Source organism: Nocardia sp. NPDC059228, from assembly GCF_042754245.1.
Lineage (GTDB): Bacteria > Actinomycetota > Actinomycetes > Mycobacteriales > Mycobacteriaceae > Nocardia.
This window is the reverse complement of the sequence record NZ_JBHZAL010000001.1, coordinates 56649-112998: the sequence shown is the minus strand read 5'-3', so window position 1 is coordinate 112998 and position 56350 is coordinate 56649. Positions and strand designations below refer to the sequence as shown.

57 protein-coding genes (2 of these 57 only partly in view) are annotated in these 56350 nt (G+C 68.9%); 20 read left to right on the top strand and 37 right to left on the bottom strand.

From position 1 onward, the window contains the following. Together ACFXKA_RS00550 and ACFXKA_RS00545 are read right to left on the bottom strand one after the other, a co-directional pair. Positions 1 to 945, bottom strand: partial view of an acyl-CoA dehydrogenase family protein gene (locus tag ACFXKA_RS00550; RefSeq protein ID WP_379425174.1) — the 5' portion only. 123 nt of this gene lie to the left of the window's left edge; the window shows 945 of its 1068 coding nt (coding positions 1-945); its start codon is at positions 943 to 945; its stop codon lies beyond the left edge, outside the window. 26 nt (positions 946 to 971) lie between these two features. Further along, positions 972 to 3152, bottom strand: coding sequence for an acyl-CoA dehydrogenase family protein (locus ACFXKA_RS00545; RefSeq protein ID WP_379425173.1), 2181 nt, complete (start codon positions 3150 to 3152; stop codon positions 972 to 974). A gap of 162 nt (positions 3153 to 3314) precedes the next feature. Between ACFXKA_RS00545 and kstR the strand changes: the two genes are divergently transcribed. The 5 genes from kstR to ACFXKA_RS00520 all read left to right on the top strand — a co-directional run bounded on the left by kstR (position 3315) and on the right by ACFXKA_RS00520 (position 9973). Further along, positions 3315 to 3965 (top strand): cholesterol catabolism transcriptional regulator KstR, encoded by a 651-nt coding sequence (kstR, locus tag ACFXKA_RS00540; RefSeq protein ID WP_354831343.1) that lies wholly within the window; start codon positions 3315 to 3317, stop codon positions 3963 to 3965. 267 nt (positions 3966 to 4232) lie between these two features. Continuing rightward, positions 4233 to 6803, top strand: coding sequence for a trehalose-phosphatase (gene otsB, locus ACFXKA_RS00535; protein WP_379425171.1), 2571 nt, complete (start codon positions 4233 to 4235; stop codon positions 6801 to 6803). 201 nt (positions 6804 to 7004) lie between these two features. Next, positions 7005 to 7952: a metal ABC transporter solute-binding protein, Zn/Mn family gene (locus ACFXKA_RS00530; protein ID WP_379425170.1), complete on the top strand. Its 948-nt coding sequence runs from the start codon at positions 7005 to 7007 to the stop codon at positions 7950 to 7952. 270 nt (positions 7953 to 8222) lie between these two features. Continuing rightward, positions 8223 to 9098, top strand: coding sequence for a metal ABC transporter ATP-binding protein (locus ACFXKA_RS00525; RefSeq protein ID WP_379425860.1), 876 nt, complete (start codon positions 8223 to 8225; stop codon positions 9096 to 9098). Then, positions 9095 to 9973, top strand: coding sequence for a metal ABC transporter permease (locus ACFXKA_RS00520; RefSeq protein ID WP_379425168.1), 879 nt, complete (start codon positions 9095 to 9097; stop codon positions 9971 to 9973). Before ACFXKA_RS00525 ends, ACFXKA_RS00520 begins: the two co-directional genes overlap by 4 nt. Before the next feature lie 123 nt (positions 9974 to 10096). On the opposite strand, the gene ACFXKA_RS00515 is transcribed toward ACFXKA_RS00520, so the two are convergent. Further along, positions 10097 to 10963 (bottom strand): A/G-specific adenine glycosylase, encoded by an 867-nt coding sequence (locus ACFXKA_RS00515; RefSeq protein WP_379425167.1) that lies wholly within the window; start codon positions 10961 to 10963, stop codon positions 10097 to 10099. 194 nt (positions 10964 to 11157) lie between these two features. Between ACFXKA_RS00515 and ACFXKA_RS00510 the strand changes: the two genes are divergently transcribed. Continuing rightward, positions 11158 to 11781, top strand: a complete 624-nt coding sequence (locus ACFXKA_RS00510; RefSeq protein WP_354831355.1) for a carbonic anhydrase — start codon at positions 11158 to 11160, stop codon at positions 11779 to 11781. A 152-nt stretch (positions 11782 to 11933) separates the two neighbouring features. Then, on the top strand, positions 11934 to 12596 hold the full coding sequence (locus tag ACFXKA_RS00505; RefSeq protein ID WP_379425165.1) for a hypothetical protein: 663 nt from the start codon (positions 11934 to 11936) through the stop codon (positions 12594 to 12596). Between the two features lie 137 nt (positions 12597 to 12733). On the opposite strand, the gene radA is transcribed toward ACFXKA_RS00505, so the two are convergent. Next, positions 12734 to 14134: a DNA repair protein RadA gene (gene radA / locus ACFXKA_RS00500; protein ID WP_379383245.1), complete on the bottom strand. Its 1401-nt coding sequence runs from the start codon at positions 14132 to 14134 to the stop codon at positions 12734 to 12736. 233 nt (positions 14135 to 14367) lie between these two features. Continuing rightward, entirely contained in the window at positions 14368 to 15003 is a 636-nt protein-coding gene (locus ACFXKA_RS00495) for a hypothetical protein (RefSeq protein ID WP_354831362.1), read from the bottom strand. Between the two features lie 441 nt (positions 15004 to 15444). Here ACFXKA_RS00495 and carD point away from each other — a divergent pair, with 441 nt between their 5' ends. The 6 genes from carD to ACFXKA_RS00465 all read left to right on the top strand — a co-directional run bounded on the left by carD (position 15445) and on the right by ACFXKA_RS00465 (position 20315). Then, on the top strand, positions 15445 to 15933 hold the full coding sequence (gene carD / locus ACFXKA_RS00490; RefSeq protein ID WP_025346809.1) for an RNA polymerase-binding transcription factor CarD: 489 nt from the start codon (positions 15445 to 15447) through the stop codon (positions 15931 to 15933). A 2-nt stretch (positions 15934 to 15935) separates the two neighbouring features. Continuing rightward, positions 15936 to 16682 (top strand): 2-C-methyl-D-erythritol 4-phosphate cytidylyltransferase, encoded by a 747-nt coding sequence (ispD, locus tag ACFXKA_RS00485; protein WP_379425164.1) that lies wholly within the window; start codon positions 15936 to 15938, stop codon positions 16680 to 16682. A 14-nt stretch (positions 16683 to 16696) separates the two neighbouring features. Then, the gene (ispF, locus tag ACFXKA_RS00480) at positions 16697 to 17164 is read left to right on the top strand and encodes a 2-C-methyl-D-erythritol 2,4-cyclodiphosphate synthase (RefSeq protein ID WP_379425858.1); all 468 of its coding nucleotides are present in this window, start codon (positions 16697 to 16699) and stop codon (positions 17162 to 17164) included. A 45-nt stretch (positions 17165 to 17209) separates the two neighbouring features. After that, on the top strand, positions 17210 to 18610 hold the full coding sequence (gene cysS / locus ACFXKA_RS00475; RefSeq protein WP_379425163.1) for a cysteine--tRNA ligase: 1401 nt from the start codon (positions 17210 to 17212) through the stop codon (positions 18608 to 18610). 328 nt (positions 18611 to 18938) lie between these two features. After that, positions 18939 to 19922 (top strand): 23S rRNA (guanosine(2251)-2'-O)-methyltransferase RlmB, encoded by a 984-nt coding sequence (rlmB, locus tag ACFXKA_RS00470; RefSeq protein WP_379425162.1) that lies wholly within the window; start codon positions 18939 to 18941, stop codon positions 19920 to 19922. A 114-nt stretch (positions 19923 to 20036) separates the two neighbouring features. Next, on the top strand, positions 20037 to 20315 hold the full coding sequence (locus tag ACFXKA_RS00465; protein WP_379425161.1) for a DUF4190 domain-containing protein: 279 nt from the start codon (positions 20037 to 20039) through the stop codon (positions 20313 to 20315). Between the two features lie 36 nt (positions 20316 to 20351). Here the strand turns inward: ACFXKA_RS00465 and ACFXKA_RS00460 are convergent, their stop codons facing one another. The 3 genes from ACFXKA_RS00460 to ACFXKA_RS00450 form a co-directional block, all read right to left on the bottom strand. After that, entirely contained in the window at positions 20352 to 21164 is an 813-nt protein-coding gene (locus tag ACFXKA_RS00460) for an enoyl-CoA hydratase/isomerase family protein (protein WP_379425159.1), read from the bottom strand. A 96-nt stretch (positions 21165 to 21260) separates the two neighbouring features. Beyond that, positions 21261 to 22433: an acyl-CoA dehydrogenase family protein gene (locus ACFXKA_RS00455; RefSeq protein WP_379425157.1), complete on the bottom strand. Its 1173-nt coding sequence runs from the start codon at positions 22431 to 22433 to the stop codon at positions 21261 to 21263. Positions 22434 to 22511: 78 nt separating this feature from the next. Then, positions 22512 to 23255: an alpha/beta fold hydrolase gene (locus tag ACFXKA_RS00450; protein ID WP_379425155.1), complete on the bottom strand. Its 744-nt coding sequence runs from the start codon at positions 23253 to 23255 to the stop codon at positions 22512 to 22514. Between the two features lie 73 nt (positions 23256 to 23328). On the opposite strand from ACFXKA_RS00450, the gene mhuD reads away from it, so the two are divergent. Further along, positions 23329 to 23640, top strand: coding sequence for a mycobilin-forming heme oxygenase MhuD (mhuD, locus tag ACFXKA_RS00445; RefSeq protein ID WP_354831383.1), 312 nt, complete (start codon positions 23329 to 23331; stop codon positions 23638 to 23640). A gap of 73 nt (positions 23641 to 23713) precedes the next feature. On the opposite strand, the gene ACFXKA_RS00440 is transcribed toward mhuD, so the two are convergent. The 4 genes from ACFXKA_RS00440 to ACFXKA_RS00425 all read right to left on the bottom strand — a co-directional run bounded on the left by ACFXKA_RS00440 (position 23714) and on the right by ACFXKA_RS00425 (position 25752). Then, positions 23714 to 24157, bottom strand: coding sequence for an OsmC family peroxiredoxin (locus ACFXKA_RS00440; protein ID WP_379425153.1), 444 nt, complete (start codon positions 24155 to 24157; stop codon positions 23714 to 23716). 139 nt (positions 24158 to 24296) lie between these two features. Further along, positions 24297 to 24737 (bottom strand): SRPBCC domain-containing protein, encoded by a 441-nt coding sequence (locus tag ACFXKA_RS00435; protein WP_354831386.1) that lies wholly within the window; start codon positions 24735 to 24737, stop codon positions 24297 to 24299. Positions 24738 to 24767: 30 nt separating this feature from the next. Beyond that, complete coding sequence (locus tag ACFXKA_RS00430; protein WP_354831388.1) at positions 24768 to 25088, bottom strand: multidrug efflux SMR transporter; 321 nt, start codon at positions 25086 to 25088, stop codon at positions 24768 to 24770. A 1-nt stretch (position 25089) separates the two neighbouring features. Then, on the bottom strand, positions 25090 to 25752 hold the full coding sequence (locus ACFXKA_RS00425; protein ID WP_379425151.1) for an FMN-dependent NADH-azoreductase: 663 nt from the start codon (positions 25750 to 25752) through the stop codon (positions 25090 to 25092). 90 nt (positions 25753 to 25842) lie between these two features. Between ACFXKA_RS00425 and ACFXKA_RS00420 the strand changes: the two genes are divergently transcribed. Next, positions 25843 to 26445, top strand: coding sequence for a TetR/AcrR family transcriptional regulator (locus ACFXKA_RS00420; RefSeq protein ID WP_379425149.1), 603 nt, complete (start codon positions 25843 to 25845; stop codon positions 26443 to 26445). 61 nt (positions 26446 to 26506) lie between these two features. Here the strand turns inward: ACFXKA_RS00420 and ACFXKA_RS00415 are convergent, their stop codons facing one another. After that, the gene (locus tag ACFXKA_RS00415) at positions 26507 to 27355 is read right to left on the bottom strand and encodes an ABC transporter permease (RefSeq protein WP_379425147.1); all 849 of its coding nucleotides are present in this window, start codon (positions 27353 to 27355) and stop codon (positions 26507 to 26509) included. Next, a complete protein-coding gene (locus tag ACFXKA_RS00410; RefSeq protein ID WP_379425856.1) occupies positions 27352 to 28281 on the bottom strand; it encodes an ABC transporter ATP-binding protein in 930 nt (309 codons plus the stop codon). Before ACFXKA_RS00410 ends, ACFXKA_RS00415 begins: the two co-directional genes overlap by 4 nt. 167 nt (positions 28282 to 28448) lie before the next feature. Here ACFXKA_RS00410 and ACFXKA_RS00405 point away from each other — a divergent pair, with 167 nt between their 5' ends. Together ACFXKA_RS00405 and ACFXKA_RS00400 are read left to right on the top strand one after the other, a co-directional pair. After that, positions 28449 to 29675 carry a sensor histidine kinase gene (locus ACFXKA_RS00405; RefSeq protein WP_379425145.1) on the top strand — a complete coding sequence of 409 codons (1227 nt, stop codon included), beginning with the start codon at positions 28449 to 28451 and terminating at the stop codon, positions 29673 to 29675. Between the two features lie 22 nt (positions 29676 to 29697). Then, a complete protein-coding gene (locus ACFXKA_RS00400) occupies positions 29698 to 30360 on the top strand; it encodes a response regulator (RefSeq protein WP_379425143.1) in 663 nt (220 codons plus the stop codon). On the opposite strand, the gene ACFXKA_RS00395 is transcribed toward ACFXKA_RS00400, so the two are convergent. The 21 genes from ACFXKA_RS00395 to ftsH form a co-directional block, all read right to left on the bottom strand. Then, positions 30341 to 31264 carry an LLM class flavin-dependent oxidoreductase gene (locus ACFXKA_RS00395; RefSeq protein WP_379425141.1) on the bottom strand — a complete coding sequence of 308 codons (924 nt, stop codon included), beginning with the start codon at positions 31262 to 31264 and terminating at the stop codon, positions 30341 to 30343. The two genes, ACFXKA_RS00400 and ACFXKA_RS00395, sit on opposite strands and share 20 nt — an antisense overlap. Positions 31265 to 31339: 75 nt before the next feature. Continuing rightward, positions 31340 to 32128: a phytanoyl-CoA dioxygenase family protein gene (locus ACFXKA_RS00390; protein WP_379425139.1), complete on the bottom strand. Its 789-nt coding sequence runs from the start codon at positions 32126 to 32128 to the stop codon at positions 31340 to 31342. A gap of 148 nt (positions 32129 to 32276) precedes the next feature. Then, positions 32277 to 34835 (bottom strand): ATP-dependent Clp protease ATP-binding subunit, encoded by a 2559-nt coding sequence (locus ACFXKA_RS00385; RefSeq protein WP_354831410.1) that lies wholly within the window; start codon positions 34833 to 34835, stop codon positions 32277 to 32279. Positions 34836 to 35093: 258 nt separating this feature from the next. Beyond that, positions 35094 to 36047, bottom strand: a complete 954-nt coding sequence (locus ACFXKA_RS00380) for an esterase/lipase family protein (protein ID WP_379425137.1) — start codon at positions 36045 to 36047, stop codon at positions 35094 to 35096. Positions 36048 to 36236: 189 nt separating this feature from the next. Next, positions 36237 to 36890 (bottom strand): DUF1772 domain-containing protein, encoded by a 654-nt coding sequence (locus ACFXKA_RS00375; protein WP_379425135.1) that lies wholly within the window; start codon positions 36888 to 36890, stop codon positions 36237 to 36239. A gap of 151 nt (positions 36891 to 37041) precedes the next feature. Continuing rightward, positions 37042 to 37665: an FHA domain-containing protein gene (locus ACFXKA_RS00370; protein ID WP_379425133.1), complete on the bottom strand. Its 624-nt coding sequence runs from the start codon at positions 37663 to 37665 to the stop codon at positions 37042 to 37044. A gap of 191 nt (positions 37666 to 37856) precedes the next feature. Next, positions 37857 to 38219: an Lsr2 family protein gene (locus ACFXKA_RS00365; protein ID WP_354831422.1), complete on the bottom strand. Its 363-nt coding sequence runs from the start codon at positions 38217 to 38219 to the stop codon at positions 37857 to 37859. Positions 38220 to 38335: 116 nt separating this feature from the next. After that, positions 38336 to 39802 (bottom strand): lysine--tRNA ligase, encoded by a 1467-nt coding sequence (lysS, locus tag ACFXKA_RS00360; protein ID WP_364606782.1) that lies wholly within the window; start codon positions 39800 to 39802, stop codon positions 38336 to 38338. A gap of 159 nt (positions 39803 to 39961) precedes the next feature. After that, positions 39962 to 40384: a rhodanese-like domain-containing protein gene (locus ACFXKA_RS00355; RefSeq protein ID WP_354831679.1), complete on the bottom strand. Its 423-nt coding sequence runs from the start codon at positions 40382 to 40384 to the stop codon at positions 39962 to 39964. Between the two features lie 5 nt (positions 40385 to 40389). Continuing rightward, complete coding sequence (locus ACFXKA_RS00350; protein WP_354831425.1) at positions 40390 to 41001, bottom strand: cysteine dioxygenase family protein; 612 nt, start codon at positions 40999 to 41001, stop codon at positions 40390 to 40392. Positions 41002 to 41193: 192 nt separating this feature from the next. Further along, complete coding sequence (locus tag ACFXKA_RS00345; protein WP_354831427.1) at positions 41194 to 42009, bottom strand: type III pantothenate kinase; 816 nt, start codon at positions 42007 to 42009, stop codon at positions 41194 to 41196. Positions 42010 to 42019: 10 nt separating this feature from the next. Continuing rightward, the gene (panD, locus tag ACFXKA_RS00340) at positions 42020 to 42439 is read right to left on the bottom strand and encodes an aspartate 1-decarboxylase (RefSeq protein ID WP_354831429.1); all 420 of its coding nucleotides are present in this window, start codon (positions 42437 to 42439) and stop codon (positions 42020 to 42022) included. Between the two features lie 13 nt (positions 42440 to 42452). Then, the gene (panC, locus tag ACFXKA_RS00335) at positions 42453 to 43379 is read right to left on the bottom strand and encodes a pantoate--beta-alanine ligase (protein WP_379425130.1); all 927 of its coding nucleotides are present in this window, start codon (positions 43377 to 43379) and stop codon (positions 42453 to 42455) included. Positions 43380 to 43384: 5 nt separating this feature from the next. Beyond that, positions 43385 to 44317 (bottom strand): DUF2520 domain-containing protein, encoded by a 933-nt coding sequence (locus ACFXKA_RS00330; RefSeq protein WP_354831433.1) that lies wholly within the window; start codon positions 44315 to 44317, stop codon positions 43385 to 43387. 156 nt (positions 44318 to 44473) lie between these two features. Then, on the bottom strand, positions 44474 to 45544 hold the full coding sequence (locus tag ACFXKA_RS00325; RefSeq protein ID WP_379425128.1) for a DUF6779 domain-containing protein: 1071 nt from the start codon (positions 45542 to 45544) through the stop codon (positions 44474 to 44476). A 69-nt stretch (positions 45545 to 45613) separates the two neighbouring features. Further along, positions 45614 to 46084: a DUF3180 domain-containing protein gene (locus tag ACFXKA_RS00320; protein WP_354831436.1), complete on the bottom strand. Its 471-nt coding sequence runs from the start codon at positions 46082 to 46084 to the stop codon at positions 45614 to 45616. A gap of 16 nt (positions 46085 to 46100) precedes the next feature. Further along, complete coding sequence (gene folK / locus ACFXKA_RS00315; protein WP_379425126.1) at positions 46101 to 46634, bottom strand: 2-amino-4-hydroxy-6-hydroxymethyldihydropteridine diphosphokinase; 534 nt, start codon at positions 46632 to 46634, stop codon at positions 46101 to 46103. Between the two features lie 4 nt (positions 46635 to 46638). Next, complete coding sequence (gene folB / locus ACFXKA_RS00310; protein WP_354831439.1) at positions 46639 to 47055, bottom strand: dihydroneopterin aldolase; 417 nt, start codon at positions 47053 to 47055, stop codon at positions 46639 to 46641. Continuing rightward, positions 47052 to 47975 (bottom strand): dihydropteroate synthase, encoded by a 924-nt coding sequence (gene folP, locus ACFXKA_RS00305; RefSeq protein WP_379425854.1) that lies wholly within the window; start codon positions 47973 to 47975, stop codon positions 47052 to 47054. The genes folB and folP overlap by 4 nt, the downstream gene beginning before the upstream one ends. A gap of 11 nt (positions 47976 to 47986) precedes the next feature. Then, positions 47987 to 48586, bottom strand: coding sequence for a GTP cyclohydrolase I FolE (gene folE / locus ACFXKA_RS00300; protein ID WP_379425124.1), 600 nt, complete (start codon positions 48584 to 48586; stop codon positions 47987 to 47989). 177 nt (positions 48587 to 48763) lie between these two features. Next, positions 48764 to 51127 carry an ATP-dependent zinc metalloprotease FtsH gene (gene ftsH, locus ACFXKA_RS00295; protein ID WP_379425122.1) on the bottom strand — a complete coding sequence of 788 codons (2364 nt, stop codon included), beginning with the start codon at positions 51125 to 51127 and terminating at the stop codon, positions 48764 to 48766. 368 nt (positions 51128 to 51495) lie between these two features. Between ftsH and ACFXKA_RS00290 the strand changes: the two genes are divergently transcribed. Beyond that, the gene (locus ACFXKA_RS00290; protein ID WP_379425120.1) at positions 51496 to 52362 is read left to right on the top strand and encodes a hypothetical protein; all 867 of its coding nucleotides are present in this window, start codon (positions 51496 to 51498) and stop codon (positions 52360 to 52362) included. 57 nt (positions 52363 to 52419) lie between these two features. Here ACFXKA_RS00290 and ACFXKA_RS00285 read toward each other — a convergent pair whose 3' ends face one another. After that, positions 52420 to 53244: a DUF1266 domain-containing protein gene (locus ACFXKA_RS00285; protein WP_354831449.1), complete on the bottom strand. Its 825-nt coding sequence runs from the start codon at positions 53242 to 53244 to the stop codon at positions 52420 to 52422. A gap of 216 nt (positions 53245 to 53460) precedes the next feature. On the opposite strand from ACFXKA_RS00285, the gene ACFXKA_RS00280 reads away from it, so the two are divergent. Beyond that, positions 53461 to 53730, top strand: coding sequence for a DUF2277 family protein (locus tag ACFXKA_RS00280; protein WP_356998658.1), 270 nt, complete (start codon positions 53461 to 53463; stop codon positions 53728 to 53730). A gap of 11 nt (positions 53731 to 53741) precedes the next feature. Here ACFXKA_RS00280 and ACFXKA_RS00275 read toward each other — a convergent pair whose 3' ends face one another. Next, positions 53742 to 54989, bottom strand: coding sequence for a PucR family transcriptional regulator (locus ACFXKA_RS00275; RefSeq protein WP_379425118.1), 1248 nt, complete (start codon positions 54987 to 54989; stop codon positions 53742 to 53744). A 158-nt stretch (positions 54990 to 55147) separates the two neighbouring features. Between ACFXKA_RS00275 and ACFXKA_RS00270 the strand changes: the two genes are divergently transcribed. Beyond that, positions 55148 to 56350 carry the 5' portion of an aldehyde dehydrogenase family protein gene (locus ACFXKA_RS00270; protein WP_379425116.1) on the top strand. The gene runs 453 nt beyond the window's last position, so only the first 1203 of its 1656 coding nucleotides appear in the window; it begins with the start codon at positions 55148 to 55150; its stop codon lies off the right edge, out of view.

The window sequence follows — 56350 nt, the reverse complement described above, 5'->3', positions numbered from 1 at the left end:
ACCACCGTGCAGGTGGTGACACTTCTGCATGGCCGCGGGCAGTTCCGCCGCCACCGTGTACGCCAGCACGTCGAGATCGTCGTCGATGCGTTCCAGGTGCTCGGCGCCCTGTTCGTCCTGAGCCAGCGCCCAGGTGGCCGAGCAGGCAGCCGCGTGCAGCGTCCGGGAGGCCACGTAGACATCCGCGATCTGCTGTGCGACAGCCTGGAATTCGGCCAGCGGGCGGCCGAACTGCTGACGGGTGCGCACGTGCTCGGCGGTCAAAGAGACCACGCCGGCGAGCAGGCCGTCGGCCACCGCGCCGAGGCTCGCCAGCGCGAACCGGTGCAGTTCGGTCAGCCCGCCGGGCAGCAGCTGCTCGGCCGGGATCACGACCTGGTCGAGCTGGAGCGAAAACTCCGGCACGCCATCGGAAGTCGGGCTCGCGGTGCGGGTGATGCCCGCGGCGTCACCGTCCACCACGGCGATGCCGCTGTCGGTGGGCACCAGGATCCAGCGTGCGGTGTCGGCGTAGGGCACCGCCACCTTGCGGCCGGTGACGCGCACGGTGGCGCCGTCGGTCACCGCGGTGGTCTCCGGCTTCACCGTGAACGGCGAGCCGGGCTCGTGCAGGGCGGCGGTCAGCACCGCGCCCTCGGCCACGGCCGGAAACACCTTTTCCGCCAGGGCATCCGGCAGGCCGACCGCCTTCAGCGGCAGCACGCCGAAGCCCAGGGTGACCAGTGCGGGCGCCTGCGCGGCGGCGCGGGCCAGCTCGGTGAGCATGGCCCCGACCTCGAGCAGGCCCATATCGTCACCGCCGAAGCGTTCGGGCAGCGGCACGGCCAGCAGGCCGCTGTCCGCGATGATCGGCCACAGCGCGGCATCACGCGCGCTGTCGCGTTCCAGCAAACTTACGACAACCTCGGCGACAGCGTCCTGGCTCTCGTCCCTGGTGAAGTCCAATGCAATGCTCCCGATTCAGGTGTGGACTAGCCGTGCGACTCGCGGGGCAACCCGAGGATCCGCTCACCGGCGACGGTCAACAGGATCTGCTCGGTACCGCCGGCAATCGACAAACAGCGTGTGAGCAGGAATTCTTTCACCGCGTCGGTTTCCAGAGCGCCCGCCGCACCAGACAGTTCGACGGCGAATTCCGCTACCGCCTGCCGGTGTCTCACACCGACCAGTTTGCGCACGCTGCTCTGCGCGGCAGGATCCCCGCCGGACAGCAGCTTCTGCGCCGCACGAGCTTCCAACAATGTTCCGGCAACCGATTCCGCGATGAGCCCGCCGAGCCGGTCCGCGACCAGCTCCGCGCCCGGACCCGAGGCCGGCGCGGCGGCGATCAACGCCTCCAGCTCGTCGCCGATGCCCTTGCCGCCCATGGCGACCCGCTCGGCCGACAGGGTGGAGCGGGCGATCTTCCAGCCATTGCCGAGTTCGCCGACCAGGCAGTCGTCCGGCACGAAGACGTCGTCGAGGAACACCTCGTTGAAGCGCGCCTCACCGGTGATCTCCACCAGCGGCCGGATGTCCAGCCCCGCGCTCTTCATATCGACCAGGAAGTAGCTGATGCCCTTGTGCTTCGGCGCGGAGGCGTCGGTGCGGGCCAGGCAGATGCCCCAGGTGGCGCGATCGGCCAGCGAGGTCCACACCTTCTGGCCGCGCAGCTTCCAGCCGCCCTCGACCCGCTCGGCCACCGTGCGCAGCGCCGCCAGATCCGACCCGGCGCCGGGCTCGGAGAACAGCTGGCACCAGATGACCTCACCGGTCAGCGTCGGCATGGCGTAGCGCTCGATCTGCTCGGGGGTGCCCCACTGCAGCAGCGTCGGGATCGCCCAGTTGGCAATCGCGATGTCCGGCAGCGCGATACCCGCTTGGCGAATCTGGTCGTCGAGGCGTGTGCGCAACAGGGGTCCGGCGCCGCGGCCGTAGGGCGCGGGCCAGTGCGAGGCCAGCAGTCCGGCCTCGGCCAGCGCCCGCCGCTGCTGCGGCTCCGGCAGCGCCGCGATCTTGGCCAGGTCCGCCGCCAGCACGGCCGCCTCGGCGGCATCCAGACCGGCTGTCTCCCAGTCGGATCCGGGCTCGCCGTCGGCGCCCAGGTCGACGCCGACCGTGCGGCGCATGCCGGCCAGGGTCAGCTCGGCGACCCGGGCCCGCCAGCGCGCGGTACCGCCCAGCAGCTGCCGCAGCGCGGTGGCCCGGCGCAGATACAGGTGCGCGTCGTGCTCCCAGGTGAAACCGATTCCGCCCAGCACCTGAATGCAATCCTTGGCATTCTCCACCGCGGCATCCAGCGACATGGACAGGGCGACGGCGGCGGCCAGCTGCAGTTCCGCACCACCACTGTCCACCGCGGCGGCCGCATCGGCGGCGACGGCGCGAATCTGTTCGGCCCGGCACAGCATCCACGCGCAAATGTGTTTGACCGCTTGGAATTCGCCGATCTTGCGCCCGAATTGTTCGCGCACCTTCGCGTATTCGGTGGCGGTCTCCAGACACCAGCCCGCGATGCCCGCGGCCTCGGCGGCGACCAGCGTGGCGGCCAGGTCCGGCACGGAGAAGCCGGGCTCGAACAGGCGATCCGCAGCCACGGCGACGTTCGCGCACACCACCCGCGCCACCGGCACGGTCTTGTCGATGCCCGCCAGCGGCTCCACGGTCAGCCCGGCGGCGCCGGCGTCGATCAGCGCCCACAGGCGACGGTCACCGTCGCGCACCGGGACCAGCACCGCCGTACCCGGCGCGGCGCCCGGAACCGAGTCCCACTCACCGGACACCGAGGCGCCCGATTCGCCCACGGATATTGCGATTTCGCCCGCGAGCGCGACGCCGCATGGCGTAATCTCGTCGAGCGCCTCGCCGGCGACGAGTCCCGCCAACGCCGTCGAGAGCACCGGTCCGCCGACCAGGTCATGTGCCGCCTGCTCCACCAGCACGGCCAGATCCCCGACGGTCCCACCCGCGCCCCCGGCCTCCTCCGGCACCGCGACCCGGAAAATTCCGAGATCGGCCAGGCGCGGCCAGTATTCGCGCCAGAAATCGGACGCGCCGGAACGCAGTTCCGCATGCTCTTTGGAACGCATTGTTGCAATTGGGCGCACCGCTGCTGCCCACCCGCGCATGGACTCCTGGACGGCTTTATGCTCGTCAGTGGTGGCTATGGTCACACTCCATACCGCCTTTCCGGCGTGACTTCAGCTCCTAGAACATGTTCTAATGTTCGAGCCGGGCGGAAGTCAAGCGCCGTCCCGGTCGCGGTACGAACTCGTGCCCAGTCGACGCTGGGTGAGATGAACCGAACGATTCGTGCAGGAAAGGACTCTCAACCGATGGCCAGTCCCTCCCGATCGCAGGCCGCCGACGGGGTGCCCGGTGGACGCACCGCGCCCGTCACCACCCTCAGCGAGGAGGATCTGAGCTCGGCGGCGCAGCGCGACCGACGCAAGCGCATCCTCGACGCCACGCTCGCACTGGCATCCAAGGGTGGCTACGACGCGGTCCAGATGCGAGCGGTCGCCGAACGCGCGGATGTCGCCGTCGGCACGCTCTACCGGTACTTCCCGTCCAAGGTGCACCTGCTGGTGTCCGCCCTGGCCCGGGAATTCGAGCAGTTCGAGGGCCGGCGCAAGCCGCTCGCCGGGGCCACCCCGCAGGAGCGCATGCACCTGCTGCTCACCCAGGTCACCCGGGCCATGCAGCGCGACCCGCTGCTCACCGAGGCCATGACCCGCGCCTTCATGTTCGCCGACGCCTCCGCGGCCGCCGAGGTCGATCGGGTCGGCAAGGTGATGGACCGGTTCTTCGCGCGTGCCCTCTCCGACGAGGTTCCCAGCGACCGCCAGCTCGCCATCGCCCGCGTCATCTCCGATGTGTGGCTGTCGAATCTGGTTGCGTGGCTGACCCGCCGCGCCTCGGCCACCGATGTGACCGAGCGCCTGGAGCTCACCGTCGACCTGCTCATCGGCGGCGGCAACGAATAGCGAGTAGCACGAACGCACACTTGCGTTCGCTCGATGCGCAACGGGCTGCCCGGTCCGGAGAACCGGGCAGCCCGTTGCGCGTTTGCTGAAACCCCGCTGGTCAGCCGGGGTGAACGCAGAGCAACCCGGGCGTGTCTCACAAAAAGCGTGAACGACCCGGAAGTGTGTCGTAAACGCTATGTATCACCGCACACACGAGTGAGCAATCAAGACCCAGTAGCATCACTCGCGCCCTGAAAAATCTCCTCCGATCACTAGGTTGGATGCGTGAGCGCACAGGATTTGTCACTGGAACTTCGCCGTGCCCTGTCGGCCATCGCCCGCGTGCCACGGCTGCTGGTCGCTTCGGACTACGACGGGACGATCGCGCCCATCGTCTCCGACCCGACCAAGGCCTATCCCCATCGGGAGTCGGTGAGCGCCTTACGCGCTCTCGCCGGACTCACCGGAACCACCGCCGCCGTGATCTCCGGTCGCGCGCTGCGCGATCTCGCGGCCCTGTCCCGGCTACCCGTCGAGGTGCAGCTGATCGGCAGTCACGGTTCGGAATTCGATGTCGGCTTCGTGCACGCCATCGACAACGACGCGAAACAGCTGCTGCAGGAGGTCACCACGACCCTGACGCAGATCGCTCAGGACAATCCGGGCGCTTCTGTCGAGATCAAACCGGCCAGCGTGGCCCTGCACGTCCGCAATGCCAGCCCCGAAATCGGCCGTCGCGCAGTCTTTGCGGTGCGCCAGGGCCCGGCCAGCTGGGTCGGCGTGCAGACCACCGAGGGCAAGGAGGTCATCGAACTCGCGGTGGTCGAGACCGACAAGGGCGCGGCACTCGATATCGTCCGGCATCAGCAGGGCGCCTCGGCGGCACTGTTCATCGGCGACGACGTCACCGACGAGAAGGCCTTCAAACGCCTCTCCGGACCGGACGTCGGCATCAAGGTCGGCGACGGCGAATCGCTGGCCGAATACCGGGTCGCCAGCACCGAGGAGGTGTCGAAGGCGCTGGCGTTCCTCCTCGAGGAACGCCGCACGTGGTTGGCAGGTGCCTCCGCCCCTCGAATCGAGCGGCTGACCATGCTGGCCAGCCCGCGCTCCAAAGCCCTTGTCACACCGGACGGCACGGTCACCTGGCTGTGCCACCCCGAACCCGACTCCGCCGCCGTCTTCGCCCATCTGCTGGGCGGACCGGGCGCGGGCCACTTCACCATTCAGCCCGAGCGCGCCAGCCTGCCGCTGTCGCAGCGCTATGTCGACGGCACCATGACCGTCGAAACCCGTTGGTCCAGTTTGCAGGTCGTCGACTACCTGCCGCACGACGTGGTACCCGAGCGCACCGACCTGACCCGCGTCATCACCGGTGACGCCAAAGCGGTCATCACCTTCGCGCCGCGCCCCGAATTCGGGCAGGTGCCGGTGCGGCTGCTGCCCGCCACCGGCGGGCTCAAGGTGGAGGGCCCCAACGATCCGATCGTGCTGCGCTCCCCCGGCGTGGAATGGGAGATCATCGACGACGGCAACCACCACACCGCCCGCGCCGTGGTCGACCCGCGCCAGGGCCCGATCGTGCTCGAAATGCGCTGCGGCACCTCCGATCTCGCGCCCGCCATGCGGGCCGAGTCGGACCGCCGCCGGGAGGCCGAGCGGTACTGGGCCGAATGGGTGGGCACACTCGAACTGCCACCGCTCAAGCCGGATCTGATGAAGCGCTCGGCGCTCACCCTGCGCGGGCTGGTGCACTCGCCGTCCGGATCCATCCTGGCCGCGGCCACCACCTCGCTGCCCGAGGACATCGGCGGCGTGCGCAACTGGGACTACCGCTACTGCTGGCTGCGCGACGCCTCGCTCACCGCGTCCGCGCTGGTCTCGCTGGGCTCGCTCGGCGAGGCCGAGGATCTGCTGGCCTGGGTGCACCGGGTGCTCGAGACCCTGCCCGGACCCGAGCGACTGCACCCGCTGTACACGCTCTACGGCGAGACGCTGCCCCCCGAGGCCGTCATCGACCAGCTGCCCGGCTACGCCGGCTCGCGGCCGGTGCGCGTCGGCAACGCGGCGAACATGCAGGTGCAGCTGGACGTGTTCGGGCCCATCGTGGATCTCATCTCCCAGCTCGCGCACGCGCGGGAACGCAAGGGCGTCAACGATCCCGCGAAGGCGCTGCCGGATGCGGACTGGGAGCTGGTGCACGCCATGGTCTCCGCGGTGCAGCGCCGCTGGCGCGAGGCCGACCACGGCATCTGGGAGATCCGCGGCAATCCGCGCCACCACGTCTACTCCAAGGTCATGGGCTGGCTCACCGTGGACCGGGCGCTCACCCTGTCCCGGCAGTTCGGGCGGCCGGCGGATCCCGAGTGGGAGCCGCTGCGCGACACCATTGCCGACGAGGTCCGCACCGAGGGCTGGAACGACGAAGTCCAGTCCTACACAGCGGCTTACGACGGCACCGACCTCGACGCGGCCACGCTGCACATCGGGCTCAGCGGGCTGATCGATCCCTCGGATCCGCGGTTCGCGGCCACCGTGGTGGCCACCGAGGCCGAGCTGCGCAGCGGATCGACGGTGTACCGGTACCACCACGACGACGGGCTGCCCGGCGGTGAGGGCGGGTTCCATCTGTGTGCCGCCTGGCTGGTGGAGGCGTACCTGCTCATCGGCAAGCGGGAGGACGCCGAGGCGTTGTTCGCTCAGCTGGTGGATGTGGCGGGACCGACCGGTCTGCTCTCCGAGGAGTACGACCCGGTCGCCGAACGCTCGCTCGGCAACCACCCGCAGGCGTACTCGCACCTCGGCCTGCTCCGCTGCGCGCAGCTGCTGAGCCTGCCGGTCGCGGCGATGACCTAGGCCGGACCGCACGGCACGACCGAAGCGGCCCCCGCGAACATCCGTTCGCGGGGGCCGTTTTCCGTGTGGGGCCGAGGTAGGCCGCAGGTGTCGCAGGCCACATCTCCCGACCTGGGACTAGGGACCTAACGGTCGTTTGCGCTACATTCAAATGGCAATCGTTTTCGTTACTAGTAAGCCGCAGTGCCAGGAGTACTCCGCGTGACCACCAGCTTCGCCCGAGGATTCGCCGTGTTCGCCGCCGGACTTGCGACGGTCGCCACCGTGACCGCCTGCGGTAGTGCCAAGAACTCCGATCAGCCGACCGTCGTCACCTCCACCAATGTCTGGGGCGATATCACCCGGGCCGTCGCCGGGCCGGACGTGACCGTCGAATCGATCATCGACGACCCCACGGTGGACCCGCACTCGTTCGAGGTCTCCCCCGTCGACGCCGCCAAGATCACCGACGCCAAGCTGGTCGTCTACAACGGCGGCCACTACGACGAATTCATCGACAAGGCCATCGCGGGCCGGAACACGAAGACCGTCAACGCCTTCGACATCGCCACCGGGGGCGATCACGCGCACGAGAGCGGTTCGGCCGCACCGACTTCCGCGCGGACCGAGGCCGCCGGTCACGACCACGAGGCCAATGAGCACGTCTGGTACGACCTGCACCAGGTCGGCCACATCGCCCAGCACATCGCCGACGCCCTCGGCGAGATCGACCCCGGCCACAGGCAGGCCTTCGCCGACCGCGCCGCCGCCTTCGCCGCGCAGCTGGCCCCCATCGAGGCCGTGACCGCCAAGATCGCCGCCGAGCACCCGAACCAGCCGGTCCTGCAGACCGAGCCGCTGGCCGCCTACCTGCTCGCCGCCGCCAAGGCCGACGACAGGACTCCGCACGCCTTCCAGGAGGCCGTCGAACAGGGCACCGACCCCGCGCCCCAGGACGTGGCCACCGTGCGAGACCTGTTGAGCGCCAAGCAGGTCCGCGCCCTCGTCTACAACATCCAGACCGAGGACAAACTCACCAAGGACCTGCGCGCCACCGCCGACAAGTCCGGCGTCACCGTCGTCGAGGTCACCGAAACCCTCCCCAAGGGCCTGGACTACGTCACCTGGATGACGAACAACGCCCAGTCCCTCGCCAAGGCCCTGTCCTGACCGACCGCCGCATCCGGGAGTACCACCATGACCGCGAACCCCGCGCAGGCCGCGCAGGCGCCCGACGCCGGCGTGACGACGCCCAAAGCCGGTTGCGCCCTCACCGGAGCGCGCCCGCGCACCCCCTCCGGCCGCTCGGCCTGCGCCGAGACTCCTCCTCCGTCGACCGACTCGACCCCCGCCGCCGATGCGAACACCCTTGCGGCGCAGGTCGAAACGACGGCGAACGCCGGCGCCACGGGCGCAGGCAGCGCACACGGCGGCCGGGGCATGCCGGCCGTGCGGCTGTCGAATGCGCGGTTGTCGTTCGGGGAGCGGACGTTGTGGCAGGGGCTGGATCTCGAGGTGGCGCGGGGGGAATTCATTGCGGTGCTGGGGCCCAATGGGTCCGGGAAGACGTCGTTGATGCGGATGCTGCTGGGGCAGCTGGGGCTGACCGCGGGAACCGCGGAGGTCGCGGGATCGCCGGTGCGGGTGGGGAATCCGGATATCGGGTACGTGCCGCAGCAGAAGACCATCGAGGGCGGGGCGCAGCTGCGCGGGGTCGATCTCGTCGGGCTCGGGGTGGACGGGCATCGGTGGGGGCTCGGGCTGCGCGGGCGCAGGGAACGCAAACGCAAAGTGGCGGCGGCGATCTCGGCGGTGGGGGCGGAGCGGTTCGCCTACGCGCCGCTGGACGCGCTCTCCGGCGGCGAGCAGCAGCGGCTGCGGGTGGCGCAGGCGCTGGCCGGTGATCCCCGGGTACTGCTGTGCGACGAACCGCTGCTGTCGCTGGATCTGGCGAATCAGCGGCTGGTCTCCGAGCTCATCGACCGGCGGCGGCGCACCCACGACACCGCGGTGCTGTTCGTGACGCACGAGATCAATCCCATTCTGCCGCTGGTGGATCGGGTGCTGTACCTGGTCGACGGGCAGTTCCGGATCGGCACGCCCGACGAGGTCATGACCTCCGAGACCCTCTCCGAGCTCTACGGCACCGAGGTGGACGTGCTGCGCGTGCGCGGCCGCCTGGTGGTCGTCGGCACCGGCGACGCCATGGACGCCCTCGGCGAATCCGGTGCGGCCCACTGCCACGGCGAAAACAGGCACAGCCATGGCGAGAACAGGCACAGCGGCAGCGAGCTGGCACCGGAGGCGCGGGCATGATCGACAAACTGTCCACGTTGTTCTCACAGATGTTCGACGTCTCCACCACCGCTCATCTGCTGTCCTACGACTTCGTGCAGCAGGCGGTGCTCGCCGCCGCCCTGCTCGGCCTGCTGGCCGGGGCCATCGGCCCGCTCATCATCAGCCGCCAGATGTCCTTCGCCGTGCACGGCACCAGCGAGCTCTCGCTGACCGGCGCGGCGGCCGCGCTGCTGGCCGGCATCGGCGTCGGCCTGGGCGCCATCATCGGTTCGGTGGTGGCGGCCGTGCTGTTCGGCGTGCTGGGTTCCCGTGCCCGCGAACGTGATTCGGTGATCGCCGTGGTGCTGTCCTTCGGCCTCGGCCTGTCGGTGCTGTTCTTGTGGCTCGGCCCGGAACGCGCGGGCTCCAAGTTCTCGCTGCTGACCGGTCAGGTGGTCAGCGTCGGGAATTCCGGGCTGGGCCTGCTGGCCACCTGCACCGCCGCCGTGCTGGTGGTGCTGGCCGCCGTCTACCGCCCGCTGCTGTTCGCCAGCGCGGATCCGGAAGTGGCGGTGGCGCGCGGTGTTCCGGTGCGGGCGCTGTCCATCGTGTTCGCCGTGCTGCTCGGCGTGACGGCGGCCTTCGGCGTCCAGATCGTCGGCGCGCTGCTGGTGCTCTCGCTGCTGATCACTCCCGCCGCCGCGGCCGCCCAGCTCACCGCCAGCCCGGCCCGGGTGGCGATCCTGTCGATCGTGTTCGCCGAGATCGCCGCCGTCGGAGGCATTCTGCTGTCGCTGGCCCCCGGCGTCCCGATCTCGACCTTCGTCACCACCATCTCGTTCACGATCTACCTGATCTGCCGGGTGGTGGGCAGCCGCACCCGCAATCGCCGCCGAGTCCTCGTCGCCGCCTGAGTTTCGGGCCGGATCCCGCGAAACCGGCTGCGACACCGCGATCTACCGCATGAGGGGCGGCAGATCGCCCCCGCACGCCCCTCCCGGACAACAACCCCTCGGTCCGGGAGGGGCGTCCGCGGATCAGCTGCCCTCGCCCGCCAGCGCGAACAGGCCGTCGGGGGTCTGCTCGATGAGACCGTCGACCAGCAGCGAATCCAGGGCCCGATCCCGCTGGCCCGGATCGCGAGTCCAGGCCAGGTCCAGGCGAACCCGCTCCACCGGACCCGACGCCCCGCGCAGGACGTCGAGCAACCGGCCCCGCGCCTGCCGGTCGGTGCCCTCGTACTTCTGCACGCGCCGCACCACCTCGGAGGCCGGGCGGCCCGCGGTGACCCAGGCGCACAGGGGAAGTGGGCAGCGCGCGCAATCCGGGGTCCGCGCGGTGCAGATCAGCGCGCCCAGTTCCATCAGGGCCGCCGACATGACGGCGGCCCGGTCGACCCGCGCGGGCAGCAGTGCCTCGGTTTCCGCGAGATCGCGGTTCGCCGGATTGCCCGCCTCGGCGCGGCCGTGCACGGCGCGGGCCACCACGCGGCGAACATTGGTGTCCACCACCGGAACTCGCTGGCCGTACGCGAAACAGGCCACGGCACGGGCGGTGTAGGCCCCGATCCCGGGCAGGCTCAGCAGCACGTCCACGTCGGCCGGCACCTCGTCGCCGTGCTCCTCGGCCAGCACCCGGGCGCACTCGTGCAGCCGCAGCGCGCGCCGCGGATAGCCGAGTTTGCCCCAGGCGCGCAGGACGTCGCCCTGCGGTGCGGCGGCCATGGCGGAGGGCACCGGCCAGCGGGCCACCCACTCCCGCCAGATGGGTTCGACCCGCACCACCGGCGTCTGCTGGAGCATGATCTCGCTCATGAGGATCTGCCACGCCGTGACGCCGGGCCGTCGCCACGGCAGGTCCCGCGCGGTCTCGCGATACCAGTCGATGAGCGCGTCGCTGTCCATCTTCGCCTCCTCCCGGCCGTTTCGGAGCCGGGAAATCCCGCACGCCGCCACGCGCGATGGTATCCATTTCGGCGAGGCCGGTTTCCGCCCACCCAGCGGCTCACCGGGCGCGCGGCGATCCGGTCAGCGCGTCTTTGCCCGACCGTAACGCTGAGGACTCGCCGGTAACCAGAGGGCTATGGAAAATGGGACGCATGCCGCACAACAACCCGATCAGTGCCTGGAAAGCCCTGCGCGAAGGCAACGAGCGCTTCGTCAACGGCACGTTGCAGCACCCTAGCCAGGGCGCGGCCGACCGGGCCAAGCTCGTCGCCGGCCAGCAGCCCTCGGCAGTTCTGTTCGGCTGCGGCGACTCTCGCGTCGCCGCCGAGATCATCTTCGATCAGGGTCTCGGCGACATGTTCGTGGTCCGCACCGCCGGCCACGTCATCGACGCCTCGGTGCTGGGCTCCATCGAATACGGCGTCCAGGTGCTGTCGGTGCCGCTGATCATCGTGCTCGGCCACGACAGCTGCGGCGCGGTCCGCGCCACCATCGACGCCCTCGACCACGGCAACGTCCCCGGCGGGTTCATCCGCTCGGTCGTCGAGCGCGTCACCCCGTCCATCCTCATCGGCCGCCGCGAGGGCCTGGCATCGGTCGACGAGCTCGAGGCCCGCCACGTCGAGGAGACCGCCCGCCTGCTCATGCAGCGGTCGATGATCATCTCCCAGCGGGTGGCCACCGGCGAGTGCGCCATCGCCTGTGTCACCTACAACCTCGGCGACGGCGAGATCAAGCTGCACCGCGTCATCGGCAACATCGGCGAAGTGGTCTAGCCCGGCTCGAACCGGGGTGGCGTCGGTTCTGCCGGGGATGCGCGTTTCCCTCCCGCGGGCGGCGGAATTTACCGCCCCCGTAGGCGCTTTCACGTCCGACACGCCGACACCCTGCTCGGGATGACCCGGACGGTGCCCTTACCGTTGACACCGTGCTGGAACCGAACGGACCACTGCCACCCGAAATCTACTGGCGCCGTCGCGCGGTCGCGATCGGCGCGATGGTGCTCGGCCTCGCGCTGGTGATCTGGGTGGCCTTCGCGCTGTTGAAGGGCGGCGGCGACCACAAGACGGACGCCAAGGCCACCACCTCGAGCGCCGCGGCCACCACCAAGGCCGCGAGCAGTCCCGCGAGCGCCCCGGAGCCGACCGCGGCCAAGCCGTCCGTCGCCGCCCCGACCGTCATCCCGCCGGCCGCGCTGGGTATGTGCCCCGACCAGTCGCTCGCCGTGAAGGTGACCGTCGGGCAGCCCACCTACAAGGTCGGCGAGCCGCCGCAGTTCGGCATCGTCATCACCAATATCTCCAGCGTCGCCTGCGCACGCGACATGGGGTCGGGCCTGCAGCTGGTCCAGGTCCAGTCCCTGGACGGCCAGCGCAGGCTGTGGTCCAGCACCGACTGCTACCCGGACGGCACCCCCGACGTACACACCCTGGCCCCCGGCCAGCAGGCCGCCTTCACCGTCGCCTGGTCCGGCGCCACCTCCCAGCCCAACTGCGCGGGCGACCGGGTTCAGGTCCCCGCGGGCCCCTACACCGTTGTGGCGCAACTCGGTTCGGTCCGCAGCGCCCCCGAGCCCTTCAATCTCGTCTGAATTCAGCACACGACGGCGGAGGCCGGGATCCGATCGATCGGATCCCGGCCTCCGCCGTTTTCGAGAATTCCGTCGATTGCGAACCGAATTCCGGTCCGGATCGAATTCGATGCCGCGACCTCATTCGATTTCGGCTGTCATTCAGCCATTTCCGCCGGGGCCTGCGCACCGCGCCGTCGGCGCAACCCGGTAACGGCAAGGGCGGCACGGATATCGGCGACCTCGCGCACGGTCATACTGCGGCCGGTGCGATCCGCGCCCGGCGGCACCAGGGCCTCGGTGAAGCCCAGCCGCTCCGCCTCCGCCAGCCGGCGGGTCAGCCCGGTCACCTGGCGCACCTCGCCCGCCAGCCCCACCTCGCCCAGCACCACCAGGCCGCTGGGCAGCGCCAGATCCTGGCTGGCGCTCGCAATGGCGAGCGCGACAGCCAGATCCGCGGCGGGCTCGGTGAGCCGCATACCGCCCACGGTGGCCGCGTAGACGTCCTGCTTGCCCACGAAGACGCCCCCGCGGCTCTGCAGGACAGCCAGGACCATGGAAACGCGGTTGTAGTCCAGCCCGCTCACCGCGCGCCGGGGCGCGGGCGCCTGGGTGTCCACCGTCAGCCCCTGTACCTCACCCAGCATGGGCCGCTTGCCGTCCATGGCGACCGTCACCGCCGTCCCGGGCACCGCGTCGCCCCGATGGTGCAGGAACAGCCCCGAAGGGTCGTCCACGCAATGGATTCCGGCCTCCCGCATCTCGAAGCAGCCGACCTCGTCGGTGCTGCCGAAGCGGTTCTTGATGCCGCGCACCATGCGCAGCGCGGAGTGCTTGTCGCCCTCGAACTGCAGCACCACGTCGACCAGGTGCTCGAGCGTGCGCGGACCGGCCACCGCGCCGTCCTTGGTGACGTGCCCGACCAGCAGCACCGCGATCCCGCTCGCCTTGGCCAGCGAGGTGAGCGCCGCCGTCACCGACCGCACCTGGGTGACACCGCCGATCACCCCGTCCGCGTCGGCGGCCAGCATGGTCTGCACCGAGTCCACCACCAGCAGTGAGGGTTTCACCTGCTCCACGTGCCCGAGGATGGTCGCCAGATCCGATTCCGCGGCCAGGTACACCTTGTCGTGCACCGCGCCCGTGCGGTCCGCCCGCAGCCGCACCTGCCCCGCCGACTCCTCCGCGGTCACGTACAGCGCGATCTCGTCGCGCGCCCGCGCCCACCGGTGCGCCACCTCGAGCAGCAGCGTCGACTTGCCCACCCCGGGCTCCCCCGACAGCAGCACCACCGACCCGGGAATGATCCCGCCGCCCAGCACCCGATCCAACTCTGACACCCCCGTCGACCGGGCCTGTGTCTTGTTGGAGTCGATGCTCGAGATCGGCGCGGCCGCCGTGCTGGGCAGCATCGCCCGCCGCCCCACCGCGACCGCCGACGCGGACGCCGCCATCTCCTCGATGGTCCCCCACGCGTTGCAATCCGGGCAGCGCCCAACCCATTTGGCGACCTCGTGCGAGCAGTCCGCGCACCGGTACAGCGATTTCACCTTGGCCACGCCGGGCAGCCTAGCCAGCGCCCCCGACAGTGGGCCGTATTTGCCCTCCGCTTCGCTCCGGGCGGGGTTCGCGGCCCCGAGGTCTCGATTCTTCCCTCCTCCGCTCCTCCGCTTCGCTCCCCCCACTCCGTCGGTCCAGAATCGAGACGGCCGCGAACCTGACGGCTGATCGCACACGACAGCGCCCGCCCCGATTTGTCGGGGCGGGCGCTGTCGGGTGCTCTAGCGGGAGCTCAGTGCTCGCCGCCCTTCTCCTGCTTCGGGGGCTCCTGGCGCGGGTTGTTCGCGCCGGCGTCGACGGGAGTGTTGACGACGACGGTGCCGCCCTCCTTGAAGACGAAGGTCAGCGGGTAGGTCAGGCCCGGGGTGACGTCCTTGGTGAGGCCGGTGACCTCGATCAGGACGGGCTTGGCGTTCGGGTCGGTGACCTTGTCGGAGGCGGCCTCGCCGGCGTTCTGCTCGTGCGCGGCGGCCGTGTCCTTGGCGGTCGGCTTGTCGGCGACGACGGTGCTGGACGGCTTGATCTCGATCTTGTCGGCGATCTTGACCTGGCCCAGGTCGGTGCTGATGCTGACCAGTTCGTCGGTCTTGCTGTCGCTGAGGTTGACGGCGCTGAAGGCCAGCACGGCCTTGCCGCCCTTGGCGTTGTTGTACTCCTCGGTCTGCGGGAGCAGGAAGCGCACGTCGCGCAGCGCGATGGAGCCGACATTGGCGGTGTTGCCGTTGACGGCGGCGACCTGGGTGGCGGTCTGCGAGACCTGACCGGCGCCGCAACCCGACAGCGCGAGCACCGCACCCGCAGCGAGTGCAGCAACTGTCACGGCACGCCGCCGCGACTTCGACGCAGTGGTGGCTTTCAGGGCAGTCACGGGGTCCTCCATGTCGACCGGGCTAACTCCACTATGGAGAGTAGTAGTCAAAGAGAGTAATGCGTCCCTCCCCCCGCTCTACACGCGGGCGGTGTCGCGTGCGCGTGGCGTGCCGCCCGCCGCGGCGGCCCGGCGCGAGCGCGACATCTCACAGAACGACCGGGCGGGATGTGTCAGGGGCCCTGACAACGATTCGGAGACGACTTCTGGAGTGATGCATTGATGTTTATAAGAGGGCGCTGGGTCGCGTATGCGAAGTACGCACTCGCATATGCACGCGAACGATGCGATGCGCTATCCCCTTATGCCACAACGGGATGCACACGATTCGCGTTCTGTCAACCCCCGCCGCCGCTCCGTTGTGGCCCTGACCTGCGCCGTTGATCGCGCCGTTACCGAGTCGCATGTTAAACTGTGAACATCGAAAGGGGCACGGGACACATGATTTTTAAGGTCGGAGACACCGTCGTTTACCCCCACCACGGAGCGGCGCTGATCGAAGCTATCGAAACCCGCACCATCAAGGGTGTACAAAAGGAGTATCTGGTCCTGAAGGTCGCACAGGGCGACCTGACCGTTCGGGTTCCCGCAGAGAACGCAGAGTATGTCGGCGTCCGCGACGTCGTCGGCCAGGAGGGCCTCGACAAGGTCTTCCAGGTACTGCGAGCTCCGCACACCGAGGAGCCGACCAACTGGTCCCGCCGCTACAAGGCCAACCTCGAGAAGCTCGCCTCCGGCGATGTGAACAAGGTGGCCGAGGTCGTCCGCGACCTGTGGCGTCGTGAGCAGGACCGCGGCCTGTCCGCTGGTGAGAAGCGGATGCTGGCCAAGGCCCGGCAGATTCTCGTCGGTGAGCTCGCGCTCGCGGAAGGTACCGACGACGTCAAGGCCGAGACCCTGCTCGACGAGGTTCTCGCAGCGGCCTCCTGACCGTGAAAACTACACCCGGTGACGGCAGTCGTGTCGTCGCTCTGGTTCCTGCCGCCGGCATGGGCGTGCGTCTCGGTGAGAACAAGCCGAAGGCGTTCGTCCACGTCGGCGGCAGTCCCATGCTCACTCGGGCGGTCCAGGGGCTGATCGATTCCGGATCGGTCGACGATGTTGTGGTTATGGTGCCCGCCGAACTCGTCGCCGAGACCCGCACTCTGCTGCCCGCTTCCGACGTGCCCGTGCAGGTCGTCGCGGGCGGGGCCGAGCGCACCGATTCGGTGCGGGCCGGTCTCGCCGCCGCGCCCGACGCCACCCTGGTACTGGTGCACGACGCCGCCCGGGCCCTGACTCCCCCGGCGCTCGTCACCCGCGTGGTGGAGGCGCTGCGCGCGGGCGCGCGGGCCGTGGTGCCCGCGCTGCCGGTGACCGACACCATCAAGTCCGTGGACGCGACCGGCGCCGTGACGGGTACCCCGGATCGATCCGGGCTGCGCGCCATCCAGACTCCGCAGGGCTTCGATGCCGCGCTGCTGCGCGCCGCCTACGCTGTGGGTACACAGGCGACAGATGACGCGGGGTTGGTGGAAATGCTCGGTGCGACCGTTCACACGGTGCTCGGTGACGCCCTGGCTTTCAAGATCACTACGCCGTTGGACCTGGTCCTCGCCAATACCCTTGCCGCGCGCCGTGATACGGCCGACGCCGCAGGTGGGCTGGACACGACACGCGAAGCGGTGATCACCCCGTGATGGACCCCATGGCGCTGCGCACCGGTATCGGCAGCGATGTGCACCCCGTCGAATCCGGCCGGCCCTGCTGGATGGCGGGCCTGCTGTTCGACGGTGACAGCGGCTGCGCGGGACATTCCGACGGTGATGTCGCGGCGCATGCCCTGTGCGACGCGCTGCTGTCGGCCGCCGGGCTGGGCGATGTGGGCGCGGTTTTCGGCACGGGTCGCCCGGAATGGGCGGGCGTGTCCGGCGCGGCCATGTTGAAAGAAGTCCGGCGGCTGCTCGGCGAAGCCGGATTCACAATTGTCAATGCGGCTGTACAGGTAATTGGGAATCGCCCGAAAATCGGCCCGCGACGGGCCGAGGCGCAGCAGGTGCTGGGCGAGATTCTGGGTGCGCCGGTCTCGGTGTCCGGCACCACGACCGACGGATTGGGCCTCACCGGCCGCGGCGAGGGTGTGGCGGCGATCGCCACCGCGCTGCTGTGTTGTCGCGCCTGACGCACCCGTCATCCGCCCATTTCCCAACAGCTAGGATGCTCTGTCGTGACTCTGCGCCTTTTCGACACCGAGACGCGGACCCTGCGTGAATTCACGCCGCTGGTCCCTGGCAAAGCCTCGGTGTACCTGTGCGGCGCGACCGTTCAGGGGGAACCCCACATCGGGCACGTGCGCAGCGGCGTCGCCTTCGATGTGCTCCGACGGTGGCTGGCCGCCAATGATTTCGACGTCGCCTTCATTCGCAATGTCACCGATATCGACGACAAGATTCTGAACAAGGCCGCCGAGCACGGCCGCCCGTGGTGGGAGTGGGCCGCGACCCACGAGCGCGCCTTCGACCGCGCCTACGAGACGCTGGGCGTGCTGCCGCCGTCCGGCGAGCCCCGCGCCACCGGGCACATCACCCAGATGGTGCGGATGATGGAGCGGCTCATCGAACGCGGCCACGCCTACGCCTCCGAGGGCAATGTCTATTTCGACGTGCTGAGCTTCCCGGACTACGGAAAGTTGTCCGGGCACAAGCTCGATGACGTGCACCAGGGCGAGAGCGCGGGCCAGGGCAAGAAGGATCCGCGCGACTTCACGCTGTGGAAGGCCGCCAAGCCGGGTGAGCCCAGCTGGCCGTCGGCGTGGGGTCCGGGTCGCCCGGGCTGGCATCTGGAATGCTCCGCCATGGCCGAGTTCTATCTCGGACCGGAATTCGATATTCATTGCGGCGGAATGGATCTGGTTTTCCCGCACCACGAGAACGAAATCGCGCAGTCGCGGGCGGCCGGGGACGGATTCGCCCGCTACTGGCTGCACAACGGCTGGGTGACCATGGGCGGCGAGAAGATGTCCAAGTCGCTGGGCAATGTGCTGTCCATTCCGAACGTGCTGGAACGGGTCGGGGTGCGCGCGGTCGAGCTGCGCTACTACCTGGGCAGCGTGAGCTACCGGTCCATGATCGAGTATTCCGATCAGGCGCTGACCGAGGCGGCCGCCGGATACCAGCGGCTGGAGGCCTTCGTGCTGCGGGTGGCCGAGCGCACGGGCGAGGTTCCGGTCGGGACCTGGACTCCGGCCTTCGGTGACGCGCTGAACGACGACCTCGGAGTCCCGCAGGCGCTGGCCGCGATTCACGGCGTGGTGACCGAGGGCAACAAGGCGCTCGACGCGGGTGACCTCTCGGGCGCGCGGATGCTGGCCGGGCAGGTCCGGGCCATGCTGGGCATTCTCGGTGTGGATCCGCTCGACGGGCACTGGGCCGCGCCGGCCGACAATTCCGCCGCCATCGCCGCGCTCGATGTGCTCATCGGCGCGGAACTGCAGCGGCGGCAGCAGGCGCGCGCCGACAAGGACTGGGCCACCGCCGACGCGGTCCGCGACCGGCTCTCGGCCGCGGGCGTCGAGGTCACCGACACGCCACAGGGCGCGGAATGGTCCCTGGCCAAGGAGAAGAAGTAAGCGGTTCCGCACCGGCGGAACCCGGATAGCTCGAATACCGCGTCGGGTCGCCCGGATACCGCGTGGGCTGGCTCGCGCGGTGTGGCGGAGCGCACCGAATTCGGGGTGGCGAGCCAGCGTGGGGCACAATTCGTAGCGTCCCTCCGGCAATGCCGCGCGGCTCGTGGCCGGCCGGAGGCGCTGCTCTGGGGCAGCGCGAAAGTTCAGACAGGGGCGCAGCCGTTCGCTGCGCCGACCGGAGGCAGGTTTCCCGCATGATCGACCGTGAGCGGGTTCGTCCCGCGGCCGGGCCGAGGCGGGATACCCGCGAAATACGGAAGGCGAAGTGATGGCAGGCAATTCCCAGCGACGCGGGGCGACGCGCAAGTCCGGCACCAAGAAGGGGCAGACCGTCGGGTCGGGCGGGCAGCGCCGCCGCGGGCTCGAGGGCAAGGGCGCGACGCCCAAGGCCGAGGACCGCACCTACCACCCGGCCGCGAAGCGCGCCAAGGCGAAGGCCAAGGCGCAGGCGGCGGCCGCCACCACCCGGTCGCGCAATGCGGCCCGGCCCATCGCGGGCCGCAAGGACAACGAGGGTCCGGAGCTGGTGCTCGGCCGCAACCCCGTGGTGGAGTGCCTGCGCGCGGGTGTGCCCGCCACCGCGCTCTATGTCGCCAATGGCACCGAGAACGACGACCGGCTCAGCGAAGCGGTGAAGACGGCCGCGGAGATCGGTATCTCGATCCTGGAGGTGCCGCGCACCGACCTGGACAAGATGAGCCACAACGGCATGCATCAGGGCATGGCGCTGCAGGTGCCGCCGTACCGGTACGCCCACCCGGACGATCTGGTCGACCGGGTGCACAACTCGGGCGCCCCGGCGCTGCTGGTGGCGCTGGACAATATCTCCGATCCGCGCAATCTGGGTGCGGTCATCCGCTCGGTGGCGGCCTTCGGCGGGCAGGGTGTGGTGATCCCGCAGCGGCGCAGCGCCAGTGTCACCGCGGTGGCGTGGCGCACCAGTGCGGGTGCGGCAGCGCGGCTTCCGGTCGCGCGGGCCACGAATCTGACTCGCACGCTGAAGGATTGGGCGAACAAGGGCTACCAGATCGTCGGCCTCGACGCGGGCGGCGACACTACTCTCGACGAATTCGACGGCAGCGCACCGACGGTCATCGTGGTCGGCTCGGAGGGCAAGGGCTTGTCGCGCCTGGTGCGCGAGACCTGCGATTCGATCCTGAGCATTCCGATGGCGGGTCCGGTCGAGTCGCTCAATGCCTCGGTGGCGGCGGGCGTAGTGCTGGCCGAGGTGGCGCGGCAGCGCCGCGCCTGATTCGGTCGCTCGACCATCACTTTGCCGGGCTGGTGAGCCTCGATATCCAAGTGGCGCAAGCGAACACCGCGCGTCAGCCTGCCGCCGCGGGGCTTCCGCCCGTAAACTCGGGCGGTGGTCTTCGATCAGCCGCCCCTCGGATCCCCTGTCGAGCATGAGCATGCGACGGCCGTCCTGCTGCTGGGTGCGCTCAGCGTGTTCTGTTGCGGCGCGCTGGGTCCCATCGCCTGGGCGCTCGGACGGCGCGCGCTGAACGAGATCGAGGAGGGCGGGGGCCGCTTCGGCGGCCGGGTGCAGGTCCTGGTGGGCTATGTCCTCGGCGTCATCGGGACCTGCCTGATGGTGGTCTTCGCCTGCATCTTCCTGCTGATGGCCCTCAGCGGGCGCGCCTAGCCGAACGGCCCGATCAGGCCCGGCCGAGAGGCCCGGTCAGTCCAGACCGGGCCGGCGCTCGCCACCCGTCACGGCATCCCAGGCGGGCCATTCGCCACTGACGCTGCCGGTCCACTTGGGCGGGCGGCGGTCCTTGAGGGCCGCGACGCCCTCGCCGCCGTCGGTGCTCTTGGCGACGTAGTCGTTGAGCTCGGCTTCCAAGCGGCCCACGGTTTCCGGGGCCATGGTGGGGGCCTCCCACAGCAGGCGCTTGGACAGGGCCACCGGGAGCGGGGCCGAACCGTGCGCGATGTCGTGGGCCACCTCGAGGGCGGTCGGCAGCACCTCGGCGGCGTGCAGGCAGGAATTGGCGATGCCCAGCGAGTACGCCTCGCCGCCGTCGAAGGTGCGGCCGGTGAGCAGCAGGTCGGCGGCGCGGGCGCTACCGATCAGGCGGGGCAGGGTCCAGTGCGCGAACCCGTCGGCGAGCGCGCCGCGGCGAACCTGGTTGAGCGCGTACACCGCGTCGCGGGCGACATAGCGCAGGTCGCACTGCAGCGCGATCTCCAGGCCTATACCCACCGCGTGCCCGTTCACCGCCGCGATGACCGGTTTCCGGATCCGGAACGGCGGCGGATCGATCAGGCCGTTGACCTCGCCGACCTTCAGCGACAGGTCCGCGCCCGCGCAGAACGCGGGCGGGGTCCCGGTGATGACGACCGCGCCGATGGCGTCGTCTTCGTCGCAGCGGCGCAGCGACGCACCGAGTTCCGACGCCATGGCCGGGGTCAGTGCGTTCTGCTGGGCGGGCCGATTGAGCGTGAGCACGGCGACGCCGCCGGAGACGTCCACGTGCAATTCCGAACTCATGCTGGAAGATTATGCCCTCTGTGTTTGATTTGCCCTTCGCTCCGCTCCGGACGGGTTCGCCCGATGAAAGCCGGTCCGACTGGGCAGACCGGGCTTTCAGCCGCGCAGGATCTGCCGCCCGATGGCGTACTTGTGCACCTCGGTCGGGCCGTCGTAGAGCCGGAAGGCGCGCATGTCGCGGAAGATCATCTCGACCACGGTCTCGTCGGAGATTCCGATGCCGCCGAGCACCTGGACGCAGCGGTCGGTGACCTTGAACAGCTCCTCGGAGACGTAGGACTTGGCGATGGAGGATTCGTGGCGGGCCTTGTGGCCCTGATCCATCAGCCAGCACGCGTGCCAGATGGTCAGGCGGCACTGGTGCAGCGCAATCTCGTTGTCCGCCAACATGAACGACACGCCCTGATGCTCGCCGATGGGCTTGCCGAAGGCGGTGCGAGTCTTGGCGTAGTCGACCGCGATGGCCTGCGCCCGCTCGGCCGCGCCCAGCCAGCGCATGCAGTGGGTGAGACGGGCCGGGGCCAGCCGCAACTGGGCGTAGCGCAGCGCCTGGCCGGTCTCGCCGAGCACGGATTCCCTGGGCAGCACCAGGTTGTCGAAGCGCACCACCGCGTGGCCGCCGACGTAGTTGCGGTCCATGGTGTTCATGACGCGTTCGATCACGATCCCGGGCGCGTCGCCCTCGCAGAGGAACAGGGTGGGGCCCTCGGGCAGGTGCGGGTTGGCGGCCACACGCGCCATGATGATCCAGGTCCTGGCACCGTCGGCGCCGGTGATCAGCCACTTGCGACCGTTGATGGTGAAGTTCTCGCCGTCGAACGTGGCCTCGGTGGCGAGCTGGTTGGGGTCGGAGCCGGCGCCGCCCGGCTCGGTCATGGCGAAGACGCTGCGCTGGTGGCCGTCGATCACCGGCTGCAGGAAGCGTTGCGTCTGTTCCGGATTCGCGATCTTGGAGAGCAGGAACATATTGCCCTCGTCGGGCGCGGCGCAGTTCATGGCGACGGGGCCGAGGGTGGACCAGCCGGCCGCCTCGTACAGCACGGCCTGCTCGAGGTGGGTCAGGCCGCGCCCGCCCAGCTCGACCGGGGCCTGGATGGTGAGCAGCTTCTCGGCGCGGGCCAGCTCGACCAGTTCCTGCCGCAGCTCGTCGTCGGGGCCGTGCGCGGTCAGGCGCGGATCACGCTCGAAGGGCACGATCTTGTCGATGACGAACCGGCGAACCCGATCGCGTTCGGCAGCAAGGTCGGCGGGAATCGAGAAGTCGATCATCGTTTGTCACCATCCGTCAGGAGTCGCGGTCGAGCCGAGCATACGACGACCACCCCACCCGACTGAAGGCACCCGCCATCAAACGAGGACGCGGCGCAGGAAATCCTCGACTTCGGCCCGGTAGGCGGCGGGTTGATCGTCGTGGACGAGGTGGCCGGCGTCGGGGATGACGACGTGGCGGGCATCCGGGTGGAGCTCGGCCATCTCGCGCATCTGCCCCGGCGGGGTGATGGTGTGCTCGCCCTCGATCAGCAGGGCCGGGACGGTGATGGATTTCCACTGCGCCCAGAAATCGCGCGTACCCCATTCCTCCGAGATGTCCCGGAAGGTCGGGACCTCACCGTGCAGGCGGTAGCCGTCGGGGCCCCGCCGGAACGAGTCGAGGAAATAGCGTCCCGCGACCGGGCCGAAGAATTCCAGCACGGCTCGCTCGTCCGGAAACGGTTGCGGCCACGCCGAAATCACGGCCGCCCAATTCTCCGCGGTGCGTCCCTGGAAGTCCGGCGCCATGTCCTCGACCACCAGTGCGCGCACCCGCTCCGGATACGCCGCGGTGAACATCCATCCGTGCAGTCCGCCCATCGAATGCCCGATCACCACCATGGGTTCGGCGATGTCCGAGGTCGCCGCGGCCAGATCGGCCACGAACGCCTCGGTGGTGAGCTCGGCGGGCGCGGGGCGTCCGTGCCCGGCGGCATCGAACGTGTACACATGCCCGAATTCGCGCAGCCAGGGCAGCTGGGCCCGCCAGGTCCGGGCGCTGCCCATCAATCCGTGCAGCAGCAGGATCGGCGCACCCACGCCGCCTTCGTCGTACAACATCGCCCCGACCATGTGTTCCGAGTTGGTTATTGCCTCGAACGATACGTCGCGGGCGCGGAGTACATTCGCACCCATGGCAGTCGTCAAGATCAACGCAATCGAGGTTCCCGAGGGCGCGGGCCCCGAACTGGAGAAGCGCTTCGCGCACCGTGCGCACGCGGTGGAGAACTCGCCGGGTTTCCTGGGTTTCCAGCTGCTCCGCCCGGTCTCCGGTGACAACCGGTATTTCGTTGTCACGCAGTGGGATTCGGAGGAGTCCTTCGCGGCGTGGCGGGACGGTCCGGCGCGCGAGGCGCACGCGGGCGAGGCACGCAAGCCGGTCTCCACCGGCGCGTCGCTGCTGGAGTTCGAGGTCGTCCTCGATGTACCGGCCAAGAACGCCTGATCAACGCCATCGTCCACAACCCCGGCTCGCGGTGGTTCCCGGCTGACGACAGCGTCAGCCGGGAACTCGCGACTTACGCCTCGAAGGTGGCATCCAGCTCGATGGTCTCGACGCCGGCCAGCGCCTTGGACACCGGGCAGCCCGCCTTGGCGGCCTCGGCGGCGGCCAGGAAGCCGGCCTCGTCGATGCCCGACGCCTTGCCGGCCACCGTCAGCTTGATCTGGGAGATGCGGAAGCCGCCGGCCGGGTCCGGGCCCAGGGTCACGTCGGCGGTGATGTCCAGGCCCTGCACGGTGCCGCCGGCATTGCCGATCTGAGCCGACAGCGCCATCGCGTAGCAGGAGGAGTGCGCGGCCGCGATGAGCTCTTCGGGGCTGGTGGTGCCGTCGGCCTCATCGGCGGTGCGCTTCGGGAACGAGACGTCGTACTTGCCGACGCCCGAGCTGACCAGCTCGACCTGACCGGAACCGTCCTGCAGGCCGCCGGACCAGGCGGTACGCGCGCTACGTGTAGGCATCACTGTCCTTTCGTGAGAGGGGAACTCAACTCCCGGGGCTCTCAGGGACTACGCCCCCCGAACCCCCGGGAAATCGGTACGGGTCGAACCTACTCCGCTCGAAAGCGGGACGGGCTCACGATCATTCGGTGTTCATCCCTCAGACGGCCACGGCCGTGCGGTGGTCCCAGTCCTCGAGCACCCGCGGCCACGACTTCTCGTGCCGGTCCCGGGTCACGTCGTTCGGGAAGCCGGCGTGGGTGAGGAGTAGGGCGGTGCCCGCGCCGTGCGCCGAAAGTTCCAGGGTGAGCACGGTTTCCGTGCCCTCGGTCCTGCCGGTGACCCAGGTCAGCTCGACCAGGCGGTCGGGTTCCAGCCGCAGGAATCGGCCGTAGTGCGGGTGGCCGCCGCCCGCGGTGAAGAAGAACGGCTGGTTCACCACCGGGCGCATGAGGATCGAACCCGGGTCGGCGAACCAGAGTCCGAACTGCTGGGTGCACTGGTGGTAGAGCTCGGCGGGCGAGGCCGCCATGATGCGTTCCGCGACCAGGAAGAACGGTCGCGCGGCGAGGTCGGGTGGCCGCAGGGGCGCAACGTCCATGGGGCGCGACGATACCTCCCCGGCCCGTGCTCACCCGGGATTGGTGACCCGAGCCAGCACGATGCCGCCGATGATCATGGACAGCGCCAGCACCCGGCCCGCGCTCACCGGGTCTTTCTGCACCACGATGCCCAGCCCGATCGCGCCCACCGCGCCGATGCCGGTGAAGATGGCGTACGCGGTGCCCACCGGCAGCGACTGCATGGCATGGGACAGCAGGTACACCGCGACCGCCGCGAGCACGAAGCACAGCAGGGTGGGCAGCGGCTTGGTGAAATTCTGGGTCGGCTTGATGGATTGCGACCACGCGATCTCGACCACGCCGGCCAAACCCAGGACGAGCCAGTTCATTTCAGTACTCCTTACCCAGGGTGCGAGCGGTGGCGAGCGCGGCGGCATAGCAGGCGTCGTGCTCGTCGCGCAGGTGGGCCAGTGCCGGATCCTGGCGCGAGTTCACCAGTTCGGCATGGACGAAAACCGTGTCGCCGACGGCGAAGTGGCCTGCGAAGAAGTCGCGGAGGTAGCGCTCCTGATAGTCGTAGATCGCCTTCGGCGCGCCCGGCGAGTACGCGCCGCCACGCGCGGTGACGACCACGAATCGGGTGGGGGCCAGCGACATTCGCGGAAAGGTGATCTGATCCAGCCACGCCTTGAGGCTCGCCGGGATCGAGTAGTTGTACATCGGCGTGCCGATCAGCACGACATCGGCGGCCCGGAGCTCGGCCAACAGTGGCGCGACGATCTCCCAGGCCCGCTGCTGCGCAGGGGAATCCACCAGTTCGGCCAGACGGTCGAGATCGGTGCGACCGTGGGCCAGTACCCGGTCGCACAGTTCGGTCCAGCCCTCGCCGATGAACGGGATCGGCTCGGCGGCCAGGTCGCGGTGAACGTAGGCGGCGCCGGGGTGTTCGGCGCGCCAGGCGGTGGCGAAAGCGGCGCTCAGCTCACGGCTGACCGAGGTGCGGCGGGCGCTGGCGTCGAGGTGCAGCAGGGCGGTCATGGTCGAAGCTCCCATCAACTGGACGTTGTGTCCGTTTACCCTTCCGACAGTAGGCCACAACCGGACAGATTGTCCACTTATCCTCGGAGGGCTACAGTGAGCTGCATGAACACCCCCGGCCTGCCACTGATCAACGACCGGTCCGCGCCCGCCGAGCGCGCCGACGCCGCCCGCAATCGGGCCAAGGTGCTGGCCGCAGCCGCGGAACTGTTCGCCGGGAGTGACCCGCGCACCGTCACCATGGACGACATCGCCAAGGCGGCCGGGGTCGGGCGGGGGACGCTGTACCGGCGCTATCCGGACGTGGGATCCATCGCCGTCGCGCTGCTCGACGAGCACGAGCGGGCACTCCAGGAGCAGCTGCTGCGCGGCGAGCCACCCCTGGGACCGGGCGCGCCGCCCGCCGAACGACTGGCCGCGTTCTACGCCGCCATGGTCGAATTGCTGGACACCCACGCCCATCTGGTGCTCGGCGCGGAGACCGGCGGTGCGCGTTTCCGCACCGGGGCCTATCAGTTCTGGGCGGTGCACGTACGCACCCTGCTCACCGAAGCCGGTGTGGCCGAACCAGATTCACTCGTGGACCCGCTGCTCGCACCGCTCGCCGCCGAGGTGTACCGGCATCAGCGCGAACGGGGGCTCGGGTCCGGGCAGATCGCCGCGGGCCTGGCGAAACTCGCACACGGCGTGCTGGGACCGGCGGGCTGACCCGACGACACGGCCGCTCACCGGGCGGGTGAACGGCCGCATCGCGCGGTATTCGCCTGTCTCACACCATGTCACGGCGTCGAATCAGCCAGATCGTTCCGGCCGCGAAGACGACGACGTACGCGGCGAGCACCAGCAGGGACGCGCCGCGGCCGAGGACGTCCAGAACACCGGGGGTGGCCGGGCCGCCCACCGTGCGCAGGGAACCCGCCAGGGAGCCGGCGGCCGTGCCGGGCAAGCGGTCGGTGACGGCCCGGATGGGCGCGAAGATCGCCGCGACGCCGCGCAACAGGTTCTCCACCACCAGCACCCACACCAGCCCCAGACCCACCGCCAGCGCGGGACCCCGGGCGACCGCCCCGATCAGCGCGCCCGCCAGCGTCCACATGCCCAGAATGGCGGCGCCGGAACCGATTCCGAGCAGCATCCGGCCCGCCGAGGGCAGCGCCAGGGACTGACCCTGGGAGCCGGCGATGAGCGCGGCCACGCCGGTGTCGATCACGAAGGCGGCCAGCACCAGCGCGACCACCGTCACCGCCAGGCTCAGCACCACCGCGCCGATCACATGCACCCGCGAAGGCCCCTGTGTGAGTGCGGTTTTCCAACTGCCCCAGCCGTAGCCACTGCCCACCGCGAGCGCGCCCAGCACCAGCATGAGCGCCCCGCCGAACATGGCCATGCCCTGCGTGAACACCTCCGGCACGGCCGCGGGCAGCATCTGCTGCAGGAGCAGCTCACGCGGCAAGCCGTTGGACATGCGGGTGGTGCTGCCGGTGGTGTAGGCCAGGTAGTTGAACAGGTAGGCGAAGGTGAGATTCAACAGGATCCAGGTGCCGAGCACGATCCAGAAGGCGGGCCACCTGCGCAGCCGCAGCAGTTCGGCCCGGGTGCTGGCCAGTAGGTCGGTCATTTCGCCGTCTCCGTCATCTCGAAAAAGACTTCTTCCAAGGACTTTTCGTCGGCGCGCAGCTCGAGCAGCTCCGCGCCCGCCTCGATGACCGCGCGCGCCACCTCGGGTGCGTTCGCGGCTCCGGCCTCGACACGAATACCGTTGGCGGTCACCAGCGCCGACCTCTCCCCCACCACCGCGCGCACCGCCGGGAAGGCGACCTCCAGTGGCTCCGCGCGCACCAGAAGCGAGGCCGTGCCACGCAATTCGCGCACTGTCGACTCGACCTGCAGTCGCCCGGCGGAGATGACGCCGACGCGATCACAGATCTCCTGCACCTCGCTGAGCAGGTGGCTGGACAGCACCACGGTGTGCCCGTCGGCGGCGAGTCCGGTGATGAGCTCGCGCATCTCGGCCATGCCCGCCGGATCCAGGCCATTGGTGGGTTCGTCGAGAATCAGCAGGTCGGGGCGGCCGAGCAGGGCGGCCGCGACACCGAGGCGCTGCTTCATGCCGAGCGAATAGGTGCGGAACCGGTCCTTGCCGCGGGCGCTGAGGGCCACCCGGTCCAGGGCGTCGGCGACCGCGTCGTCGCCGACACCCCGGTAACGGGCCAGGACGCGCAGGTTGTCCCGGCCCGACAGGTAGGGGTAGAAGCCGGGGCTCTCGATGAGAACGCCGGTGCGGCGCAAGGTTTCCGGGTCGCCGGGCTGCCGCCCGAGCACGGTCGCGCCGCCGGACGACGGACGGATGAGACCGACCAGCATGCGCAGCGTGGTGGTCTTGCCCGCGCCATTGGGACCCAGGAAACCGTAGATCTCACCGCGGCGGACGCTCATGCTCACGGCGTCCACGGCGGTGTGGGAGCCGTAGCGCTTGGTCAGCCGATCGGTGACGACGACCGCGGTCGGTGCGTCAGGCCCGGAGGAGGCAGCCTGCGTAACCATGGAGGGCCCGCGGCGGCCGCCATCGGATACTGCTTCGTTCATGGGCACAACGATCCGCCGCGACGTACGGGAAAAAATCCGTCGCAACGCGCGATCCGGCGTACGTATCTGGACGTATTTGGCCGCGACACAGTGCCGCTGCCCGCAGACGGCGCTACGGTGCTGCTATGGACACACGCGGGGGAAGGCTCGGGCGACGCGACGTGCTCCCGGCGCTGGCGGTGGGGGCGATACAACTCGGCTTCGGGACCTTGGCCAATCATCACCAGACGGTGGTGCGCCAGCTCGATGTGTACGGATATGCGCTGCTCATCGCCGGTCCGGCACTGCTGGTACTACGTCGGCGCCGCCCGCTGGAAGTGTTCTACGCGACGCTGGCCGTGGCGGTCGCGTACCTACTGCTCGGTTACGGCTACGGGCCGATCTTCGTCTCGCTCATCGTCGCCTTCCTGACCGCCGCCGTCCTCGGATCCCGTTGGTACACCTATCCGTTCGTGGCCGCGGGCTACCTGCTCATGGTGTGGCCGACGCCCGGCTGGCGCGGGTATCACACCGGCGCCTGGCAGGAATTCGGTTTGCTCGCCTGGCTTTTCGTGCTCGCGGCGGCGGCAGAGGGCATCCGGCAGCGGCGCTCCGCCGTCATCGCGCGCCGGCAGCGCGGCGAGGCGGCCCGCCGCGAGGAACAGGCCGAGCGCGAACGCGAACAGGCCCAGCGCGCACTGGAATCGGCCGAGCGGGAACAGCGGGTCACCGAGGAGCGCCTGGCCATCGCGCGCGAACTGCACGACGTGCTCGCGCACAGCCTCTCCCTGATCAATGTGCAGTCCTCGGTCGCGCTGGAACTGCTCGACCGCAAGCCCGAACAGGCCGCCACCGCGCTGGCCGCCATCAAATCCGCCAGCAAGGACGCGCTCGGTGAGGTGAACGCGCTGCTGCGCTCGATTCGCGGCGGCACCGCGACCGTGACCGCGCCGACCGCACCCACCATCGGCATCACCGACCTCGACAAGCTCACCGGACCGGCCCGCGCCGCCGGGCTGGAAGTGCACACCATGGTGACCGGTGGGCCGCACCGGCTGCCCGCCGTGGTCGACGTGGCCGCAGCGCGGATCGTGCAGGAGTCGCTCACCAATGTGGTGCGGCACGCGCCCGGCGCGAGCGTGCTCGTCACCGTGCACTACGCCGCCGAGCGGCTGCAGCTCACCATCGACAACACCCGGCCCACCCGCCAGCCCGCGCCGCAGTCGCCGACCGGCGGCCACGGCATCACCGGCATGACCGAACGCGCCCACGCCCTGGGCGGGCAACTGTCCGCAGAACCGAAGGCCGACGGCGGATTTCGGGTGAAGGCCCGGCTGCCCACCCACCTCGTGCGGAACGAACCGATTGCGTGAGCACGGAATTGGAGGACGCGTCATGCCCATCCGGGTGGTGATCGCCGATGATCAGGCGCTGGTGCGAGCGGGCTTCGTGGCGCTGCTCGGTGCGCAGGAGGACATCGAGGTGGTGGGCGAGGCCGACAATGGCGCCCAGGCCCTCGACCTGGCCCGCGAACTCGTGCCCGATGTCGTACTCATGGACATCCGCATGCCGGTGCTGGACGGCCTTACCGCCACCCGCGCCATCGCCGCCGATCCGGTCCTCGCCGCGGTGCGGGTCGTCGTCCTGACCACCTTCGAACTCGACGAATACGTCTTCGAGGCCATGCGTTCCGGCGCCACCGGCTTCCTCGTCAAACACACCGAACCCGCCGACCTGGTCAAGGCCGTGCGCGTGGTCGCGGGCGGTGACGCGCTGCTCTCCCCCAGCGTCACCCGGCGCCTGGTCGCCGAATTCGCCGCGCACGCCAAACCCGCATCCGCGGCCGAATTCTCGGCGCTCACCGACCGCGAACGCGAGGTCATGACCCTGGTCGCCGAGGGCCTCACCAATGCCGAGATCGCCGACCGGCTCTACATGAGCCCCGCCACCGCCCGCACCCACGTCAGCCGGATCCTGGTGAAGCTGGGTGCGCGTGACCGCACCCAGCTGGTCGTCATGGCCTACGAATCCGGTCTGGTCAGGCCGGGCTGGCAGTAGCGCCGAACTCGGCGGCCGCCGGAATCACCTCTCGGCAGAGCACTTCCAGCGCCGTGAGGTCGTCGACACCCGTCACCCGGCCGATGACGAGGTCGATCCCCATGTCCGCCAGCCACTTCAGCTGCCCCAGCACCTGGCCGACGCCCCCTCCGCCCGGGCCGGGATCGAAGGCGAAGGCACAGCTCTTGCGGATCTCGCGCGGATCGCGGCCGATCTCCACGCACATCCGGTCCAGCAGCGCGATCTTGGCGGGCAGGTCGGGGCCCGGGCGCAGGCTCGCCACATCCGCGTAGCGCGCCACCAGCGGCAGCGTGCGGCGCTCGCCGTCCCCGCCGATGAGTATCGGTGGGTGCGGCCGATACGCGCCCTGCGGCGAATTCCGCACGGCCTGTGGCGCGTTCAGCGGACGCTCCACCCGAAAGTGCTTGCCGAGCACGGGTTCCGAGGCGCCCCGCGCATCGGTCCACATGGCCAGGCAGATCCGCAGCGCCTCGTCCAGCATCTCGTAGCGGTCGCGCAGCGGCGGGAACGGCAGGCCGTAGCCCTCCACATCACCCGTGGAGGTCCCCGCACCGATCCCCAGCCAGGCCCGGCCGCCGGACAGCACATCCAGGGTGGTGACCAGTTTCCCGAGCATGGCCGGATGCCGGTAGTGCACCCCCGACACCAGTGCGGTCAGCTGCACCCGCGACGTGTGGGCCGCGATGAACGACAGCGTCGAATACGCCTCCAGCACATTCTGTTCCACACGGCCCAGCCACGGGCTCTGCCAGAGATGGTCACCCACCGCGATGACCGAGAACCCACCGTCCTCGGCCGTGCGGACCACCTCCGCCAGCCGCGATCCGATCCGTTCCGAAGGGGTGTCCAGGGCGAAGTTCGTCAGATGCAATCCGAGTTCCATGACTCCACCCTCCGCCCGGCGGCGGCGTGAAACATCCGTCCGCAGACCACATCCCGGCTACGCCTCGGCGCGTAGTCAGTGCGCGGCCCCGAGCGCCAGCCCGCGCCGGATGGCCCGTTCCACCGGCGAATACGCGCCGTCCGGGCGGTCCAGTACGCACGGCTCGCGCAGCAGCAGCGGCGGCTGGGCCATGAACTTCGGGCGGCCGACGCGATTGGGCTGGGCGGCGTGCACCAGGAAGGGATGGCAGAGGTAGACGTCGCCGGCCCGGCCGGTCGCGACGGCCTCGGGGAGATCGGCCGTGGCGGTGTAGAACTCGTGGAGGTCGAACATGGTGGTGCCCGCCTCGCCGAGCGGCTCCAGTACCGGCGCCAGCCGCAGGTGCGAGCCGACCCGGATACGCGTCGGGGCGTCATCGACGCCGACATCGGAGAACAGGAACAACATCAGCAGGGCGCGGCCCTTGGAGTGGATGTTCACGCGCCAGCTCAGGTAGTCGTCGCGGGCGGCATCGCCGGGAAAGCTCACATCGACGTGCCAGCCGTCGTCGCCCGGCGGCTCCGGGCTGGGGAATCGAATCGGCCAGCTGCCCAGGGTTTTCCGGGGGAACCAGCGGCCGGGACCGACCAGTTGATCGAAGGCGGCGAGCAGCGGCGGCGCGGTGACCGCCCGCGCGAAGGGCTCCTGGGTGTGGTCCCACTGCCGGATGACCGGCTGGGTCCAGGTCGACGGATCCTCCGGGTCGCAACCGGTTGCGCGCCAGAGGATCTCGCGGCCCGCGGCGGCCGTCTCGGTGGAGAAGGCTCCCTCGACCTTCACGAATCCCTCGGTGATGAAGTCCTCGATCTGTGTCTCGGAGAGCATGCTGCCGCCCTTTCCGCGCCCGGTTCCTCCGGACAGCTATCCGAGCATGGGCGATACCAGGATCGCGCCGCCACCGAATTTCTCGCCCGGGCACACGAAAAGCCCCGCCCTCCCGAAGGAGAACGGGGCTTTCGTTGTCGCTGAGACCTTACTCGCCCGAGGCGGAGGCCGGAGCCTCACCCGCGAGGGCGGCGACCGGCTTGTCCTCGACGCCGGAGTCCGACTTCTTGGTCAGCTTGGCCCTCGGCGTGAACGTGAACTTGGCGTTCTCGCCCTGGCCTTCGCCGTCCCAGCCCTCGACGTCCACCACCACGACCTGACCGGCGCCCAGTTCGCCGAAGAGGATCTTCTCCGACAGCTGGTCCTCGATCTCGCGCTGAATGGTGCGACGCAGCGGGCGGGCACCCAGGACCGGGTCGAAACCGCGCTTGGCCAGCAGGCTCTTGGCCTGTTCGGTCAGCTCGATCTCCATGTCCTTGTTCTTCAGCTGGTTGGCGACGCGGCCGATCATCAGGTCGACCATCTGGATGATCTGGTCCTGAGTGAGCTGGTGGAACACGATCACGTCGTCGATACGGTTGAGGAACTCGGGCCGGAAGTGCTTCTTCAGCTCGTCGTTGACCTTGAGCTTCATCCGCTCGTAGTTCGAGCCCTCGTTGTTGGACTGCGCGAAGCCCAGACCCACGGCCTTCGAGATGTCCGAGGTACCGAGGTTCGAGGTGAAGATCAGCACCGTGTTCTTGAAGTCGACCGTGCGACCCTGACCATCGGTCAGGCGGCCGTCCTCGAGGACCTGCAACAGGGTGTTGTAGATCTCCTGGTGCGCCTTCTCGATCTCGTCGAACAGCACCACCGAGAACGGCTTGCGACGCACCTTCTCGGTGAGCTGGCCGCCCTCCTCGTAACCCACGTAGCCCGGAGGGGCACCGAACAGGCGCGAGGCGGTGAAGCGATCGTGGAACTCGCCCATGTCGATCTGGATGAGCGCGTCGTCCTCGCCGAACAGGAAGTTCGCCAGCGCCTTCGACAGCTCGGTCTTACCGACACCGGACGGACCGGCGAAGATGAACGAGCCCGACGGACGCTTCGGGTCCTTCAGACCGGCGCGGGTGCGGCGGATGGCCTTGGACACGGCCTTGACCGCGTCCTCCTGGCCGATGATCCGCTTGTGCAGCTCGTCCTCCATGCGGAGCAGACGGGTGGTCTCCTCCTCGGTGAGCTTGAACACCGGGATACCGGTCCAGTTGGCCAGCACCTCTGCGATCTGCTCGTCGTCGACCTCGGCCACGACGTCCAGATCGCCGGAGCGCCACTGCTTTTCGCGCTCGGCCCGCTTGGCGACGAGCTGCTTCTCCTTGTCGCGCAGACGCGCGGCCTTCTCGAAGTCCTGCGCGTCGATCGCGGACTCCTTCTCCCGGCGCGCCTCGGCGATCTTGTCGTCGAACTCGCGCAGGTCCGGCGGCGCGGTCATCCGGCGGATGCGCATGCGCGCACCGGCCTCGTCGATGAGGTCGATCGCCTTGTCCGGCAGGAAGCGGTCGTTGATGTAGCGGTCCGCGAGGGTAGCGGCGGCGACGAGAGCGCCATCGGTGATCGAAACCCGGTGGTGCGCCTCGTAGCGGTCGCGCAGACCCTTGAGGATGTTGATGGTGTGCTCGACCGTCGGCTCGCCCACCTGGACCGGCTGGAACCGGCGCTCCAGGGCGGCGTCCTTCTCGATGTACTTGCGGTACTCGTCGAGCGTGGTGGCGCCGATGGTCTGCAGCTCACCGCGAGCCAGCTTGGGCTTCAGGATCGAGGCCGCGTCGATCGCGCCCTCGGCCGCGCCCGCACCCACCAGGGTGTGCAGCTCGTCGATGAACAGGATGATGTCGCCGCGGGTGTTGATCTCCTTGAGCACCTTCTTCAGGCGCTCCTCGAAATCACCGCGGTAGCGGCTGCCCGCGACCAGGGAACCCAGGTCGAGGGTGTACAGCTGCTTGTCCTTGAGCGTCTCCGGCACCTCGCCGTTGACGATGGCCTGGGCGAGACCCTCCACGACGGCGGTTTTACCGACGCCGGGCTCACCGATCAGGACCGGGTTGTTCTTGGTACGGCGGCTCAGCACCTGCATCACGCGCTCGATTTCCTTCGAGCGGCCGATGACCGGGTCGAGCTTGCCCTCGAGGGCGGCCTGGGTCAGGTTGCGGCCGAACTGGTCCAGCACCAGCGAGGTGGACGGGGTCCCCTGCTCGCCGCGCGAACCGGAACCCTCGACGGGCTCCTTGCCCTGGTAACCCGACAGCAGCTGGATGACCTGCTGGCGCACCCGGTTCAGGTCCGCGCCCAGCTTGACCAGCACCTGCGCCGCGACGCCCTCACCCTCGCGGATCAGGCCGAGCAGAATGTGCTCGGTGCCGATGTAGTTGTGCCCGAGCTGCAGCGCCTCGCGCAGCGACAGCTCCAGCACCTTCTTGGCGCGCGGGGTGAACGGAATGTGGCCGGACGGGGCCTGCTGGCCCTGACCGATGATCTCCTCGACCTGCGAACGCACACCCTCCAGCGAGATGCCAAGGGATTCCAGCGACTTCGCCGCGACGCCCTCGCCCTCGTGGATCAGGCCCAGCAGGATGTGCTCGGTGCCGATGTAGTTGTGGTTGAGCATCCGGGCCTCTTCTTGGGCCAGGACAACGACCCGCCGCGCGCGGTCGGTGAACCTCTCGAACATCGCTCCCTCACTCTCCTGCTCCGCCATCACTGGCATCCGGCGCTTCAGACCCTGTGCTGCCCTTCTGGTCGCCAGCCTGCCATGAAGCCCTGGGGTTGCATCCCCCGACTCCACTCTAGTTGCCGGGGGTCACGCACGTCGTCCGTCCACCCTATTGCGAACCGGCGACAGTACGACTCATTCAGTCATAACGGGGCAGTTGCGCGGACCGTTTCCGAATCGGCTACGCCCACAGCGAACAGTCACGTTCGGGGTTCCTCAGTCTCCGGTGACGGGCGGGACGAACTCGCACGGCACCGGCTGGGCATGCTCCGGATCGAGCGCGTTGAGGGCCATCATGGCCGCGCGGCGACTGCCGGCGATGGCCATGTGATCGGAGAAGTCGACCGGGCAACCGTCCTGCATCAGATCATTGGTGACGTTCGGGGCCGGGACCAGCGCGATGGCGGGCCATACCGCCTCGTCGAAGTTGGAGGCCAGGTTGGTGTAGGTGACCGACGGGTCGTAGACGCCGTCGGCGTTCAGGGCATTCATGAACGAGGAGTTGCCGAGCATCTCCGGGCACGCCTGACACACGACGCCCATGGCGGCCAAGTTGTCCACCTGGTCGGCGCTCACGCCGAGCTGCCGTCCGAAGGCGCGCACGACGTTCATCTGGTCGCCGAAGATGCCCAGCCACGGGGGCGCGATGGCCACGAAACGGTTGACCTTGCCCGAGCCGCCGAGCCGCTTGATGTAGTACTCGCCGACCGTGTTGCCCTGCGAGTGGGCGACGAAGTCGACCTGCGCCGCACCGGTCGCGGACAGCACGCGGCTCACAAAGGCGCCCAGCTGTGCGGCGCTCTCGGGGATCGGCTTCATACCGCCCAGCGCGGACAGCGGCCACGGCACGTCGAGGGCGCCATAGGTCAGGGCGTAGACGCAGTAGCCCTGGTTGGCGAGCAGTGGCGCGTAGGCGCCCCAGTTGGTCTGCGCACCGCCCGCGGTGCCGTGCACGAGGACCACCGGATCCGGGTGCGCCGCACTGGGTTTGCAGGACCAATCATTGGCGCCGGGCAGCGAGCCACCGGGATTGGTGAGCTCGTTGGGGATGCCCGCGAAGAAGTTGAAAGTGACCGGATATTCCGCTCGGGCGGTACCGCTCGCACCGATCCACAAGACCGCCAGAACCGCCATGATCAGCAGTGATCCCGGCGTTCCTCGTCTGGGCATCCTTCTCATGTTCCCTCCCAAATTAGAACGCGTTCGGCATACCTAATCAGGAAACAAGCACGAGGGATGGGTTACTGGTGGGTAAGTTCTGAAACCTGTTTCAGTATAGGAAAACGGCGGCGGCCGGGCCCCGCAGGCGGCTTGTGAGGCCGCATCCAGGGTCCCGGCCACCGCCGGAATCGGACCGAACTACTGCTGACCGGAGACGAATCCGGACTGGGCCGAAAAAGGCTGCTGAGCCGGAGCGGACCACGCGGCCGGAGCCGAGTACGCGCCCGGAACCGGCGGGAAGCCCGGCTGCGCGGTGGGCGCGACGGTGGTGACCGCGGCGGCCGCGCTCGCCTCGGCATGCTGGACGCCGGCCACGAACAGCGCGCCCGTCAACACCAGGAACGCCAGCGTGTGGAGCACCGCGCGGACGATATTCCAAGTCACCCATGAGCTTTCGAACTGCGAGCGCACCGCCGCCAGATCCGGGATCTGCCCGACGTCACCGGCATTGGCCAGCTGATTGTTGAGCGGCACGTTCAGACCCGAGGTGACGAAGAAGGCGATCACATTGAGAGCCAGCGCGACCCCGATCCAGATCAGCGTGGTGCGGTTGTCCTTGCCCAGGTGCAGGGCCGCGGCCAGCACGGTGAAGCCGACCGTACCCATGAATCCGAGCATGAACCACGGATTGATGATGACCACGTTGATCTTCTGCATGACATCGATGAAGGTGCGGTCGTCGGACTGGCCCAGGGCCGTCATCACCGAGGTCGCGTAGGCGTAGAACACCCCGGCGATCAGTCCGGTGGTCAGCGTCGCCGCCACCAGCGCAGCGGTGCGAAATGCGAACATGGTTCTCTCCTGATTGGATCTGCCACCCGTGTTCTTCCCGGGCGATCGACTACGTCCAGTCAATCGCCGGCGGGCACGGAAACCCATGGCTCAGAAGCTCGCACGCATGCGCAGGGGTCCAACAGGCACGGGCAGTACCAGGATCGGCGAATCAGAGGTCGCGTTCGGAAATGACGCCGGACTGCATGGCCAGGTTGGCGAGGCGGACCCGCTTCTGGTTCTGCGGGAGGTCCTCGACACCGAACTTCGCGAACAGCGCGCGGAGGTGGGTCTTGATGGCGTCGACGCTGAGGAAGAGTTCCGCCGCGATCTGCTGGTTGGAGGCGGGTGAGGCGAACCCGTCATTGCTCCGGAGCGGCCGGCAGAGCGCGACCAATACCGACCGCTGGGTTTCGGTGAGCGAGCGCAGCGTCGGCAGCCCGCCGGTGGAGGTCTGCGTGACATCGCCTGCGGCGCCGCTGAAGTCGTGGAAGGTGACCCGCGAGGTACCCATCCGGATGACGTCCCCGGGCTGCAGACGATGGCGGCCGACCAGGCGATCCCCGTTGACGAAAGTGCCGTTGCGGGAAAGGCCGTCGTCGACGATGGTCCAGTGCGCGCCCAGGTACTCGGCGGTGGCATGCAGCCGCGACACCTCGACGTCCCAGAACAGGGACAGGTCGGCCTGAGGCGATCGCCCGATGGTGATTCGCGGCTGGTCAGGGGACAGCATCAGCTCATGCTGACGTCCCTCTTGATCCTTGACCCGGAGGAAGGAACCGTGGAAAGCGGTCACTGCGCCGATACCTCTTCTCTACTTCCAGCCAGTGACATCGTCCGCACGTTTCAATGGTGCCTGGCCTCCCCGGCACTAGCAAGATCGCAGTCGATCCCCCTGTTATACGCAAAGCGTATGAAGAAAACCACTGCCGCCCGGGCACGCACGAAACACCCGGACGGCAGTCGAATCGGCGACTAGTCGGACAACTAGTTCTTAGCAGCGGCCTTGTTGTAAGCCTCGGTGATGTCAGCGGAGATACGACCACGAGCGGACACCTTGTGACCATTCCGGCGTGCCCATTCGCGAATGGCCGCGCTTTGTTCGCGATCGATCGACACCCGGTTCTTCGGGCCCGCGGCCGGAGCACCGGCCACCTTGGTACGACGCCGGCCACTCACGCGCCGAGCGGCCGAAACCCAACTGTCCAGACCCTCCCGCAGCTTGGCCGCATTCTCCGTCGACAAGTCGATCTCGTACGAGACGCCATCGATTGCGAACTCGATGGTCTCGTCCGCGATGGACTCACCGTCGACATCGTCGATCAAGCTAACGGTGACCTTCTTTGCCATGAGATGAACGTCCTCTCGAAATCGTGCGACCCGCATAGTCAGGCCGATTACCCGACGCCAGAATACCGCTAATTCCGATAGTCCCAGAACAGGGCCCGGAAATGCAATCCGGAGAACTATCGGGCTACCGGACGCACAATTGGAAAGAGTATCGTTTCCCGGATTCCCAGGCCAGTCAGGGCCATCAGCAAACGATCGATACCCATACCCGTTCCGGTTGTGGGAGGCATACCGTGCTCCATCGCGGTGAGGAAGTCCTCGTCCAGGCGCATGGCCTCCTCGTCACCGGCCGCGGCCAAACGCGCCTGATCCATGAAACGGTCCCGCTGGATCACCGGATCCACGAGTTCGGAATAGCCGGTGGCCAGTTCGAAGCCGCGCACGTACAGGTCCCACTTCTCGGTAACCCCGGGCTTGCTCCGATGCTGGCGCGTCAGCGGCGATGTCTCGACCGGGAAGTCCCGTACGAAAGTCGGCGCGTACAGCTTGTCACCGTAGACGTGCTCCCACAGTTCCTCGACCAGTTTGCCGTGCCCGTAGCCCTTGCCCTCCGGAATTTCCAGACCGACCCGGTCCGCGAGTGCCAGCAATTCCTCGACCGACGTTTCCGGGGTGACCTCGGTACCGATCGACTCCGACAGCGACGGGTACATCTCCACGGTCGCCCACTCGCCGGACAGATCGTATTCGGTGCCGTCGGCGAGCGTCACGACCTGCGTGCCGTAGACCTCCTGCGCGACTTCCTGGATCAATTCCCGCATCATCGTGGCGGAATCGTCGTAGGTGCCGTACGCCTCGTAGGTTTCCAGCATTGCGAACTCGGGCGAATGGGTCGAGTCCGCGCCCTCGTTGCGGAAGTTCCGGTTGATCTCGAAGACCTTCTCGATGCCGCCGACCACGCAACGCTTCAGGAACAGCTCCGGAGCGATGCGCAGGAACAGCTCCATATCGAGCGCGTTCGAGTGCGTGGCGAACGGACGGGCCGCGGCGCCGCCGTGAATGGTCTGCAGCATCGGGGTCTCGACCTCGAGGAAACCTCTGCGCTCCAACGCATTTCGCAGCGCGCGCACAGCCGCGACGCGGGTGCGGGCCATCTCGCGGGCCTCCGGGCGCAGGATCAGGTCGACGTAGCGCTGGCGGACGCGCGACTCCTCGCCCATCTCCTTGTGTGCCACCGGCAGCGGGCGCAGCGACTTCGCCGCCATCTCCCACGTATCGGCCATCACACTCAATTCGCCCGTGCGCGAGGCGATCACCTCGCCGTGCACGTACACGAAGTCACCCAGGTCGACATCGGACTTCCAGGCCGCCAGCGACTCCGCGCCGACGCCATTGAGGCTGATCATCGCCTGCAGCTTGGTGCCGTCGCCCTCCTGCAGGGTGGCGAAACACAGTTTGCCGGTATTTCGGACGAAAATGACGCGCCCCGCAATCCCGACCGTCTGACCGGTCTGGGTGTCGGCCGCCAGATCCGGGTACGCCTCGCGAATTTCACCGAGGGTGTGGGTGCGGTTCACCACCACCGGATAGGCCTCACGGCCCTCCTGGAGCAACCGCTCGCGCTTCTCGCGGCGAATCCGCATCTGCTCGGGAACGTCGTGCTCCACGGGGGCCGCCGCGGCACGCTTTTGCCCAGCAGGAACGGGGTTGCTCGAGGGAGAAGAAGGAGTGGAGGTGCTCACGGGTCTCAAGACTATCCTGCGGCGGAATTTCTTTTTTCCGCCGCCTCCCCGCCGCTTCGGCTACAGCCAGGCGAGGGTCGCGACCTCGCGTTCGAAGTGCGGGGCGGTGACCGCGGCGGTCAGCAGCCCCGCCGCTTTCAAGGCCTGATATCCGCCCTCGAGATCGGTGGCGCGGCGCAGGCCCAGCTGTTGCAGGGAGGCGGCGGCCAGGCTCGAGGTGTATCCCTCCGAGCAGACGATGATCCATTCCATGTCGTGGTGCTCGGCCATGGCCAGACGCGCGGAACTCGACGGATCCAAACGCCATTCCAGGACATTTCGCTCGATCACCAGGGCGCCCGGCAGGGTGCCCTCGCGCATCCGCTGCGCCTGCGGGCGAATATCCACCAGAATCGCGCCGCGGGCGATGGCCTGCGGGATTTCGATCGGAAGCAGCCGACGCAGCTGCCCGCGGGCCTGGGCGAGCATGCCGTCGATCGTCATGTGGGTCATTCGAGTTCGCCTTCGGGCTGGTCGGTGAGGACGGAACGGGTGCGCCGCAGGGTGCCGTGGCCGGTGACCTCGTAATAGGACATGGCCGTCAGCGGCGGGGAATAGGCGTGCACGCTCAGAGTCGGATTCAGCGGGCCGGTGATGCCGGCCTCCGCCTCGGGGGCACGCACCACGTCGTGCACCCAGCCGAGCGGGAAAGAGGCCTGATCACCCGCGGTGAGGGTGCGGCGGCGCAGGTCCCGGCCGTTCCAGCGGTATTCCGACAGCGCGCCGGAGAGCACGGTCAGCGCTCCCAGCGAGCCGGCGTGGTCGTGCAGTTCGGTGTATTTGCCCTCGACCCAGCTGATCAGCCAGATGTCCACCTCGTCATCGGCGACAAGCCTTGTGGCCCAGCGGTTTTCGGTGGGCCACAGGCCGCCGTCGGGCAGCAGGTGGTCGTAGCGGCCCTCCAGCACGTCCTGGGCGCCCTCGTCGGTCAGGCGCAGCAGGTCGGCCGGACGCAGCCGGGTCGGCAGGGCGGAGGCGGTGGCCCGCTCGGTGACCTCGGGCAGGAGCGGCGAGGCGGCGGCGCGGATATCGACAGGGAGGGAAAAAACAGAGGAACGCATGAGCGAAACTCCAAGAAGTGTGTTTGTGGTCGGGGGCTATACGAAGCCTCGACGACCGTCGAGGCGAATCAGCCTCGACAACACTCCTGGGTGCTCATGCGGAAATACACGTCGGCGAGTCTAACAGCGGTCCGCCGGGAATCACCAGGGCTCCCGGCGACGACTGCGTCACTTTTATTCCAGCCGGTCTGTTCAGGGCCGGGCGGCGCCCGGCTCGGACCGGGACCGGCGCTGCTGATTGCGCTCGTAGACCAAGCGCAGGCCGTCCAGTGTCAGATGCGGCTCGTGATGCTCGATGGTCTCCGACTCCGGCACGATCAGCGGCGCGGTCGCGCCCGTCGCCACCACCGCCACATCGTCGCCGGAGAAGGCGTCGATATCGCGAATGCGATCGATCAGGCCGTCCACCAGGCCCGCGAAACCGAAAATGGCGCCCGACTGCAGGCACTCCATGCTGTTCTTGCCCACCACCGACCGCGGGCGGGTCAGCTCCGCGCGGCGCAGCGCACTGCGGGCGATCAGCGCCTCGGTGGAAATCTCAACCCCGGGCGCGATACTGCCGCCGAGGAATTCCCCCTTGGCCGACACCAGATCTACACAGATGGCCGTCCCGAAATCCACCACGATGGCCGGCGAGTGGAAACGGTGATATGCCGCGAGACAATTCACGATGCGGTCCGCACCGACCTCCTTGGGATTGTCCACCAGCAGCGGAATACCCGTGCGCACACCGGGTTCCACCAGCACGTGCGGGACATGAGCCCAATAGCGGGACAGCATTTCACGCAGCTCGCGCAGCACCGGCGGCACCGTGGACAGCGCCGCGACGCCCACCACCTGTTCGGCGTCCGCGCCGATCAGGCCGCGCACCTGCAGCGCGAACTCGTCCGCGGTCAGCAGCGGATTGGTGTGCATCCGCCAGTGCCGCACCAGCTTCGCGTGGTCTCCGCTGCCGGAGAACAGGCCCAGCTCGATGCTGGTGTTGCGGACATCGATGGTCAGCAGCATGGCCCGCCGCTCAGGCCAGCGAGAGCGAACGCGGCGAGATCAGGTCGGACCCCTCCGGGGCGTGCGCTGGATCGGTGCCCAGCTCGACCGGGCGATTGCGCTCGTCGACGAAGACCACGTGCGGGGCGTAGTTCTTCAGCTCGGCCTCGTCCATCATGCCGTAGGCGATCAGGATGACCAGGTCGCCGGGATGCACGAGATGCGCTGCGGCACCATTGATTCCGATCACGCCGGACCCGCGCTCGCCGGCGATCACATAGGTCTCGAGGCGGGCCCCGTTGGTGATGTCGACAATGCTGACCTTCTCGCCCTCGAGCAGGTCGGCGGCATCGAGCAGGTCCTGGTCCACGGTCACCGAACCCACGTAGTGCAGATCGGCGTGAGTCACCGTGGCGCGGTGGATCTTCGACGTCATCATGGTGCGCAACATCGTCGTCGCCTTCCTAGAGAGCTGCCTGGGCAGGCTGATCGGGGGCAGTGGGGTGGCCATCGAGCGGCTTGCCGATGGAGACGGGCATGTTGTCGATCAGGCGGGTGGTGCCGACCCGGGCCGCGACCAGCAGCCGGGCATTACCGGTCGGCCACTGCTCGGAGAAGTCCGCACCCCGCAGGGCCAGATAGTCGACCTGGATGTCCGGCGCGAGATCCAGCACCGACTGCGCGGTCTCCAGCACGGCCTCCGGACCCCGGCCCGCCGCGTGCCGGCCGGCCAGCAGCGCCGCCGACAGGGTGGTGGCCAGGTCGCGCTCCGCCGCGCTCAGGTAGCGGTTGCGGGAGGACTTGGCCAGCCCGTCCGCCTCGCGGACGGTCGCCGCCGGCACGATCTTCACGTCCATGTTCAGGTCGACGACCATCTGCCGGATCAGCGCCAGCTGCTGGTAGTCCTTCTCGCCGAAGAACGCCTCGTGCGGCATGCAGATATTGAAGAGCTTCGACACGACGGTCAGCACACCGGAGAAGTGGCCCGGGCGGGTCGCGCCCTCGAGGATGTCGCCGTAGGGACCGGCCTGCACCGTGGTGCGGGTGCCGAACGGGTGCATGTCCTTCGCGCTCGGCGCGAACACCAACTCCACGCCCTCGCCGCGCAGCAGCTCCACGTCCGCATCCAGGGTGCGCGGGTACTTGTCGAGATCCTCGTTCGCGCCGAACTGCAGCGGGTTCACGAAGATCGACACGATGACCGTGGTGTTGGTCAGCTTCGCCAGCCGCACCAGCTCCAGATGGCCCTCGTGCAGCGCGCCCATGGTCGGCACCAGCGCGACCCGGCGGCCCACCGACCGCAGCGCCTTCACGACCTTGGTCATGACGGCCGGATCGTGCAGCACGGTCAGCTCGCCGCGCTTGTACGTGCCAATCAGCTTGGGGTCCATGGGCGTCAGTGTCCTTTCTCCAGCAGATCGATCAGGGCGGGATTGGTCTTGGCGCGCTCGGCCGAACGCAGCGACAGGGCGCGATAGCCCGCGGCCAGCCGGGGATTCAAGGCTTCGAGAGCGTCCAGATGCGCGGCCACCGCGGCCACATCGCCGCGCGCCACCGGACCCGTCAACGCGGCCGGGCCGCGGCGCAGGGCATTGTCGAGGGCGGCCGAGGCCAGCGGCGCGAGCATGCGCTCGGCCAGGCCGTTCGGCTGATCGTCGACCGTCTGCTGACCCAGCAGACCCGGACCCGACAGCGCCGCGCGCAACGCCTCGACCGCATCCACGATCAAGGTCACCAGATGGTTGCTGCCGTGCGCGAGAGCCGCGTGATAGAGGGTGCGGTTCTCCTCCGCGACCCGCACCGGCTCGCCGCCCATCTCGATCACCAGCGACTGCCCGATGGCATAGCCGATGTCGTCGGCGGCGGTCACACCGAAGCAGGCATTGGCCAGGCGCGCCACATCCTCGTCGTGTCCCGTGAACGTCATGGCCGGATGAATCGCCAGCGGGAGCGTGCCCAGCGCGGTCAGCGGCGCCAGCACGCCGACCCCGTTCGCACCGGACGTGTGCACCACGATGGTGCCCGCGCGCACCGCGGTCGCGGCCGCCAAACCCGCGACCAGACCCGGCAGTTCACTGTCCGGCACCGCGAGAATCAGCAGCTCACTGCGGGCGGCCACCTCCTCGGCGGGCAGGATGCGGGAATCCGGCAGGCGTGTGGTGGCACGACGCACCGAGGCATCCGAAATCGCGGAAACCCCGAACACGACATGACCGGCACGCTCGAGTGCCACACCCAGCGCGGATCCAACGCGTCCCGCCGAGACGATTCCCACCGTCAAGCGTGCAGGCGCAGGATCGGTCCCGCAGACATCCTTGTCCGAGGTCACTTTGTCCTCTCGAAAGTCGTTCCAGTCCCGCCTTGCGGGTACCGGACGTTACTCGAGCGAGGATATCGCCGCCGATTCGCCAGAGCTACCCACTGTGGGATAGGCAACTCTCGCGACTCTCGGGGGCGCTGCCCCCGACCCCCGGTGGACTTCCGGTCAGTTGCTGTTCTCGGACTTGAGATTGGCCATGATCTCGGCGACCGAGAGGCGGTGGGTGCCTTCGGCGCCGGCGTCGTCCTCGGAGCGGCGACGACGGCGGGTGGTGGCGCGGCCCACCGGGGCCGAGGGGGTGGGGTCGGGGGTCAGGCGCGGGACGGGGCCGTTGGTGGCGGTGCCATTGGCAGTGGCGCTGCCATTGGTGGCGGTACCGCCAGTGGCGGGCGTACCGCCGTTGGCGCCGGCGCCGGCACCGGCGTTGGTGCCGGCATGGCCATTGGCCGCGGGGGCGGCGGCGGATTCGTTGGCGGCCTCCGGGTTCGGGGGCGGGGTGGACGAATCCGGTTCGGCGGCTGCGCGTTCGGCCTCGTAGTCCTGGCGCATGGCGTCGGTGATGATCGACGTCTCGGCGGTGACCGGGTCGTCGAAGGGGGTGGCGAAGGCCGGCGGTTCGGGGTGCGCGGGATCGAACTTCGGGGCCATGCGGGCGCGCGGGTCGTCGTCGTCCTCGGCCTGGTCGGGGGACGACCACGGGTCCCAGGGATCCGCGTCCGGCCAGTTATCGTTCGCCGCCTCGGGGGCCGAACCGGCCTCGCTGCTCGGAAGTTCTTGGACCCGAACGGCATCCGCACGCAGGGCCGGACGCTCGGAGGGCAGATCGCCGTCGAACAGTCGCTGCAGGCTCTCGCGCAGGACCGTGAGTTCGGCGCGCAGCGCGGCCATCTCCGCGGCGTCGGCGCCGACCTCGTGGCGGACCCGGGTCTCCACGCCGAGCTCGTATTCGCGGCGGGCAGCAACCTCGCGCTCCAGCTGGAGTTGGTAGACCTTCTGGAGGTCACCCACTTTCGCCTTGTCGACGGCCGCCTCCCTGCGATAACGGGTGGCCGCGAGCGCGCCGATGGCGGCCGCCCAGAGGGCCGCGACCAGGCCCACCCGGATCAGGTGGAGGTTGTCACTGAAGACCAGGAAAACGCTGGCAACCAGTCCGAGGAGAAGCAGAAAGCCGGTGAAGAACTTTCCCGCATCCTCCCGGCGGCGACGGGAAGCACTGCTACGGGAGGGTGAAACCATGTCCGCCAGCGTAGCTTGATCTCGGGAGTGCGGTCCCCACCTTGGCGATGATCAGCGCCAATCCGTTAGCTATGAAGTAGCTGCCTCATCGGGCGGCTCGATGGGAGCGCGGCAGCAATACTCCAGCCACAGGGCCGCTGCCACCAGGGCCACCCCGCCCAGCAGACCCACCACCGCGCCCGGCGTATCCGAAGCCGCCGCGCGCAGATCCGAGCGCTGCATGAGCAGCCACACCAGGAAACCCAGCCAGATCCCGCCCACCAGCGACCCCACCTGCGCCGACGCCTTCGCCAGCGCCACCGCCCGGGCCGCCGTGATCGCATGCAGTTGCCCCGAACCGGGACCGATCCCGTGATTCTCCTTACGCTGCCGAATCACGAAGGCCAGCACCGCCTCGAGCAGCGCCACCGGCAACAGCGAGGCGCCCGAGAACACCGAGATCGGCGGGAAACTCGAATACGCCATATTGGTGGCGACCCAGGCCACGATCGCCGCCAGCAGCACATTCGCACACAGATCGAGAATGCGGGTCGGCTTCACCGCAGCAGCTCCGGCGTCACGGCGTCCAGCCCAGCGTCAGCTCGGTGCGGCGCACCCCGCTCACCTCGGCGGAATCCAAGGCGGACAGCCACTCGCGCAGCGTGCGCAGTGCGCCGGTCGCCTCCAGCTCCGCCTCGGGATCGATCTCCAGCCACGGCACCAGCACGAACGCGCGATGGTGGGCCTGCGGATGCGGCAGCGTCAGCACCGGATCCAGGCTGCGCACCACCACCCGGCCGTCGCGTCGGCGCGACTCGGCCTGCACCACGTCCACATCGAGAGTGCGTGCGCCCCAGCGGACTTCGCGGATCCGGCCCGCGGCCTGCTCCAGCTCCTGCCCCAGGCGTAGCCAGTCCGAGGGCTCCATGGCCGGATCCTCGGCCACCAGCACCGCATTCAGGTAGTCCTGCTGCGGCACCCCGCCCCACGGCGGGGTCGAGTACACCGACGAGACCGCCACCACGCGCGGGCCCAGCGCCTCCACGACACTGCGCAGATGCGCCAGCCGGTCACCGAGATTGGATCCGATCGACAGGACAACGCGGGTCACCGCTCTACTCCTCCGGTTCGCGACGACGGGACGTGACTACACGGACGTCTTCGAAGGTATGGGGAATCGGCGCGAAAGGCTTGTGCAGCACCACTTCCACGGCCTGGATGCGCGGATCGGCCATCACCTCGTCGGCGATGGCCGAGACCACCGTCTCGATCAGATCCTTCGGCTCCCCGGCCACGATCCGCACCACCTGCTCGGCCAGCTCGCCGTAGTGGACGGTGTCGGCGATGTCGTCCGACTTCGCGGCAGCCGTGAAATCCGTCCACAGCGTCAGATCCACGACGAACTCCTGACCGTCGCGCTTCTCGAAGTCGAAGACACCGTGATGGCCGAAGACGCGCAGCCCGCGCAATTCGATACGGTCACCCGGCAATTCGATGCGGTCACCCGGTGATCCGGCGCGATGGATGCTCACGGGCGCTCCCCCGTCTCCCGGACATACCGCTCCCGCAGGCGCCGGGCCGCATTGGTGGTCGCGTCGACCACCGCGATGGCGTCCAGCGACGATCGGACATCGTGCACCCGCACACCCCAGGCGCCGTGCTCGGCGGCCAGGGCGGAAATCGTGGCCGTGGCGACCTCGCGGCCGTCCGGCGGGCGCGGGCCCTCGGCATCGGCCAGCAGGCCGCCGAGAAATCGCTTGCGGGAGGCGCCGATCAGGATCGGCAGGCCCGCGTCCATCATCTCGGTCATGCGATAGAACAGGCCGCCCAGCAACTCCCAGTTGTGGTCGGCGTTCTTGGCGAAACCCAGACCCGGGTCCAGCACCAGCTGCCCGAAATCGACACCGCCCGCGAGGGCGAACTCGACCTGCGCGTTCAGCTCCTCCCAGACCTTGGACACCACATCGTCGTACTGCTCGGCGGGACCGGCGTGACGGTAGTCCGCCTCGGCCCGCCAGTGCATGAGGATCCATGGGATCCTGGTCGCCGCAACGACTTTCACCATGTTCGGGTCGGCACGGCCGCCCGACACGTCATTGACCATGGACACGCCCGCCGCGATGGCGGCCTCGGCCACGCTCGCCCGCATGGTGTCCACGCTGGTCGGGACCCCGGCCGCGGCCAGCTGCCGGATCACCGGAACCACCCGCGCCGCTTCGGTTTCCGGGTCGATGCGAATCGCACCGGGCCGGGTGGACTCGCCGCCCACATCGATGATGTCCGCGCCCATCTCGTACAGCTCGAGACCGTGCGCCACCGCCAGACCCGGATCCAGGTACCGGCCACCGTCGGAGAACGAGTCGCTGGTGACGTTCACGACGCCCATCACCACGCACGAGCGGCCCCCACGAGGAACAACCAGGTTGGCCCCCCGTGTACCGCTCTCGGCCATGGTCGGTGCGCTCACTTTCGCAGAATGAGATCCAGGGCCTCCGCGCGCGAAGAGGCGTTGGTCTGCAGCAAGCCGCGCACCGCCGAGGTGGTGGTGGAGGCGCCCGGCTTGCGGATACCGCGCATCGCCATGCACAGATGCTCGGCCTCGATCACCACGATGGCGCCGCGCGGATCCAGCTTCTCCATCACGGCATCGGCGATCTGGCTGGTCAGCCTCTCCTGCACCTGCGGCCGCTTGGCGTACAGATCGACCAGGCGGGCCAGCTTGGACAGTCCGGTCACCCGGCCGTGCGGGCCCGGAATGTAGCCGACGTGGGCGACACCGTGGAACGCCACCAGGTGGTGCTCACAGGTCGAGTACATGGGAATGTCGCGAACCAGCACCAGCTCCTGGTGCCCCTCCTCGAAGGTGGTGTTGAGCACCTCGGACGGATCGGTGAACAGTCCGGCGAACATCTCCCGGTAGGCCCGAGCCACCCGGGACGGGGTGTCGGCGAGCCCGGGACGATCCGGATTCTCGCCGACCGCGATCAGCAGCTCCCGCACGGCAGCCTCCGCACGGTCCTGATCGAACGGTCGACCGGTGTCGAGCGCGATCAGGCCGGACACGACACGATTGTTGGTGGCCGACAATCGACACCTCCTGTGTTGACTTGCCGCACATGCACACGCGGCGTGGACGCGGTCGCCGAACCACTCGGGCGGATCCGGACGGGGGGCGTTCACCCAGCGTCCGAACCCCGCCCGAGGCGGGCCGCGAACCCATTGAGCCTATCGGGACCGCGGTCAGCGACGACCGTTCGGTCCGTCCCAACCGTTCTTCTCGTCCTCGTCATTCCCGGACGCCGGCTGCGCGGCCGGGTGCTCGGGCTGCGAGTAGCCCGGCTGATACTGGGCGCCCGGCTGATAGCGCTGGTTGCCCGCGGGCGCCCAGCCGCCGTACGCGCCGCGCGGCTGCGGGGCCTGGGCCTCGTCCTCCTGCGGCGGCCAGCCCGGCGCCGACCAACCGGCCGGGGCGCCGTAGTCCGGACGCGAACCGTGCGTCGGCGCACCGTGCCGCGGATAGGCCGGAGCCTGCGGCAGCGGATAGCCCTGCGGCGCGGGCGCCGGATAGCCGCCGTACTGCGGCTGCGCGGAGCCGTAGACCGGTTCCGGATAGCCGTTGGTGGGCTGCACCACCGGATGCGACGGCCGCGAATTGTCCTCCGGCCACGGCTCACCGCGCTCGGCGGCCAGCTCGCGCGGGGTCTTCACCGGCGGGCGGTCGGACGGGGTGCGGTCACCGAAATCGTTGAAAGCCGTGATGCGCGGCCGCTTTTCGACCGTCGTCAGCACTTCCTCGAGATCCTTGCGGTGCAGGGTCTCGCGTTCCAGCAGCGCGGTGGCCAGGGAGTCCAGCTCGTCGCGGTACTCGTTGAGCACCGCCCACGCCTCGGTGTGCGCGGCCTCGATGAGGTTGCGCACCTCCTCGTCGATCTCGCGGGCCACCTCGTGCGAGTAGCTCGAGGCCATGCCCATGGACCGGCCCAGGAACGGGTCGCCCTGCTCCTCGCCGTAGCGGACCGCGCCCAGGCGGGCGCTCATGCCGTACTCGGTGACCATGGCACGCGCGATCTTGGTGGCCTGGTCGATATCGGACGAGGCGCCCGTGGTCGGCTCGTGGAACACCAGCTCCTCGGCCGCGCGACCACCCATGGCCATGACCAGGCGGGCGATCATCTCCGAACGGGTCATCAGGCCCTTGTCGTCCTCGGGCACCGTCATGGCGTGACCGCCGGTGCGGCCGCGAGCCAGGATGGTGACCTTGTAGACGGGCTCGATATCGGGCATCGCCCAGGCGGCCAGGGTGTGACCGGCCTCGTGGTAGGCGGTGATCTTCTTCTCGTGCTCGCTGATCACCCGCGACTTGCGGCGAGGGCCGCCGATGACACGGTCGACCGACTCCTCCAGGGCCGCACCGGTGATCACATTGCCGTGTTCACGCGCGGTGAGCAGCGCGGCCTCGTTGATCACATTGGCCAGGTCCGCACCCGACATGCCGACGGTGCGCTTGGCCAGACCCTCCAGGTCGGCGTCGGTCGCGATCGGCTTGCCCTTGGAGTGCACCTGCAGAATCGCGCGGCGGCCGTTCAGGTCCGGGTTGCCGACCGGGATCTGCCGGTCGAAACGGCCCGGGCGCAGCAGCGCCGGGTCCAGGATGTCGGGCCGGTTGGTGGCCGCCATGATGATGACGCCGGTGCGCTCACCGAAGCCGTCCATCTCCACCAGCAGCTGGTTCAGGGTCTGCTCGCGCTCGTCGTGACCGCCGCCCAGACCGGCGCCACGCTGGCGGCCGACCGCGTCGATCTCGTCCACGAAGATGATGCAGGGGCTGTTCTGCTTGGCCTGATCGAACAGATCGCGCACGCGGGAGGCGCCGACACCGACGAACATCTCGACGAAGTCCGAACCCGAGATGGTGAAGAACGGCACCCCGGCCTCACCGGCAACGGCCTTGGCCAGCAACGTCTTACCGGTACCGGGCGGACCGTAGAGCAGCACGCCCTTGGGGATCTTCGCGCCCAGCGCCTGATACCGGGCCGGGTTCTGCAGGAAGTCCTTGATCTCGTAGAGCTCTTCGATGGCCTCGTCGGCGCCCGCCACATCCTGGAAGGTGGTCTTGGGCATGTCCTTCGACAGCAGTTTGGCCTTCGACTTGCCGAAGCCCATCATGCCGCCACGGCCGCCGCCCTGCATGCGCGCCATCACGAAGATGAACAGGCCCAGCAGAATCACCATGGGCAGCATGAACAGCAGAATCTGGCTCAGCCAGGAATCCTGCTTGACAGTGGTGTTGACCTTGGCGCCGGAATCCTGCGCGGCCTTGAAGACCTGCGCGGACACCTCGCCGCCGCCCGGATACTTGGCGATGAGCTTGGTCTCGCCCTTGGTGGCATCATTGCCGTTCTTCAGCGTGATGCGCAGTTGCTGTTCTTTGTCGTCGATCTGGACCGAATCGACATTCGACTTGTCCTGGAGCTGGGAAAGCGCCACCGAGGTATCGACGCTATGCCAGCCGCGCGTGTCGTTGCTGAAATAGCTGACCAACCAGATCACGAGCAGGAAGCCCGCGACTATGGCCAGGTTGCGGAACACAGTCTTGCGGTTCATAGAGCGTCGGCCGGCGGCCAGTCCTTTCCGGGGGGTGTATCCGGTTTGCCTGCGATGCTTGCGTGGCACGCCCGTTCCGGCGAACGGATGCGGACATGCCACGTTACCGCGTACGGTCTAGTCGTTACATCGCGCAGTTCGGCAGCTAGTGCAGTTCAACAGGTAAACGGCTGGAGAACGCGGGTGGTTCCCCGACCATCTGCGGCAACACACTGGGTCGATCACCCCCTGGTGTCGGACCGAGTGGTCACAATCATGGCATGGTCGTCTCATCGTGAGTGACGACACAACAGAGCGCAGGGGGTATGGACATAGTCGAGCTACGGACACCCACAGCGATTGTGCGTCATGGCAACGGGCGTTTGACGGTGCTGCGGCCTGGAACCGACGGCGAGCGCGTGCTCGACGTGCCGGTAAGCGACCTGCTCAAGGTGCGTTTGAACCGGCGCGCCGATGACGCCGTCGTCATCGAAATATATTTGCGCTACCCGACCCCCGTCCTGACCGGCGTCCCCGCCGACCGGACCCCGCTGCCGGTGCTCATCGCCGAGCACGATGTGCCCGCCGCCACCGTCATCGTCGAGCGCATCAACAATCAGATCCTGGCCACCCAGCGACTGGACGTGGCCGCCCCCGACCTCACCCCGCCCGCGCCCTCCTGGGGACGCAGCGGACCCGCCCGCGCGGACGTGGATCGCGCGGTACGCCGGATGACGCCCAAGCGGGACGCCAAGGCGGCCGTCGCCGCGCTGCAGCGCTATGTCACCCCCGGCGAATACGTGCTGGAGACCGCCCTCGTCACCGCGCAGGCGCCCGCTCCCCGGGCCACCGGACTGCTCGCGATCACCACCACCCGGATGATCTTCGTCTCGCTGAGCTCGGGCAAGCGTTTCGCCCATGAGCTACCGGTGGCGACCCTGCTGTGGGCACGCACCACCGACGACGCCGAGGCGCCGGGCGCTGTGCTCGCCGAATACGGCGTCGAGGTCAGCGACGGCAATCTGACCTGGCATTTCACCGGCACCGACCGGGCCGACACCGATCGGGTAACGGGCGCTTTGAATTTCGCCATCCAGCGCGAGGTGGCCGACGGCGCCGCCGGGCCGGCGGATCCGGGCGTGGCGAAGCTGTACTCCGAATGGGAATTGCTGGTCGAGCGGCATTCGCTCGGGATGGTCGACGACGCGCAGTTCCAGCGGTACGGACGCGGAATTCTCCGGTCCCTGCCCGATTGAGCACCGAGCGGATCGAGTGAAAAGGGTTGGGGGTCAAGCCCCCCGAACCCGACCGGCTCATTCGTCCGGTTGCAGAGCGATACGCCGCCACGGACTGGTGGGGCGCATCCACAGGCGCAGCAATTCCATCCGCCGGTCCACGCCACCGGATTTCAGTTCCGCGAGGTCCTCGCACGCCTGCCAGTAGGTCCACCCGGCGAGATAGGCATCGCCGAATTGCCGCCAGTTCCGGTATTTCCGCTGGGCCGGGGGCAGTGCGCGCATGAGGTAATCCCAGGCGACATCGGCGTCGAGGTAGCCCGCTGTATAGGCCATGCGGGCGACGGCGACCACGCGGGCCAGATCCCAGGCCTGGATATCGGTGGGCAGCGGGCGCACCAGATGGTCGGTGAGGCCGAGTTTGATGGCCTGCGACCAGATGTCGTAATCGCGGACCAGCGCTTCCGGATTCTCCATGCCCCGGAACGAGCCGACCTGCCGCAGGAACGCGCGGTGCCGATCGGCGCGCTCGCCGAAGCGATCCCGTTCAGGGGAGTTGATGGCCGCCATGACGAGTGGATGCACGAGCGCGTAGAGCGGACCGTGCATACCGTCCAGCAGCTGTTCCATCGAGGCCATGGCCTCGGTGCCGTCGGTGATGCCCCAGGCGCCGGTGAGGGTGTCGATGGCAAGTTCGCGGCGATCACCGAGGGGATGGTCGCGTTCGGGGCCGAGCAGCAGGGCGTCGTGGAAGGCGTCCCAGCGGGAGGAGTAGAAGCCGCCGAGCGAGAGGGCGCGCAGTTCGTCGTCGGAGACCTGCGCACCGGACCAGTGATCGTCCTCGCGCTGGTCCAGCTCCGGGTACGGAAAAGTCGTCAGCGTGGGCACGTCGCGGGCAGCCATACCCCGATTGTTCCCCATCGATCTTGGAGTGGCCCGCTATTCGCCGATCGCGTGTGCCACACCGGCCGCGTCGGGTGCGAATAATCGGCAAACCATTCGGTTCGGAATTCCGGCGGCCACTGTGCGACATTCTCACGGGCGCGGCGCGACACACTCACGCAATTGTCTGAATCTTGCCCTGTCACAGCGGGTAATCGGGCGCTAACCTCTGGGGGCATGAGTGGGAACATCACCCTCCTCCGCGGGCTGAGTCCGGCCGCCACGGAGCAGGAAATCTACGCCGCGGCGCAGGAATACGTGCGCAAAGTCGGCGGGGTGTCGGGATTGACGACGGCCACCAAGGCCGCAGTGGACAAGGCGGTGGCCGCCATTGCCGCGGCCACCACGCAATTACTGGCGGAATTACCGGAGCGCCGGGCCTCCGAAGGCGAGCCGCCCACCCGGCGACGCGCCGCCCGGGACACCGTCGCGGAGGAAGCGAGCTGACACTCGCGGACTCACACGCCGTAGACCGCCACGCAGTCGAGCGCGACCGCCAGTCGCGTACCACTCTGGTCGAGAGAGTGACCGAGTAGTTCTTCTATGCGCTGAATTCGGTATCGCACCGTGTTCTTGTGCACGCCGAGCAGTTTCGCGGCCGCGTCCGGGCTGCGGCGGGCTCGCAGGTAGGCATGCAAGGTTTCCCGCAGTCGCGCCGACTGCGCGTCGGGTGCGGCGAGTGCGCCCAGTTCCCTCTCGATGAGCGAACGCATGGCGGTCTCGTCGGATCCCGCCAGATAGGCGATCTCCACCTCCGCGTAGTGCAGTGCCCGCGGCAGGCCCGGGCGGGCGCGCTCGGCGACCTGCCGGGCGGCGACCGCCTCCCGGTGACCGGCCCGGAAGCCGGCGGCGTGCGCGGCGGGCACGCCGATCGCCACCCGCACGGGCGCGTCCACCGACCACACCGGATCGCCGGGCTCGGGCAGCGCGTCGTCCACGCCGATCCACGCCCACAGCGCGGTCGCACCCGAGGGCACGGTGAGCAGGCTGCCGTTGCCGAACGTGCCCGCGTAGCGGGCCACGATCCGGTCGAGCCGGCCGACGGCCTCGCCGGTGCCGTCCGGCGGCAGTGGCGCGGCATCCTCGTCCGTCCACAGCACCAGCGCCAGATGCCGCTGTGCCAGCCGGTATCCGAGCCGGCCCGAAGCGGTTTCGATATCCACCTCGGCGCCGTCCAGCAGGGCGCGCACGGTCTCGGCGCGCTGGGTGAACGCGGCGCGCAGGCCCCGCTCCCGCTCGGCCATGTAGGTGTCGGTGAGAGCCTCGACCGAGGTGCTGACCCAGCGCGTGGTGCGGTCGAAAAGCCTCAGCAGCACCGATCTTTCGATGTCCTGCGGCAGCTGCCGCTGTTCGAGCACCTCGGTCATGTAATCGATGACCGCCTCCTGGCCGAGGTGGTAGACGCGCAGCAGCAGCCGCACGTCATAGCCGCGGCGGGCGACGGTGCGGGCGAAGGCGTGCGCCTCCGGCGGGACCGGGTATTCGAACAGGTCCTGGGTGAGGCCGCTGAGCACGGCGACCGCGTGGGCCCGGCTGCTGGCGGCCAGGTCGCGGCGCATATCGCGGTCCCGCATCTCCGGGATGCGGGCGATGATGGCGTCGTCGAGGCGGGTGACGACCTGTTCCAGGGTTTCGGCCGGGAGGGTTTCCGCGACGAAATCGGCGATCCAGAGCCGGATCTCCGCCGGGTTCGCGGGCGTCACCACGGGCACTCCTCCGAGGTTGTACTCAGAGCACAAAACCGACCGGAACAATTGACCCGATTGGCCAAGCATGGGCTCACGAAATTGTGTCACGATCATAGTCCAGTGAGCTGGGGCACAGCTCGCCGTCGCAACGTAGCGCACGTGGGGAGAGGCACATCGTGACCAATACCGAACCCGCCGCGGGCACCGCTCGCAAGACCGGGACTCGCAAGCCGGCCGGGACCGCCGTCAAGGCCACCCCGAAACCGGGAGCCGCCCCGAAACCGGAGCCGGCCCCGGCGCCCGCCACCGAACTCGAGGTCCGCAACCCGGCGACCGGCGCACTCGCGGGCACGGTACCGATCGATTCGGCCGAGACGGTCGCCGCCAAGGTCGCCGCCCTGCGCGTGCAGCAGCCCGCCTGGGAGGCCCTGGGCCCCGACGGGCGCAAGGAGTGGCTGCTCAAGTTGCAGGACTGGCTGGTGGACAATACCGATCGCCTGGCCGACGTGCTGCAGTCCGAAACCGGTAAGGCGCGGGTGGACTCGCTCATCGACCCGGCGTTCTCGGTCGATCTGACCGGCTACTACGCCCGCCGCGCCGCGAAATTCCTTGCGGACGAACACCCTTCGCCGCACAGCCCGCTGGCCCGGGTCAAGCAGCTGACCACCGTGTTCCGGCCCTATCCGGTGGTCGGTGTGATCACGCCGTGGAACTTCCCGCTGGCCATGCCGGTCATCGATGTGATCCCGGCGCTGGCCGCGGGCGCCGCCGTCATCCTGAAGCCCTCCGAGGTGACACCGCTTTCGGCGGTCGAGCTCGCGCGCGGCTGGCGCGAGATCGGCGCACCGCCGGTGTTCGAGGTGGTCACCGGCGCGGGCGAGACGGGCGCGGCCGTGGTCGGGAACGCCGACTACATCCAGTTCACCGGTTCCACCGCCACCGGCCGCAAGATCGCGGCGGCCTGCACCGAGCGGATGATCCCGTTCAGCCTGGAACTCGGCGGCAAGGACCCGGCCATCGTGCTGGCCGACGCCGACCTGGATCGCGCCGCGCACGGCATCGCCTTCGGCGGGCTGTTCAACGCCGGGCAGGTGTGTATCTCGGTCGAGCGCGTGTACGTGGAAGCCCCTGTCTACGACGAGTTCCTGGCGAAGCTGACCGCCGCCGTCAAGGAGGTCCGCCAGGGCGTGGACGGCCGCCAACCCCGGTACGACATGGGCGCACTCGCCAACGAGAACCAGGCGCAGATCGTGCAGCGGCACGTCGAGGAGGCCGTCAAGGCGGGTGCACGCGTCACGACCGGCGGCAAGCGCACCGGCGTCGGCACGCTCTTCGAGCCGACCGTGCTCGCCGACGTGGATCACACCATGACCTGCATG

Coding starts and splice junctions, on each gene's coding strand:
- ACFXKA_RS00380 (WP_379425137.1), bottom strand. CDS start 36,047: ATGCCCAGACGAGGAACGCCGGGATCACTGCTGATCATGGCGGTTCTG.
- folP (WP_379425854.1), bottom strand. CDS start 47,975: ATGGCCGAGAGCGGTACACGGGGGGCCAACCTGGTTGTTCCTCGTGGG.
- ACFXKA_RS00460 (WP_379425159.1), bottom strand. CDS start 21,164: ATGAGTTCGGAATTGCACGTGGACGTCTCCGGCGGCGTCGCCGTGCTC.
- ACFXKA_RS00285 (WP_354831449.1), bottom strand. CDS start 53,244: ATGGCTGCCCGCGACGTGCCCACGCTGACGACTTTTCCGTACCCGGAG.
- kstR (WP_354831343.1), top strand. CDS start 3,315: ATGGCCAGTCCCTCCCGATCGCAGGCCGCCGACGGGGTGCCCGGTGGA.
- ACFXKA_RS00440 (WP_379425153.1), bottom strand. CDS start 24,157: ATGCCTACACGTAGCGCGCGTACCGCCTGGTCCGGCGGCCTGCAGGAC.
- panD (WP_354831429.1), bottom strand. CDS start 42,439: ATGTTGCGCACCATGATGACGTCGAAGATCCACCGCGCCACGGTGACT.
- ACFXKA_RS00420 (WP_379425149.1), top strand. CDS start 25,843: ATGAACACCCCCGGCCTGCCACTGATCAACGACCGGTCCGCGCCCGCC.
- ACFXKA_RS00430 (WP_354831388.1), bottom strand. CDS start 25,088: ATGAACTGGCTCGTCCTGGGTTTGGCCGGCGTGGTCGAGATCGCGTGG.
- rlmB (WP_379425162.1), top strand. CDS start 18,939: ATGGCAGGCAATTCCCAGCGACGCGGGGCGACGCGCAAGTCCGGCACC.
- ACFXKA_RS00345 (WP_354831427.1), bottom strand. CDS start 42,009: ATGCTGCTGACCATCGATGTCCGCAACACCAGCATCGAGCTGGGCCTG.
- ACFXKA_RS00375 (WP_379425135.1), bottom strand. CDS start 36,890: ATGTTCGCATTTCGCACCGCTGCGCTGGTGGCGGCGACGCTGACCACC.
- ACFXKA_RS00455 (WP_379425157.1), bottom strand. CDS start 22,433: ATGATCGACTTCTCGATTCCCGCCGACCTTGCTGCCGAACGCGATCGG.
- ACFXKA_RS00435 (WP_354831386.1), bottom strand. CDS start 24,737: ATGGACGTTGCGCCCCTGCGGCCACCCGACCTCGCCGCGCGACCGTTC.
- ACFXKA_RS00450 (WP_379425155.1), bottom strand. CDS start 23,255: ATGTTGTACGACGAAGGCGGCGTGGGTGCGCCGATCCTGCTGCTGCAC.
- ACFXKA_RS00410 (WP_379425856.1), bottom strand. CDS start 28,281: ATGGTTACGCAGGCTGCCTCCTCCGGGCCTGACGCACCGACCGCGGTC.
- ACFXKA_RS00350 (WP_354831425.1), bottom strand. CDS start 41,001: ATGCGTTCCTCTGTTTTTTCCCTCCCTGTCGATATCCGCGCCGCCGCC.
- panC (WP_379425130.1), bottom strand. CDS start 43,379: ATGGACCCCAAGCTGATTGGCACGTACAAGCGCGGCGAGCTGACCGTG.
- ACFXKA_RS00365 (WP_354831422.1), bottom strand. CDS start 38,219: ATGGCAAAGAAGGTCACCGTTAGCTTGATCGACGATGTCGACGGTGAG.
- ACFXKA_RS00390 (WP_379425139.1), bottom strand. CDS start 32,128: ATGCTCTCCGAGACACAGATCGAGGACTTCATCACCGAGGGATTCGTG.
- mhuD (WP_354831383.1), top strand. CDS start 23,329: ATGGCAGTCGTCAAGATCAACGCAATCGAGGTTCCCGAGGGCGCGGGC.
- ACFXKA_RS00425 (WP_379425151.1), bottom strand. CDS start 25,752: ATGGGAGCTTCGACCATGACCGCCCTGCTGCACCTCGACGCCAGCGCC.
- carD (WP_025346809.1), top strand. CDS start 15,445: ATGATTTTTAAGGTCGGAGACACCGTCGTTTACCCCCACCACGGAGCG.
- ACFXKA_RS00510 (WP_354831355.1), top strand. CDS start 11,158: ATGCCGCACAACAACCCGATCAGTGCCTGGAAAGCCCTGCGCGAAGGC.
- ACFXKA_RS00415 (WP_379425147.1), bottom strand. CDS start 27,355: ATGACCGACCTACTGGCCAGCACCCGGGCCGAACTGCTGCGGCTGCGC.
- ACFXKA_RS00355 (WP_354831679.1), bottom strand. CDS start 40,384: ATGACGATCGACGGCATGCTCGCCCAGGCCCGCGGGCAGCTGCGTCGG.
- ACFXKA_RS00385 (WP_354831410.1), bottom strand. CDS start 34,835: ATGTTCGAGAGGTTCACCGACCGCGCGCGGCGGGTCGTTGTCCTGGCC.
- ACFXKA_RS00395 (WP_379425141.1), bottom strand. CDS start 31,264: ATGGAACTCGGATTGCATCTGACGAACTTCGCCCTGGACACCCCTTCG.
- ACFXKA_RS00405 (WP_379425145.1), top strand. CDS start 28,449: ATGGACACACGCGGGGGAAGGCTCGGGCGACGCGACGTGCTCCCGGCG.
- ACFXKA_RS00280 (WP_356998658.1), top strand. CDS start 53,461: ATGAGTGGGAACATCACCCTCCTCCGCGGGCTGAGTCCGGCCGCCACG.
- lysS (WP_364606782.1), bottom strand. CDS start 39,802: ATGCGGATTCGCCGCGAGAAGCGCGAGCGGTTGCTCCAGGAGGGCCGT.
- ACFXKA_RS00515 (WP_379425167.1), bottom strand. CDS start 10,963: ATGGACAGCGACGCGCTCATCGACTGGTATCGCGAGACCGCGCGGGAC.
- ACFXKA_RS00520 (WP_379425168.1), top strand. CDS start 9,095: ATGATCGACAAACTGTCCACGTTGTTCTCACAGATGTTCGACGTCTCC.
- ftsH (WP_379425122.1), bottom strand. CDS start 51,127: ATGAACCGCAAGACTGTGTTCCGCAACCTGGCCATAGTCGCGGGCTTC.
- ACFXKA_RS00325 (WP_379425128.1), bottom strand. CDS start 45,544: ATGGTTTCACCCTCCCGTAGCAGTGCTTCCCGTCGCCGCCGGGAGGAT.
- ACFXKA_RS00400 (WP_379425143.1), top strand. CDS start 29,698: ATGCCCATCCGGGTGGTGATCGCCGATGATCAGGCGCTGGTGCGAGCG.
- ACFXKA_RS00525 (WP_379425860.1), top strand. CDS start 8,223: ATGCCGGCCGTGCGGCTGTCGAATGCGCGGTTGTCGTTCGGGGAGCGG.